Here is a 51,411-nt window from a genome sequence, read left to right on the forward strand (position 1 = left end):
CCGCGCTGCGCGACCGGATACAGGAATGTCTGTTTGACGTGCACGATGCCGAGGGTGTTGTCCAGATCGCCGTCGATGACCGGGAAACGGGACAGGCCGGTGCGGCCGGCGGCGGCGATGAGGTCGCTGATGGTGTCGTTCTGATCCAGTGTTTCGATCTTCACCCGTGGCGTCATCAGATCCTCGGCGCTGCGCTCACCGAACAGCAGCGAGCGGTCCACCACGAGGGCGGTGCGCTGATCGAGCGAGCCCCGCATCGCGGAGGTGCGCACCAGCGAACCCAGCTCCTGCGGCGAGCGTGCCGACCGCAGTTCCTCGGCCGGTTCGATGCCCAGCCGGCGCACCGCCCAGTTCGCGGCTCCGTTGAGCAGTTTGATCAGCCAGGAGAAGACCGTGGTGAACACGATCATCGGACCGGCCGTCCAGCGCGCGGTCGTCAGCGGTTTGGCGATCGCGATGTTCTTGGGGACCAGCTCGCCGTAGGTCATCGACAGCGAGGTCGCCAGCACCAGCGCGATGAACAGGGAAACGCCCTGCGCGGTCCCGGGGCCCGCGCCGAGCGCGGTGCAGATCGGCTCGATGAGCCGGGCCAGCACCGGTTCGGCGATATAACCGGTGACCAGGGTGGTGATGGTGATGCCGAGCTGGGAGCCCGACAGCTGGAACGACAGGGTGCGGTGCGCGTGGCGAACCTGGCGCGCGCGACGGTCGCCCTCGCGGGCGTGCGCTTCGACGGTGCTGCGCTCGAGTGCGGTGAGCGAGAATTCGGCAGCGACGAAGATCGCCGTGCCCGCGGTGAGTGCGATGAATCCCAGCAGGCTGACGATGGTGAGCACTACGGACACGATCGGCACCGCCCACCGGGTAACGGAGGATCTGCGGAGACGGAGGCGCCGGGTTGGTCACCCGGCTCGGTAGAGGAGCCCTCCTGTGTGGCGCCCTCGGACGCGGGTGACAACTGGTTCCTTTCGCAAGTGGACGAGCCGAACTAAACGCAATGCCGGTCGGCGGAGGTCCGCCGGTCGGCACAGCCTATGTTACCGGGATCTTCGCGGCGACCGAGCGGCGCGGCGCGCCGCGACCCCTCCGGTGGGGCGGATCGGGCTCGCGGCGAACGCGGAGACGCCCGGTGTGTGCCGGATCCTGCCGGATCGCCCTCCGCGAGCCGCGCCGAGTGTGGTGAGCCTCACCACCCCGAGGGCAGCGGGCGTCCTTCCGCGAAACCGGCGGCCGACTGCACGCCGAGGACCGCCTTCTCGTGCAGTTCGGCGAGCGTGCGGGCCCCGGCGTAGGTGCAGGCGCTGCGCACACCCGAGCAGATGTGGTCGATGAGGTCCTCGACGCCGGGACGTTCCGGGTCCAGTCGCATCCGGGAGGAGGAGATGCCCTCTTCGAACAGCGCCTTGCGGGCGCGATCGAATCCACTGTCGGCGGCGGTGCGGGCGGCCACGGCGCGCTTGGAGGCCATGCCGAAGCTCTCCTTGTAGGCGTTGCCGTCGCGGTCCATGCGCAGATCACCGGGCGATTCATAGGTACCGGCGAACCAGGAGCCGATCATCACGTTCGACGCGCCCGCGGCCAGCGCGAGGGCCACGTCGCGGGGATGGCGGACTCCGCCGTCGGCCCAGATGTGCACGCCGAGATCCTTTGCGGCCGTGGCACATTCGGCGACCGCGGAAAACTGCGGGCGGCCGACACCGGTCATCATGCGGGTGGTGCACATGGCGCCCGGGCCCACGCCGACCTTGACGATGTCGGCCCCGGCCTCGGCCAGATCGCGGGTTCCGGCCGCGGAGACCACATTGCCCGCCACCAGCGGCACGCCCAGTTTCAGGTCCGCCACCGCGCGCAGGGACTCGAGCATCTTCTCCTGGTGACCGTGGGCGGTATCGATGACCAGGACGTCTGCGCCGGCGTCGACCAGAGCCTTCGCCTTGCCCGGGATATCGCCGTTCACACCGACGGCGGCCGCGATGCGCAGCGTGCCGTTCCGGTCCACGGCCGGGGTGTAGATGCCGTCGCGGACCGCGCCGGTGCGCGTCATGACACCGGCCAGGGTGCCGTCGTCGTGGACCAGCACCGCGAGGGTCGCGTGCGCGGCCTCGAGCAGGCCGAAGATCTCACGCGGGGAGGTGGTCGCGGCGGCGCTGACGAAATCGGCGTCGGCGACCGTGCGCAACCGCGCGAATCGGTCGACATCGGCACAGGCGGATTCGGTGACGACGCCGACCGGCTTGTCGTTCTCGACGATGACCACGGCGCGATGGGCGCGCTTGTGGATCAGGGCCAGCGCGTCCGACACCGAATGATCCGGCCCGAGGGTGACCGGGGTGTCGGCGGTGAGCGAACGGCTCTTGACGAAGGAAATGGTGTCGGAGGCCGCGCTGATCGGCAGATCCTGCGGCAGCACCACGATGCCGCCGCGGCGCGCGACCGTTTCGGCCATGCGGCGTCCGGCGACCGCGGTCATGTTCGCGACCACGATGGGGATGGTAGTGCCGGTTCCATCGCTGGTGGACAGGTCCACATCGAACCGCGACGACACATCGGTGCGATTGGGTACGAGGAACAGATCGTCGTAGGTGAGGTCGTACGGCGGCGTGTGTCCTGGGAGAAACTGCACTCCGGCCATTGTAGGGGAATCGATCATGGCAGGGTGGTTGCGAGAGGACCGTCGAGAAAGGATCGCCCATGCCACGGATCGCGACCGCCACGGAGGTCGACCGGACCGAACTGCTCGACTTCGCCCGCCAGCGTCATCGCGGTGTCCTGGTCACCACGCGCGCCGACGGCGCCCCGCAGATGTCGCCGGTGACCTGCGGCGTCGACGAGGCGGGCCGGATCGTGATCTCCACCTACCCCGGACGGGCCAAGACCCGCAACGCGCGCCGCGATCCGCAGGTGTCGATCTGTGTGCTGTCCGACGACTGGGACGGTCCGTACGTCCAGATCGACGGGCGTGCCGAGGTACTCGACATGCCGGAAGCGCTGGACGGACTGGTGGACTACTACCGCTGTATCGCGGGCGAGCATCCCGATTGGGAGGACTACCGCGCGGCGATGGCGCGGCAGAACAAATCGCTGATCCGCATCGAGGTCGAGCGGTGGGGGCCGGTCGCCACCGGTGGATTCCCGCCGTCTCAGGACTAGGCGGCGCCGGGGCGGTCGCGGCGGAGCAGTCGGCGCCACCACCGCGGGTGGCCGTCCCGGCGCCGCGTGGAAGTGGTTGCGAGAGAGTCTTTTCCGCTGGGGGCGGCCGTTCGTTGCCGGGTGTGCCGGTCGGCGCGCCAGCGCGCGACGACCTCGTCGGCTCGGGCGGGTGCGAGGCGGACGTGGGGGCCGTGCGGCATCCGGATCCATTCCACGATGCGGATGTTGAGATCGGACACATAGGCGCGGACCTCGGCCTCGGAATCCATCTCCGCGACCCGCTCGGGTAACCGCTCCAGATCGCGGCGCAGCACCAATGAGGTCGGCAGCAGCGCCTCGCCGCCCACACCTTCGCGGCGCAGGTAGTTGTTCAGCCACCAGTTCTCGTCGTAGGGCTCGCCCACGCCGGGCAGCGGTTTGCCGGTTCCGGCCAGATTGTCGAATTCACCGCGTTCGGTGGCCTCGCGGATCTGCTTGTCGATCCAGGATTCGAAACCCATGCCGGCCGGTTTGCGTTCGGTCAAGTGCGCCTCCTCGCAGTGCCGGAGTGCTTACCCGATCGTAACGCGTTGGGACATAACAGACATCGAGGGGTGCGGGTGCGGCGGTACGCTGGCAGCCACCACCGGCGGTGAGGGTGGACAGGACGCCGATCCGGAGGAGACCGATGACGCGGTATCAGCAGACCCTCCACGGCCGGACCTACGCCTTCGATGGGCTGGCCGACCTGCTGGCCAAGGCGACACCGCTGCGCAGCGGTGACGAACTCGCCGGGTGCGCGGCGAGTTCGGACGCGGAGCGCGCCGCGGCGCAGTGGGCGCTGGCCGAGGTGCCGCTGCGCGACTTCCTGAACGACCCGGTGGTGCCCTACGAGACCGACGAGGTCACCCGGCTGATTCTCGACACGCATGATCGCGCGACCTTCGCGCCGATCGCGCAGCTGTCGGTCGGCGGCCTGCGGGACTGGCTGCTCGCGGTGGCCGCCGGATCGGAGGCGGAGCCACCGGCAGCGGTATTGCGTTCCGTGGCATCGGGTTTGACGCCGGAGATGGTCGCGGCGGTGAGCAAACTGATGCGCAATCAGGATCTGATCGCGGTCGCGCGGGCCGCCGAGGTGCGCTCCGGTTTCCGCACCACCATCGGACTGCCGGGCCGGCTGGCCACCCGGCTGCAGCCGAATCACCCCACCGACGATCCGCGCGGTATCGCCGCGGCGGTGCTCGACGGATTGCTGCTCGGCTGCGGGGATGCGGTGATCGGCGTGAATCCGGCCACCGACTCGCCGCGGGCCGCCGCCGAGCTGCTGACGCTGCTCGACGAGGTGCGGACCCGATTCGATATTCCGGTCCAGTCCTGCGTGCTCGCCCATGTGACCACCACGCTGGGGTTGATCGAGGCGGGGGCGCCGGTGGATCTCGTCTTTCAGTCCGTCGCCGGGACGGAAGCGGCGAATGCGAGCTTCGGGGTGAATCTGTCGCTGCTGCGCGAGGCCAACGAAGCCGGACGGTCGCTGGGGCGCGGAACCGTCGGGAACAACGTGATGTATCTGGAAACCGGGCAGGGCTCGGCGCTGTCGGCGGGCGCGCATTTCGGTACCGGCGGCAGGCCCGTCGATCAGCAGACGCTCGAGGCGCGTGCGTACGCCGTCGCACGCGAACTGGCGCCGTTACTGGTCAACACGGTCGTCGGCTTCATCGGCCCGGAATATCTGTACGACGGCAAACAGATCGTCCGGGCGGGGCTGGAGGATCACTTCTGCGGCAAACTGCTCGGCCTGCCGATGGGCGTCGACGTCTGCTACACCAACCACGCCGAGGCCGATCAGGACGATATGGACACCCTGCTGACGCTGCTCGGCGCGGCCGGTGTCGCCTTCGTGATCGCGGTGCCGGGGGCCGACGACGTGATGCTCGGCTACCAGAGCCTCAGTTTCCACGACGCGCTGTACGTGCGCCGGCTGCTGGGCCTGGCGCCCGCGCCGGAGTTCGAGCAGTGGCTCGCGCGACTGGGCATGCTCGATGCCGCGGGCGGTATCGCCGCGGTGGAACCGCTGACCTCGCCGCTGCGGGAATTGGCGGGGCCGCGATGAGCGCCACCGGGACGAATCCGGCCGGAGCCGGACAGGTGCGCGATGCGCGTCGATCAGGTGCGGACAGCGAGTTGTTCTGGCGGGAATTGCGTGGGACGACGCAGGCGCGGATCGGGCTCGGGCGAACCGGTGACGCACTGCCCACCGCGCGCGTACTGGAATTCCGGGCGGCGCATGCGGCGGCGCGCGACGCGGTGCACACCTGCGTGGACGTGGATGCGCTGTGCGAACGGCTCGCCGCGCTGGACCTCGGGACGCCGATCCGGGTACGCAGCCGGGCCCGAGACCGCGCGGAGTATCTGCGCCGGCCCGATCTCGGACGAGAACCCGAGGACTCCTCGGCGGTACGAAAGCCTCTGTCGCCCAGTGCTTTCGATGTGGGAATCGTTCTGGCCGACGGTTTGTCCCCGAGTGCGCTCGCGACACACGGACCGGATCTGCTCGCGGCCCTGGTCGACGAACTCGCCCCGCACTACACGCTGGCCCCGCCGGTGATCGCGACGCAGGCGCGGGTGGCGATCGGTGACCATCTCGGCGCCGCGCTCGGCGTGCGCACCGTGCTGGTGCTGATCGGCGAACGCCCCGGTCTGTCGGTGGCCGACAGTCTCGGCATCTACCTCACCCACCGCCCCCGACCGGGCCGCACCGACGCCGAACGCAACTGCGTGTCGAATATTCACCCGCCCGAGGGTCTGGGGTATCGACAGGCGGCCACCGTCGTCGCGGGTCTGGTAGCGGGTGCGCGTGCACTGGGACGATCCGGCGTGGACCTGAAGGACGGGTCTGCCGCCGATGCGGTGAAAACCACTGTGGTGGAAGCCATTCCGGAGCGCTGACAGCGAAAGCGGCGCTGCACGGTCGAAAGTGCGCCATACCGAGAGGTGCGGTAGGAGCGAACCGTGCCCTTCTCGCCGGTTCCGTCCGGTGCGGATGCGGGCGCGGGGGACGAGGGGCGTGGTCGGTGATGATGGCACGGTAGGCCGAATCAACGGTTCGCAGTCGGAAACCGGGACCGACGTCGGTCGCCGGCACGCTGCCGCGTCGACGGGGTTGGGTTGTCCCGGTAGGTGATTCAGTTGGCGCGGCGGTTGCGTGAGTGTGGCGGCCGGGTGTTTCGCCGGGGCCTTGCGCGTGTGTCGGCTTCTTGCGTGTCGACCGTCCGAGGCGGGGCGGCGGCCGGATCCGGGACCGGGCGTCCGGTCGGCGGGCGGGCCCCGGCCAAGGCGGCGAGCCGGGGGTCGCCCGGTCGGATGCGCACGTGCTCGAATACCACCGCGGCGTCGCGGAGCACGGTGTCCGCGCTCGCATCGGTGCCGATCGTGACCACGGTGCCGCTCGCGCCCGCGCGGCCCGTGCGGCCGGAGCGGTGCAGATAGTCCTTGGCATCGGCGGCGGGATCGACGTGGACCACCAGCGTGACGTCGTCGACGTGGATGCCGCGTGCGGCCACGTCGGTGGCGACGAGAACCGGTGCCGCACCGGAGGAGAACGCGGCCAAGGTGCGCGTACGCTGCGCTTGGCTCAGCCCGCCGTGCAGCGCGACTGCGCCGACGCCCGCTTCCCGCAGCCGCCCGGCGAGTTTGTCCGCACCGTACTGGGTGCGCACGAACAGCAGAGTGCGCCCGTCGCGCGCTGCGATCTCCGCGACCACTGCGCGCTTGTCGGTCGCTCGCATCTGGAGGAGGTAGTGGGAGACCTTCGCCGTGCCGGAAGGGGAGAGCCCGCTGAGATCATTTCCGGTGGGCGGCCTGCCGATCCCATCGGCGGGAGTGGGTGACGTCGTCGACGAGCTCGGCACCTGCGGCCGGGCTTCCCGGCCGGTCTCGGCCGCCGTGTGCGGTGAATTCTCTTGTCTTTCAGCGGCTTTGCGGACCGCGGGAGTTCCGGCCGCAATGGCAGCTGGAGCATCGGCACTCTCCGCAGCAACCACCGAATCGGTTGCCTGCGAGCCCGGGCGGGCCGCGGCGTACCCGGGAGAAGGCGCCCGCGTTTCCGCGGTGGTCGTGACGTCGTGATGGACGGGGTCGTTCAGATAGGTGTGCACCAGCGTGTCGACGGCGGCATCCAAGGTCGCGGAGAAGAGCAGGTGCTGAGTGCCGGCGGGCAAGCGGTCGAGGATCGTGCGGATCTGGTCGACGAAGCCCAGTTCGGCCATGTGGTCGGCCTCGTCGATCGCGACCACGCGGATCGCGTCCAGGCCGACCTTGTCCTGGTCGATGAGGTCGGTGAGCCGGCCGGGGGTCGCTATCAGCAGGTCCACGCCGCGGCTCAGGCGATCGGCCTGCCGTTTGATCGGCACACCGCCGACGGCCGTCGCCACCCGCAGGCCCAGCGACAGCGCGGTCTCGTCGAGGGCCGTCTCGATCTGCAGGGCCAACTCGCGGGTCGGGGCGAGGACGAGCGCACGGGGGCGGCGCGGTGCGGACGCGCCGCGCCGCAGCCGGACCAGCATCGGCAGGCCGAAGGCCAGGGTCTTGCCGGAACCGGTGGCCGCGCGTCCCAGCACATCGCGACCGGCGAGCACATCGGGAATGGCCGCCGCCTGAATGGGAAATGCGGTCTCGAGGCGCTCCCGCCGCAACGCCTGCACCAGTTCGACCGGCAGGCCGAGTTCCGCGAATCCGGGCCCCGCGGCCGGACCGCGAGAAGCTTCGCCGCCCGGCGATGAGGTCGAGAGTTCGGAGCGCCCGGCTCGGCGACGGTCCTTCGGTGCCCGGTCTCCGGCATCCGGTGTGCGGTCCGATCGTCCCGTGCGCTCGCCCGCCGGCCGGCCGGACCCGGCCCGCCCGGAAGCTTCCGAGGATCGCGCGCCCCGGGGGCCGCCGCGTCCGAAAGGCTTGTCCCCGCGATTGTTCGCGTGCCGGCCGTGAGCTCCCGGGGAACGCCGCCGCTCAGGCACTCAGCAACCGGTTCAATTCGACCAGCCACGGAATCGCCACCGCGAGGGTCGGCACCACCAGGATCGCGGCGGCCGTCGCGTAGGCCGCGGTCGCGATGCGCAGATCGCCGAGCGGACCGGTCAGGCGCTGGATGCGGATGAGTGTGGTGGGCCCGCCGGCGGCCATGGCTCCCTGCGGGGCGGTGGAATTCGAGCACGTCACCAGCGCGCGGGCCAGCGGGGTGGGTCCGGTGACCTTGACGGCGGAATCGTCGGCGAGCAGTTCGATCAGCAGCTTCACCGAATCCAGCGCGGATTTGCTGCGTACCACCCGCGGGAATGCCTCGTGCGCGGCGGTGAACGCCTCCAGCACCAGGTCGTGGCGCGCCCGCAGATGCGAACGCTCGTGGCTGACGATCGCGGTCAGTTCGGATTTCGACAGGTTCGCGAACGTTCCCTGGCTGAGCACCACGCGCTGGCGCAGACCGGGCAGGCAATAGGCGATGGGCTCGGCGGCGGCGAGGACACGGATATCCGCGGCACGGGTACCGGCCAGCGGCGAGGCCGCGATCAGATCGCCGTGCCCGATGTCGCCGCCCTGGTCGAGCAGGTCGACCAGCATCCGGTGCCGGGCCCGGCGGCGGCGGGTGTGCACGCCGACCCGGATCGCGGCGTAGATCAGGCGTGCGCCGACCAGCAGGGTCAGCGCGAAGACCACGACGTAGATCAGCCAGAGGCCCAGGCCGAGCGCGTCGATCTCCTTGGTCGGGGAGGTGGTGGGGCGGCCGTCGGGTCCCGGGACCAGCAGCAGACTGGCGATGGCCAGCCCGGATCCGAACGCCGACAAGACCGCTGCCAGCGCGACCGCCTGCCACAACACCAGCGCCGCGCGGGGAGTCCGGTACGGCCAGGTGGCTCGGCTGAGCAGAGCCGGGACCGGTCCCGCGAGAAGCAAGGCGAGACCGGCGAAGACCGGCGCTGTTGCGTTCATACTCAGCTCACTGCGTTGTGGGGCCAGGGGCCCGAGATCGCGGCGCCGGAGAGCACCACGCAGCTACTGCGGCGGGGCGACTCCGTTGTCGTCGGATGCGGTGTTCTCGTCCTCGGACGGGTTGCGCGCGGTCTCGGTTGCTTCGAGCTTAGCGAGTGCATCGCGGAGTGCGGCAGCCTCATCCTTTCCGACCTGTTCGACGAAGTGCACGAGCGCGGCGCGGCGGGACCCGACTTCGTCGGCCTGCTGCAGCGCGTCGACCATCAGACTGGCCACGAGTTCGTCGCGCGTGTGCACGGGCGCGTACCGATGTGCCCGGTCGTCGCGCTGTTGCACGACCAGATTCTTCTTCGCCAGTCGCTGTAGCACCGTCATCACCGTGGTGTACGCGAGCTCGCGGCGCGCGGCGAGGGCTTCATGGACCTGCCGTACCGTCTGCGGTTCATCGGCCGACCACAACTGGTCCATGACCGCTTTCTCGAGTTCACCAAGACCTGCCATCCCTCCAGCTTACGGAGGCAACGACACAAATGCGTACTACAGTTCGTCGTAACCGGTCGGTAGCTATGTGGGATTTTTCATAAACCGGTCGGGGAACTCGCTTCGGCATCGTCCGGGCGCGGTCCGCCGACGGCGCCGACGACGTGCCGCGCGCCGATGGGCACGATCATCGGGCGCTCCGACACCGGATCGGTGTGCACCTCGGCGCGCAGGCCGAAGACCGTCCGCAACAGTTCGGTGTCGATCACCTCGCTCGGCGCGCCCTGGGCGACGATGCGGCCCTCACGCATGACGATCAGCCGGTCGCTGTAGCGGATGGCCAGATTCAGATCGTGCAACACCATGACCACGGTCCGGCCCAGATCGTCGTGCAGCCGGTCGACGAGGTCGAGCACTTCCAGCGAGTGGGCCAGATCCAGATAGGTGGTGGGCTCGTCGAGCAGCAGGATGTCGGTGCCCTGGGCCAGTGCCATGGAAATCCACGCCCGCTGGCGCTGCCCGCCCGACAGTTCGTCGAGGGTGCGGTCGGCCAGTTCCGACATGCCGGTCTGGGCGAGGGCGTGCGCGACCTCGGTTTCGTCGTCGGCCGACCATTGGCGCAGCCAGGACTGATGCGGGTGGCGGCCGCGCGCGACCAGATCGGCCACGGTCAGGCCCTCCGGCGCGACCGGTGCCTGCGGCAGCATGCCGACGATGCGGGCGACGTCGCGGGTTTTCATGGTGGCGATCGCCTTGCCGTCCAACAGGACTCGGCCCGCGTTCGGCCGCAGCAGCCGGCCCAGTCCGCGCAGCAGTGTGGATTTGCCGCAGCCGTTCGGGCCGATCACCGTGGTGATGAGGCCGGGTTCGATATCGACGCTGAGGCCGTCGACGATGACACGGCCGCCGTAGCCGAGGGTGATGTTCTCCGCGGCGAGGCGGTGGGCGTCGTCGTTGCCGGTGTTCCGGTGCGGGGTTCGGGTGCTCACAATGTCGCCTTCCGGTTCACGCGTATCAGCAGCAACAGCAGGAACGGTCCGCCGAACGCGGCGGTGACCAGGCCGACCGGCAAGTCGACCGGTACGACGGTTCGGGCCGCGACATCGGCGGCGATCACGATCAGCGCCCCGGTCAGCGCCGAGCCGATGACCGGCTCCTCGGGGGTGCGCAGCAGCCGGCGGGCGATCTGCGGCGCGGCCAGCCCGACGAAGGCCAGCGGGCCGACCGCCGCGGTGGCCAGGGCAGCCGCCGCCACCGCGGCGCCGATCAGCACCAACTGCTGGGTCTGTACGCGCACACCGAGCGCGCGAGTGGTGTCGGAGCCGAAGCGCAGTGCGGCGAGGGTGCGCGCCGAACCCGCCGCGATGAGAACCACGACGACGAGTCCGGCCGCCGCCGCACTCGTCCGGTTCCAGTCCGCGCCGTTGAGCGAGCCGGTGAGCCACAGTTGCGCCCGGGCGGCGTCGTCGAGGCTCGCCCGCGTGACGAGCCAGTTGATACCGGCCAGCAGCAGCGCGTTGACCCCGATCCCAATGAGAATGAACCGCATTCCGCTCAGTCCGGTGTCGCCGCCGCTGTTGCGGCCCAGCGCCAGGACGCCGATCAATGCGGCCGTGGCCAGTCCACCCGCGAGCGCCGCGAGCGGAACGCCCAGCGACGCGACGATTCCGGTGGCGGTGCCGCCCGCACCGGCCAGCACGGCGACCGCGGCGAAGCTCGCCCCGGAGGTGATGCCGAGGACGTCGGGGCTCGCGAGCGGATTGTGCAGGATCGACTGCGTGATCGCGCCCGCGATGCCGAGCGCCGCTCCGGCCACCAGCGCGGTCACCGCGCGTGGCAGCCGCGATTCCATGACGACGTAGCGTTGCGAACGGGTGCCGCCGCCGGTCAGCACGTCCAGCACCCGCGCGAGGGCGATGTGATAGTCGCCGACGGAGATGTCCACTACGAACAGCACCACGATCGCGGCGGCGAGGGCCAGCAACGTCAGCAGCATCGAAAGGCGAAGGACCGCAGACATTCCGGCGACCCGGACGGCCGGCCGGACCCGTGCCAGCGCCACGCCGGGTCGGTCCGCGCCGGGAGCGCTCGTCGAATCGCCGACCGAGCCGGCCGCCGCTTCGCTGCCGGCGTCCCCGGCCCGTCGGTCTCCGTCCCCTGGCTCGGTACCCGATTCCGTGCCGGCCCCGGAGGTGCGGATATCGCTGCGCGCGTTCACAATTCGGCCACCTTCCGGCGGCGCACCAGGGCGATGAAACAGGGTGCGCCGATCGCGGCCAGCACGATACCGGCCTGCAACTCGCCGGGCGGCGCGATCACCCGGCCGACGACATCGGCCAACAGCAGCACGATCGCCCCGAGCAGCGCCGAATACGGAATCAGCCAGCGGTGATCCGGGCCGGTGATCATGCGGCCCAGGTGCGGAACGACCAATCCGAGAAAGGCGATCGGGCCGACCGCGGCCGTCGCGGCGCCGGTCAGCAGCACCACCGCGGTGAGCCCGATCGCGCGGTTGCGCGCGATGTTCACCCCGAGCCCGCGCGCGACATCTTCGCCGAGTCCGATCGCGTTGAGCCCGGGCGCGGCCAGGATCGCCAGCACCGTTCCCGCCAGGATGAACGGCACCACCTGGGCCGCGACCGCGGGTTCGTGTCCGGCGGGAGTGCCGACCACCCAGAAGCGGTAGGTGTCCAGCGCGGCCGGATCGAGCAGGATCACCGCGTTGGTCAGCGCCTGCAGCAGCGCAGTGACCGCCGCACCGGCCAGGACCAGCGTCAACGGGGTGGATCGGCTGCCGCCGCTCGCCGATGCGCCGAACACCACCACCCCGGCCGCCAGTGCTCCGGCGAAGGCGAACCAGATGTACTGGCTCGGCTGGGTGAGCGCGAACAGATGGATGCCGAGCGCGGCCAGGAACGCCGCACCCGCGTTGAGACCCAGCAATCCCGCATCGGCGAGCGGATTGCGCGTGTAGCCCTGGATCAGCGCACCGGCGATACCGAGTGCGGCGCCGGTGAGCAGTGCGAGAACCGTTCGGGGCAGGCGCAATTCGCGCACGATCCGGTCGGCCTGCCCGTCCGCGGGGCAGGTGAACGGCACGCCGTCCGGACAGGAGACGGCGTGCCAGATCTCGGCCGGGGACAGGGATTTCGCGCCGACGGCGAGTCCGGCGACGACCGCGAGCAGCAGCACCCCGGCCAGGAGTGCCAGGCCGGTCGCACGGCGACGGGGGGTGATGACTGCGGCGGACACGGCGGCGAACGACTCCTGGGTGACGCGTTTCATGGCGATCGAACACTTGCGCAGCGACCTGTCGCCGTACAACTCTGGTAAGCCTAACCTATCTTTCGTTGCCGACCGCAATGCCGAACGTTGAGGGGGTTCGATGTCCGAACCAGTGACGATTTTCCCGGCTCGCCGTCCGGAGCCGGCGTTCGAACAGATCTGTGTCCGGCTGCGCGCGTTGCAGCCCGGGCATCCGCGCGTCTACGCCATGGCGGCGATGGCCGAACAGGGCCGTCGGCGGTGGTGGCGACTGGCCGACGGGGTGCGTGAAGGTCGCATCGAGCTGATGTATCGCCGGCATGCGGCGGAGATGGTCAGCGCCGAGATCGCCGCCGAGGTGGTCGCCACCGCGCTGATCCATGCCGTGGTCGGCCGGGTGGTCGCGCTGATGGTCTGCGACAACCGCGCCTGGGATCCGGGGCTCGAGAATCTGTGGGTGCACAGCGACAGCGACGGCGGGCTGGACTGGGCGGGCCTGTCGGACACGACGATTCGCGTGGTGGCGGGTGATCCGCTGGCAGGGCGGCCGGGTGTGGTGACGCTGCCGTGTGATCGGGCGCTGTCGGTGTGGCTGGCGCATCGCTGCGAGGCGGCGCTGACCTTGGTGTGTGAGAGCCTGCAGCGCTGCGCGGGGCTGAGCCGGGCGCGATTCTGGAATCTCGTGGGCGAAACCGTCGTGGGCGCGGCCACCTATGTTCCGGAACTGGCGCGGACCGGCGCGGATGCCGGGATCGAGCGGGGGCAGGCGTTGCTACTGGCATTGGCCGATCGCGGGTTGCCGGTGCGTCGCTCTTGCTTGGTTAGGTAAGCCTGACCTACACTCGACTCGGCGTCCGGATCGAGCGAGAGTCCCGAGGGCTGCGGTCGACTCCCCGGTCCACTGCCCGCGGCGGGCCCTTCGTGACGAAGGGCCCGCCGCGTCGTTTCCGAGCGACGCCCCCGAATCCCGAAGTGCCGGTGCGTGTTCGCAGACACGACGATGCCCGGCCCACCGCCGGGGGCGGCGAACCGGGCATCGGCGAGAACTAGTGCGTGGCGGCGAAACCGGTCCGCAGGTCGGCGAGGATGTCCTCGATCCCCTCGATGCCCACCGCGAGCCGGACCAGGCCCGGCGTCACACCCGCGGCCAGCTGCTCCTCGGGCGTCAGCTGCGAATGCGTGGTCGAGGCCGGGTGAATGACCAGCGAACGCACATCGCCGATATTGGCGACATGGCTGTGCAGGGTCAGCGCGTCGACGAACCGCTTACCCGCGTCCACGCCGCCCGCCAGCTCGAAGCCGACGATCGCGCTGGTGCCCTTCGGGGCCAGTTCCCGGCCGCGCTCGTACCACGGCGACGACGGCAGGCCCGCGTAGAAGACGCTGGTCACCTCGGGCCGCTCGGTGAGGAATTCCGCGACCGCCTGCGCGTTGGCGACATGCCGTTCCACCCGCAGGCTCAGCGTCTCGAGACCTTGGGCGATCAGGAACGCGTTGAACGGGGCCACCGCGGAGCCGAGGTCACGCAGCAACTGCACGCGTGCCTTCAGTGCGTAGGCCGGCGCACCCAGATCGGCGAACACCGCGCCGTGGTAGCTGGGATCCGGGGTGGTGAAGCCGGGGAAGCGCGAGTTGCCCTGCTCGTCGGTCACCGTCCAGTCGAAGGTGCCGCCGTCGACGATCACACCGGCGATCGCGGCGCCGTGGCCGCCGAGGTACTTCGTCGCCGAGTGCACGACGATGTCGGCGCCGTGCTTCAGCGGCTGGATCAGGTACGGGGTCGGCACCGTGTTGTCCACGATGAACGGCACACCGGCGGTGTGGGCGACCTCGGCCAGGCCCGGCAGGTCCAGGATGTGGTTCTGCGGGTTGGACACGGTCTCGCCGTAGATCGCTTTGGTGTTCGGGCGGATCGCGGCGCGCCACTGGTCCAGATCGTCGGGATCTTCGACGAACGACACCTCGATGCCCAGCTTCGGCAGCGTGTAGTGGAACAGGTTGTAGGTGCCGCCGTAGAGGCGCGGACTCGACACGATGTGGTCACCGGCGCCCGCGATGTTGAGGATCGCGAAGGTTTCGGCGGCCTGGCCCGAGGAGAGCAGCAGCGCCGCCACACCACCCTCGAGGGCGGCGATGCGCTGCTCGACCGCGTCCTGGGTGGGGTTCATGATGCGCGTGTAGATGTTGCCGGGCTCGGCCAGACCGAACAGCGCCGCCGCGTGATCGGTATCGCGGAAGGTGTAGGAGGTGGTCTGGTAGATCGGCAGCGCGCGAGCGTTGGTGGTGCCGTCGGGAATCTGGCCGACGTGGACCTGCTTGGTCTCGAAGCTCCAGTTCTGCGCCGGATCGTTCGGCTCGACGGAGTCGGTCATGGGTTTCAGCTCCAAAATGTGTAGATGGGATGGATCGTCGCGCACGAGGCGGCGGTGCGCCGCCCCAGAATGCCCGATTCGTGAAGAATCAGGCGGGAACTGCGGAGTTTTCCAACTCCGGTGTGATCAGTGTGGTCAGCACGGGCGTCGGCCCGGTGGAGATATCGAGAACCGGGCAGTGAGCGTCCACGGCGGCCTGCAGTTCAGCGTAGCGCTGCGCCGGCTCCGGACCACGAATGTGCACATTCACCCGGACCTGCTGGAACCCGGCGCGCACGCTGTCGTCGAGTCCGAAGAAGCCGCGCACGTCGAGGTCGCCCTCGGCCTCGATGCGCAGATCGTCGACGACGATGCCGAGACGTTGCGCCCAGAACCGGTAGGTCACCACCTGACACGAGATCAGCGCCGCCAGATAGAACTCGACCGGATTCGGCGCGGTGCCCGCGCCGCCCAGCGCGGCCGGCTCGTCCACCCGGACCGTATACGTGCCGGCCGTGACGGCGCTGCCGACGGCGCCCTCCGCGACTCCGGCAGCGGAAAACAGGACCTGCGCCTTCGCCGGATCGCCGGCCACGGCCTGTGCGGTGGCGTCGACGATGTCGTTGAGCGGAGTGTCCGATGCGGCTGTCATGGCCGCCACGGTAGGGCGGCGCGGGGGCCGGAGCGAGGGTTGCGCTCGCCGTGATCGCAACCGTAGCCGGATCGCCGTGAGTGCGTATGCCGCTGCGGTACAACGATTTTCACATTGTGCCGCCGGTGTGCTGCTCGATTACCCGGCACCTGGGTGGCCGGGCGCGCGCGGCACCGCCGTACCGGCCGGTACTCAGGTGGTGTAAGTGTTTTTCTATGACACAGCACGACCGATTCGAGGCTCGCTCCCTGGCGGATGTCACGCCCGAGCAGATGACCCGCTACAGCGAGGGGACCTTCACCGACCTCATCGGTCTGAAGTACACCGAGGTCGGGCCCGATCGTGTGGTCGGGGAGTGGGTGGTCTCGCCGCAGCTGCATCAGCCCGCGGGCATCGTCAACGGCGGGGTGTACTGCACGATCATCGAAACCCTGGCCAGTGTCGGCGGCGGCGTGTGGTTCGGTGACCGCGGTCATGTGGTCGGCGTCAACAACAACACCGACTTCCTGCGCGCGGTTCGCGAGGGCAGCCTGCGCGGTGTCGCCACCCCGATTCACCAGGGCCGCTCGCAGCAGCTGTGGCAGGTGCAGATCACCGACGAGCAGGACCGGGTGGTCGCGCGCGGCCAGGTGCGGCTGCAGAACCTCACCGCGGACGGGGCGGCCAAGGCCTGACGCCGCCGAGGCGAGCGCCCGTCCCGGCGAGCGCACTCGGTACGGCCGTGCCAAGATATCGAGCACCGTACGCCCGAGCAGCCGAGGAGTCGATGTGCGTCTGTCACCGCACGAGCAGGAACGGCTGATGCTCAGCTACGCGGCCGAACTGGCGCGCCGGCGGCAGGCTCGGGGGCTGAAACTCAACCATCCCGAGGCGGTCGCGATCATCACCGACCACGTCCTCGAGGGCGCCCGGGACGGCCGCACCGTCGCCGAACTGATGTCCTCGGGCCGCACCGTGCTCACCCGCGACGACGTCATGGCGGGTGTTCCCGAGATGATCGCCGACGTGCAGGTCGAGGCCACCTTTCCCGACGGCACGAAACTGGTGACCGTGCATCACCCGATCGGCTGAGGGGCACCGATGAGCGCGATATCCGCCGAGAGCGGCTCCGGCCCGGTGCCGGGCGAGTATCTGCTCGCCGCCGGCCTCATCGAGATCAATGCCGGCGCCGACCGGATCGAACTCGAGGTGGTCAATACCGGCGACCGGCCGGTGCAGGTGGGCAGTCACGTGCACTTCCCACAGGCCAACACGGCCCTCGACTTCGACCGGGCCGTGGCGCACGGCCGCCGCCTCGACATCCCGGCCGGTACTGCCGTGCGCTTCGAACCCGGCCTGGCGCAGCGTGTTTCGCTGGTGCCGCTGGGCGGTAGCCGCGAGGTGTACGGGATCGGCCCGGACGCGCCGGGACGGCTCGGCCCGGTGGCGAACCGGTCCGATGAGACAGACGGAAGGCCGGTCGACTGATGGCGGAACTGTCCCGCGCCCGCTACGCCACGCTGTTCGGCCCCACGGTCGGCGATCGAATTCGCCTCGCCGACACCGATCTTCTGATCGAGATCACCGAAGACCGCTGCGGCGGACCCGGTCTGGCCGGTGACGAGGCCGTCTTCGGTGGCGGCAAGGTGCTGCGCGAATCGATGGGCCAGGCCCGCGCCACCCGCGCCGAGGGCACCCCGGACACCGTGATCACCGGGGCCGTGATCGTCGACTACTGGGGAATCGTCAAGGCCGACATCGGCATTCGCGACGGCCGCATCTGCGCGATCGGCAAGGCCGGCAATCCGGAGACCATGGACGGCGTGCATCCGGATCTGGTGGTCGGCCCGTCGACGGAGATCATCGCCGGCAACGGCCGCATCCTCACCGCCGGCGCGATCGACTGCCACGTGCATTTCATCTGCCCGCAGTTGCTCGACGAGGCGCTCGGCGGCGGTATCACCACCCTGATCGGGGGCGGAACCGGACCGGCCGAGGGCTCCAAGGCCACCACCGTCACTCCCGGCGCCTGGCATCTGGGCCGCATGCTCGAGGCCACCGACGGCTGGCCGGTCAACATCCTGCTGCTGGGCAAGGGCAACACCGTGCGCCCCGAGGCGATGTGGGAGCAATTGCGCGGTGGCGCGGGCGGATTCAAGCTGCACGAGGACTGGGGGACCACCCCGGCGGCGATCGACGCCTGCCTGCGGGTGGCCGACGCCGCGGGGGTTCAGGTCGCGCTGCATTCGGATACGCTCAACGAGGCGGGATTCGTCGAGGACACCCTCGCCGCGATCGCCGGGCGGGCCATCCACTCGTATCACACCGAGGGCGCCGGCGGCGGGCACGCGCCGGACATCATCACCGTCGCCTCGCACCCGAATGTGATGCCCAGCTCCACCAATCCGACTCGCCCGCATACGGTCAACACCCTCGACGAGCATTTGGACATGTTGATGGTGTGCCACCACCTCAATCCGGCCGTGCCCGAGGATCTCGCCTTCGCCGAGAGCCGGATCCGGCCCTCGACCATCGCGGCCGAGGATCTGCTGCACGATCTGGGCGCGATCTCCATGATCGGCTCGGATTCGCAGGCGATGGGCCGCATCGGGGAGGTGGTGATGCGGACCTGGCAGACCGCGCACATGATGAAGCGCCGCCGCGGCGCGCTGCCCGGTGACGGGGCCGCCGACAACCACCGGGTGCGCCGCTACATCGCGAAATACACGATCTGCCCGGCGGTGACGCACGGCCTGGACCACGAGATCGGGTCGGTGGAAGTCGGCAAACTGGCCGATCTGGTGCTGTGGGAGCCGGCCTTCTTCGGTGTCCGCCCGCATGCGGTGCTCAAGGGCGGCGCGATCGCCTGGGCGGCGATGGGCGATGCCAACGCCTCGATTCCGACACCGCAGCCGGTGCTGCCGCGGCCGATGTTCGGCGCCGCACCCGTGGTGGCGGCGGGCGCGTCGCTGCATTTCGTCTCCCCGCAGGCGGTCGAGGACGGGCTGGCCGAGCGGCTGCAGGTGCGGCGGAAACTGGTGCCGGTGGCCGATGTACGCCGCCGCACCAAGAGCGATCTGCCGCTCAACGACGCGATGCCGCGTATCGAGGTGGAACCCGACACCTTCACTGTGCGCATCGACGGCGAGGTGTGGGACCAGCAGCCCGCCACGGAGTTGCCGATGGCGCAGCGCTACTTCCTGTTCTGAACCTCGCCCCGGCGCCGGGCCCGTCGGCGGCGCTGCGCCGGTGCGGTCGCGGTGGCACACTGGCCGATATGACGAATGCCGCATGGGGCGAGGTCGACCGCTACGTCGTGGACACGTTGATCGGTGACGCCGATTCCGATGTGGCGCAGGCGAATTCCGAGGCGGGCCTGCCGCCCATCGACGTCTCGCCGGCGCAGGGCAAATTCCTGTATCTGCTCGCGCTCTCGGCCGGGGCGCGGCGTGTGCTCGAGATCGGGACGCTCGGCGGGTTCAGCACGCTGTGGCTGGCGCGTGCGGTGGGCTCTCAGGGGCGCGTCGTGACGCTGGAATTCGATCCGCACCACGCCGAGGTGGCCCGCGCCAACCTCGATCGCAAGGGGGTGGGGGAACGAGTGGAGATCCGGGTCGGCGCCGCGCTGGACACCCTGCCCGGAGTCGCCGAGGAGCACGGCGAGCCCTTCGACCTGGTCTTCATCGACGCCGACAAGGTCAACAACGCCAACTATGTGCAGTGGGCGCTGCGGCTGACCCACCCTGGTTCGGTGATCATCGTCGACAACGTCGTGCGCCGCGGCGCCCTGGCCGACGGCGACCCCGGCGACCCCGCGGTCCGCGGGGCCCGGGAAGCGCTGCGACTGCTCGCCGACGAGCCGCGGCTCGAGGCCACCGTGCTGCAGACCGTGGGCAGCAAAGGCTGGGACGGCTTCGCCTACGCCGTGGTCACCGGTTGACCGATGCCGAATCGCCGTGCTCGATCCGGTCGGGGTGGTCGGCGAGTTCGGTCCAGAAGTCCACGTACGCCTGTTCGTGGCCGATACCGAGTTCCAAGATGCGGGAACGGGATTGGGCGCGCACCGTATCGGCCGGATCGATCTCGGCGTGCATGGCGCGGTAGCGGTCGAGCCAGCGGCGGTGCTCGGCTGCCTGGCGGCGGGCCAGGGCGACCACGTCCTCGGGTGCGCCGAGGTCGGCGAAGAACAATTTCACCTGCGCCGGATCGCGTGTCTCCGGCGGCGCGCACTGCGGGTCGGCCAGCCACGCGCGTAACGCCTCGCGTCCGGCGTCGGTGAGCTGGAAAACCCGGCGCCGGCGGCCGGTCTCCTCGGCGTCCTCGTGCAGCAGGCCGCGCTCGGCCAGCCGGGCCGGAATGCGGTAGAGCTGCGCATGCGGCACCGGCCAGAAGTAGTCGATGCTCTCCTCCATGCGCGCTTTGAGCTCGTAGGGGGTGAGCGGTCCGTGCCGGGCGATGAGCCCGAGCACGATATGGTCCTGCGCTCCCAGGTCCGGCATGGTCGTCAGCTTTCGGTTCGGCACGTCTCGGTTCGGCACGGCATTTGACACGGTCTCACTGAGACTATAGCTTCATATCCGTCATACCGTATCAATGAGACTATTGGAGTGGACATGCGCGCGTACGGCATCGAACTGTTCGACCGATGGACGGCGATGTGGAACGGGGAGCTGGAACTCGCGAACCGAATCATGGCCCCGCACTTCACACTTCGCTACGCCCAGCCGGGCGCCGAGGCCTACGACAGCATTCACGACCCGGAGACGTTCGCGCGGCAGATCGCGGCCTTCCGCGCGGCCGCGCCCGGGCAGCGATTCGAAACCCAGGGCGAGGCGGTCGTCGAGATCGACGACCGCCGTACCGGGATCGTGGCGCGGCCCTACGGTTCGCGTCGTCCGGTGGCGGACGGTGAGATCGCGGTGAGCGGCACCGATATCCTGCGCGTCGAGGAGGGGTTGATCGTGGAGGTGTGGTCGGTCTCCGGTGGCACGCAGGGCCGTTCGTACTACTGACCGCCGATCAGCCGTGGCGTGCGGCGAAACCGTCGCACAGCGCCGACAGGCCCGAATGCAATTGCCGCACCGGATCGAGCAGATCGCCGAGTCCGGTGCCTTCGAGGGGCGCCAGCGCGGGCGGGCTCGGCCAGCGCGGGGTGCCCTCCAGAAGTGCTGTCAGCCCGGAGGATTCGTCGTGCTCGTCCTCGCGGGCGGCCAGGATGGTGGCGCTGACCTGCTGGAGGGCGATGCCGGCGATGTAACTCCAGACCTCGAGCGCCATCGCGGTGGCCTCGCGGCGATCATCGGTCAGCTCGAGGAAACCTTCGGTCAGCCAGCCCAGGCACGCCAGGCTGTGCGGGCCGAAGTTGTAGCGCGGGACCGCGAAGGTGAACAGCACCCACGGATGCAGCCGGTAGAGCTGCCAGTCGATATCGGCGGCCGCGCGGACCCGGTCGCGCCAGGTCCAGTCCGCTTCCGGCGCCGGATACGGGTAGCGCCGCGCGACCTCGTCGGTCATATCGGCCAGTAGTGCGTCCTTGTTCGGCACGTGCCGATACAGCGACATCGCGCCCACGCCCATCCGCTCGGCGATGCGGCGCATGGACAATCCGTCGATGCCGTCCGCGTCCGCCAGCGCGATGGCGGTGTCGACGATCGCCGCTCGCGTCAGCCGCTCGGGCTGCGACCGGCTCGAAGAGCCTGGCGTCGCAGGTGAGGGTGGGTGGGAAGGTTTCGGCATCGAAACTCGCTTTCCTTTCTGCGGCCGGATGCGTACGCTGTACCCCGGTCGCGTACGACGTACGCACGAGATGAAGGATAGGTGATGGTCGGCATTGAGACCTCGGCGGCGGCCCATACCGCGCCGAGCGCAACCCCCCGGCGGGCGTGGCTGGGTCTGGCCGTGTTGATCCTGCCGGTGCTGCTGGTGTCGATGGATATGTCGGTGCTGTATCTGGCGATGCCGACGCTGACCGAGCATCTGGACCCCTCGGCCGAACAGCAGCTGTGGATTCTCGACATCTACGGATTCATGATCGCCGGACTGCTGATCACCATGGGCAATCTCGGTGACCGCATCGGCCGGCGCAACATATTGCTCGCCGGCGCAACGGTTTTCGGCATCGCCTCTCTGCTGGCGGCCTTCGCGCCCAGCGCCGGCGTGCTGATCGCGGCGCGCGCGCTGATGGGTGTCGGCGGTGCGACGCTGCTGCCGTCGAGCCTGGCGCTGATCTCGAGTCTGTTCCCCGACGCCCGGGCCCGCGGCACCGCCATCGGCGTCTGGACGGCGTTCTTCGCGGGTGGTTCCGCGGTGGGGCCGGTGATCGGCGGCTTGCTGCTGCACAAGTTCTGGTGGGGCTCGATCTTCCTGATCAACACGCCGGTGTTACTGGTGCTGCTGGCGCTGGGACCGCTGCTGCTGCCCGAACACCGCACCGCCGGTCGCGGACCGCTGGATCCGGTGAGCGTGATCATGTCCATCGGCGGCATCCTGCCGCTGGTGTACGCGGTGAAACGGGCCGCGGCCGAGGGCGTCGACGCGATCTCGGTGGTGCTCGGCCTCGCCGGTGTCGCGGTGCTGGTGGCATTCGTGCGGCGCCAGCGCACCCTGGCCGAACCGCTGCTGGATCTGAGCCTGTTCCGGCGCGGCCTGTTCCGGGTGGCGATCGGGTCGTCCACCGTGGGCATGATGTCGCTGGCCGGCATGAGCTATCTGACCAGCATGTATCTGCAGTCGGTGGCCGGGCGCGACGTCCTGGGCGCGGCGCTGCTGGGTATTCCGGCGGCGATCGCGGTGTTCATCTGCTCGATGGGTGGCGCCCGGGTGGCGCGCCGGCTCGGCACCCGCGGATCGTTCGTGCTGGCGCTGAGCGCCGCCGCGGTCGGCAATCTGCTGCTGCTCGGCATCGGCGTCGACGGCGGAATCGGCTGGTACATTGCGGGTTCCACGATCGCGGGCCTCGGCTACGGCATCGTGTTCACCCTGGTGTCGGAGGTCGCGGTCTCCTCGGTTCCGGCCGAGCGGGCGGGATCGGCGGTCGGCATCTCCGAGACGAGTTTCGAACTCGGTAACGCCCTCGGGTTGTCGCTGCTGGGTTCGCTGGCGGCACTGGTGTTCCGGTCCGGTGGCGATTTCGCCGACACGCTAGGCGAGACGCTCGTGCTCCATCGCGGCGATGCGGCGGTGGTCCATGCCGCGCAGAGCTCGTTCGTCACCGGCATGCACACCGCGCTGGTGGTCGGTGCGGCACTGCTGATCATGATGGCGGTGGCGGCCGCGGCGACCTCGGGTCGCCGGCGCCGGCGCGCGACCGCGGTGGATGCCGCGTCCGCCGCGGCGGGAACGCGCTGACCGGTTCCCGGTCGACGGTGACGATTCCGGCCCGCCGGTGGAGGCGGCCCAATACAGTTTCGGCTGTGACAGATACCGCTTCACCGGGCCGCCCGCTGGCCGAACGGGTCGCGACGCGTTTGCTGTATCCCACGTCGCGGCCCCAGGACGCGGCGCTGCGCGAGGCCGTCTCGGGCCGGGTCGTGCTGGTGACCGGCGCCTCGCACGGCATCGGAAAGGTCACCGCCGCCAAATTCGCCGCCGCCGGAGCCGTCGTGGTCATGGTCGCGCGCTCGGCGGCGGAACTCGACGCCGCGGCGGACGACATCACCGCGGCCGGCGGCATCGCGCACACGTACAGCACCGACCTGACCGATATGGAGGCGGTGGACGCATTGGCCCGCGACATCCTCGCCACGCACGGGCGGGTGGATGTGGTGATCAACAACGCGGGCCGATCGATTCGCCGCTCGATCGACGAGTCCTACGATCGCTTTCACGATTTCACCCGGACCATCGATATCAACTACCTCGGCCCCGTGCGATTGCTGCTGGCCCTGCTCCCGGCGATGCGGGAGCGCGGTCGCGGACATATCGTCAACATCTCCACCTGGGGCCTGCGCATGCCGCCGGCGCCGCGATGGGCCGCCTACGGTGCCTCGAAGGCGGCGTTCGACCAGTGGTTGCGCACGGTGGCGACCGAGGTGGCGGCCGACGGCGTCACCACCACCTCGATCTACATGCCGCTGGTGCACACCCGCATGAGCGCGCCCACCGATTTCGGTTCCATGCCGGGACTCACCGCCTCGGAGGCCGCCGATCTGGTGTGTCATGCCGTCGTCGCGAAACCGGTGGAGATCTCACCGTGGTGGAGCGGTCCCCTGCAGGCGTGGACGGATTTGACCCGCGGCCCGATGCAGCGGCTGATGGCCCGCAGCATCCGATTCACCTGAACCGCGTGCGTGGACAGTCGCCGATGGCCGTGCGCGACAACCGGATTCGCGCGAGCACTCGGGATTGTGTCAGCTCTGCAGGAACGCCAGCAGATCGGCGTTGAAACGTTCCTTGTCGCCGGGGACCAGCGCGATACCGTGCGAACCGCCCTCGTAGACGGTGAGCGTGGCGTTCGGGATGATCTTCGCCGCCTTGCGGGCCGTCGCGTCGATCGGCACGATCTGATCGTCGTCGCCGTGCACGATGAGAGTCGGCACGTCGAACTTCTCCAGGTCGGCGGTGAAGTCGGTGTATCCGAAGGCGTCGACACAGCGCACCCCGGCCTCGATCGACTCGTGCATCGCCATGAACCAGAACGCGTCGCGATTGCCCTGGGTGGCCTTGGTGCCCGGCCGGTTGGCGCCGAAGAAGCCCTCGGAGGTGTCGCGCCAGAATTGCGAGCGTTCGGTCAGAATGCCCTTCTTGATCTGATCGAACACCTCGTCGGGCACGCCTTCCGGGTTGCCCTCGGTGCGCACCATCAGTGGCGGGATAGCCGACAGCAACACCGCCGAGCGCACCCGGCCGTTGCCGTGGCGGCCGATGTAGCGGGCCAGTTCGCCACCGCCCATGGAATGTGCCACCAGCGTGACATCGCGCAGGTCGAGCCGGGTGAGCAGATCGTTCAGATCGTCGGCGAAGGTGTCGAAGTCGTATCCGCCCCACGGCTGTGCCGAGCGCCCGTGACCGCGGCGGTCGTGTGCGATACCGCGAAAGCCGTTGTCCGCCACGTGTTTCAGCTGATCGTCCCAGGCGTCGGCGTTGAGCGGCCAGCCGTGGATGAAGACCACGGGGCGGCCCGAACCCCAGTCTTTGTAGTAGATGTCGACCTCGTCACGCGTTGTGCACACAGGCATGGACGAACCTCCTCCGCGTGCGCCCGCCGGCCTCGGTCGCGGGCCGTGAGAACGAGACGCGACCTCCAGCGTAGGGTCCGCGACCGAGGCGAGGGGCTACGAATCGGTTACGTCAGCAATTGATCAGCTATCGACTGCTCACGGCTCGAGGACGACCTTGCCGACGGTCGCGCGGTCCTCGAGGGCCCGGTGTGCGGCCGCGGCGTCGCCGAGGGCGAAACGGTGCACCGCCGGGCGCAGCCGCCCTGATCCGGCCGCGGCCAGCGCGCGCGTCTCCAGGGCCGCGATTCCGCCGCCGCGTGCGAGCATGTCCGGGCCCAGAACCGACCGTGAGGTGATACCGCGGGCGGCGAGTTCATCGGGGTCGAATTCCAGCGCGCTATCGCTCCAGCCGAAGACGAGATGGGCGCCGCCGGGCGCGAGCAGTTCGACCGCCGCGCGGCCCGCTGCGCCGCCGACGCCGTCGAAGATCCAGTGCGCGGGCCGTTCGCCGAAGCGTGCGCGCACCGCGTCGGGCCAGCTCGGGTCGGTGTAGTCGAGGGCGAGCTCGGCGCCGTTGGCCGCCACCGTGGCGACCTTGGCCGGACCACCGGCCAGTCCGACGACGGTGAGCCCGGCGCCGCGCAGATATTGCACGAGTAGCGTGCCGATCCCGCCCGCCGCCGCCGGTACCACCGCGAGCTGTCCCGGCTCGAGCTCGGCGAATCCCAGAATGCCCAGGGTGGTTCGTCCCGTGCCGATCATCGCCACCGCCGCGCCCGGATCCAGTGCGTCCGGAATCCGGTGCAGCCGTTGGGCATCCGCGACCGCCAGTTCGGCATAACCGCCTGATGCTGCGCCGAGGTGGGTGACGACCCGAGCGCCCAGCAGATCCGCGTCGACACCTGAGCCCACCGAGTCGACGACGCCCGCGACCTCCCGGCCGGGGATCGTCGGCAACGGCGGCACCGGATAAGGGCCCGGCAGGCCTCGGCGCAGATGCGTGTCGACCAGGTGAATTCCCGCCGCGGCCACGGTAATTCGAACTTGTCCGGCCGCCGGCCGCGGATCGGGGACGGTCTCGTAGCGCAGGTTCTCGGCCGGGCCGAATTCGTGCAGGCGTATCGCTTTCATGAGCCCAGCCTGCAACCTCGACCATTGTTGAGGTCAAGCGCGCGCGGAACTGTCCGGTCCGGAGCCCACGCCGTGCAGGAGTGTGTCGACCACGATGTCCGCCGCGCGGGCGGGATCGAACTGGGGGAGGTTCTCGGCGGCGTCGACCATCAGCTGTGCCAGCAGCGTCGACACCCAGCCCGCGGGGAGGCCGGGCCGGAGCAGGCCTTCGTCGGTGGCTCGGCGCAGGAAGGTGTCGACCTCGGCGATCAGCGGTTCGCGCCGACCGCGAATGGTCTCGTCGGCCACCAATCTCGCCGTCTGCACCGGCCAGCGGCGATTGACGCCGATGATCGCTTCGACGTACCGGTGCAGGGCGACCGCGACCGGCGCCTCCCGGAGCCGGGCGCTCGCGATGGCTTCCTCGACCGCGTCGTATCGAGCCTGATAGACGGCCGCGAGGAGGTCGTCGCGGGAGGCGAAGCGGCGGTAGACGGTGCGTCTGTCGACGCCGGCGGCGGCGGCGATGGCCGACAGGCTCGCCGACGGATCGTCGGCGAGCAGCCGGGCTCCGGTGGTCAGCACCAGTTCGATATTGCGGGCGGCGTCAGCTCTCACGGTTTCAATGTACCCATACGAGCAGCAGATAACAGAATAATCGCTTCAATGCAGTAGCTGAAACAGAAGTAAGTGCTACATTGATGTAGCAGTTGAAGAAGTCGGGTCGCTTCGAGGGCGACCGGACGAGGCACGGAGGAACGACTATGGCCGGAACATGGCTGATCACCGGTGCGTCGCGGGGCCTGGGACGGGAGCTGACCGAGGCCGCCCTGGCCGCCGGGCACCGGGTCGTCGCCGGTGCGCGACGCCCCGAACAGCTCGACGATGTGGTGCGGCGCTACGGTTCGCACATCCTGCCGGTGCCGCTGGACGTCACCGACCCGGAGGCGGCCGAGGCGGCTGTACGCGCGGCCGTGGAGACCTTCGGTTCGCTCGACGTCGTGGTCAACAACGCCGGATACGCCGACAGTGCACCGATCGAGGAGATGGCCGCCGACGATTTCCGGGCGCAGGTCGAGACCAACCTGTTCGGCGTCGTGCACGTCACCCGCGCGGCGCTCCCGGTGCTGCGGACCCAGCGGTCGGGAACCTTCGTCCAGATCTCCTCGATCGGCGGCCGAGTCGGTGGTTCGCCCGGGCTGGGCGCCTATCAGACGGCGAAATTCGCGGTCGAGGGATTCTCCGAAGTGCTCGCGAGCGAGGTCGCCCCGTTCGGGGTGCGGGTGGTGATCGTCGAGCCGGGCGCCTTCCGCACCGACTGGCAGGGCGCCTCGATGACCATCCATCCGGTGGGTGCCGATTACGAGGCGACGGTGGGCGCCGTCCACCGCTTCCGCCGCGACAACGACGGATCCCAGCCGGGCGACCCCGCGCGCGCCGCCCGCATCATCGTCGAGGTGGCCGACTCCGAGGAGCCGCCTCGCCGCCTTCTCCTGGGCAGCGACGCCTTGGCCGCGGCGCGGGCGGCCGGGCAGGCCCGGGCCGACGAAACCGAGAAGTGGGCCGCGATGAGCGCCGCCGCGGACTTCGCGGCGGCCGGCTGACCGCGCGGTTCTAGGATCGGAGATCGTGCCCGGCCGCAGGAGATGCCCATGAGTCTCGCGATGGTGATGTCGCTCGCCGATTCGCGGCTGCCCATCGGCGGGCATGTGCATTCCGGCGGTGTCGAGGAGGCGATCGCCTCCGGGCTCGTGCGCGACCTCGACACGGTGGCGGCCTATCTGCGCCGGCGGATCCGCACGACGGGCCTGGTCTCGGCCTCGCTGTCGGCGGCCGTCTGTGCGGGAACCCTGACTTCCTCGTCGGCCGAGGCGGAGGCCGACGCCCGCACCCCGGCGCCGGCGGCGCGCACGGCCTCGCGGGCGCAGGGGCGCGGACTGCTTCGGCTCGCGAAACAGGTATGGCCGCACCATGATTGGTCGAGCTCGGGCGTGCGGCCACATCTGTCGACGGTCTTCGGCGTGGTGGGGCAGGCCGCGGCGGTGCGACCGGTGGAGATCGCCGGGGTCGTGGTCTATACGACGATGACCGGAGCCGCCACCGCGGCGCAACGGCTGCTCGCACTCGATCCGGCGGCCGTCGCGGCGATCACGCTGGAGCTGGCCGCACTGTGCGACGAGACCGCGCGCGCGGCCACGATCGGCCCGGCCGCCCTCTCCGACCCGCTCGGTGACGTGCTCGCTCAGCGCCACCTCGACCGCGAGATGCCGCTGTTCGCGTCCTAGCCCACGCGGTGGCTGCGACCGGCCCGTCGAAGACGATCAGGCGGGAGACAGCCGGATGGGCAGGCCGTCACCGGGTTTCGGCAGCGGGCGCAGCAGTACGGGCATGCGGTAGTCCGGATCGACGCTCCATCGTTGCCGGAGCAGCAGTTGATGCATCGCTGCCTTGACCTCCATCCCGCCGAAGTACATGCCGATGCATTTGTGCACTCCGTGCCCGAAGGGCAGATAGGCGTAGCGATGTGATTTGTCTTCGCGCCGCGGTTCGGCGAAACGCTCCGGATCGAACCGGTCGGGCTCGGGCCACAGTTCCGGCATGTGGTGCAGATGCCAGAGCATGACCCCGACCAGGGTGTCGGCGGGAATGCGGTAGCCCAGCAATTCGGTCTCCCGCACGGTTTTGCGGATCACGGTGGGTACGGGGGTGATGATGCGCATCGCCTCCTTCATCACCAGGTCGAGGGATTCCAGCCGGTCCAGATCCGCGTAGTCGATCGCGTCCACCCCGAGGGCGCGAGACTCCTCCCGGCACCGCTCCTGCCACTCCGGGTGGCGAGCCAGGTAGTAGGCCATCGTGGTCATTGTCGCCGTTGCGGTGTCGTGCGCGGCCATCAGCAGGAAGACCATATGGTCGACGATCTCGCTGTCGGTGAACCGCTCCCCGTCCGGGCCGACCGCATGACACAACGCGCTGAACAGATCGTTGCCGTCGCCGGCGCGTTTGCCCGCGAGCCTCGGGGCCAGATACCGCTCCAGCACCCGCCGCCCGCTCAGTCCCCGTGACCAGCGTGTTCCGGGCACGGGAAGCCGGAGCGCCGCGGTGGTGGCGGCGACGGTATCGGTGAACGCGGTATTGACCCGGTCGGTCTCGGGACCCAGCGGCGTCCCGGTGAACGTGCGGGTCGCAACGTCGAGGGTGAGCTGCTTGATCAGCGGATGGAAGCGCAGGGTGCCGGAGCTGGGCCAGCGCCGCAGCCCGGCCGCGATGGTCTCGTTCATCGGACCGAGATAGCCCGCCAGGCGCTGGGGTGTGAACGCCGACTGCATGATGCGGCGGTGGCGATGATGCTCATCGAAATCCATGAGCATCAGACCGCCGTGGAAGAACGGGCCGATCAACGTCGACCAGCCGGGACCGTTCGCATACGCCTGGTCCCGATTGCGCAGCACCTCGCCGCAGGCGTCGGGGCCCATCGCCTGCACCGATGTCATGCCGAGGGCGCGCGACCACGACACCGGACCGTGCCGCCGGTAGCGGCTTTCGCCGGTCAGGATCGTGCCCTGTGCCAGCTGCAAGGTGTAGCCGATCAGCGGCAGTCCGGAATCGCCCGGCATGCCGGGCACGCCGGCGCGGTCGTGCATCAGCAGAGTCATCGTCGTCTCCCAGGTGTGTGTGTCCCGTGTCACCGGGTAGTCTGATAACGGTCGTTGTCGTTGTCAATATGTGGAGGCGATTGTGGCAGGTACCTACCGGGGCGTTCCCGGGCATGTCCGGCGTGAACAGCGGCGGCAGGTGCTGATCGAGACCGGTTTGGACTGCCTGCACGAGGACGGTCTGGCCGGGATCAGCGTCCGATCCGTATGCAGCCGTGCCCAATTGACCCCGCGTTACTTCTACGAGAGCTTCACCGATCTCGATGCGCTGCTGTGCGCGGTCGTGGACACGGTCGCGGAGGAGATCGTGGCGCGCGGCGTGGCGGCCGTGGCAGCGGGGGAGAGCATCGAACAACGAGTGCGGGGCGCGATCGCCGCCGGTTACGGTGTCGTGGCCGAGGATCGGCGAAAGGCCACCGCGATCCTGATCTGCGCGGCCGGACACGGCCCGCTGCGCGATCGACGACATACGCTGCTGGTCGAATTCGCCCAGATCATCACCGATACCCTGCCGCTGCCGAGGTCGTCACAACCGTCCACGCACGCACTGGCCCTGTTCCTGCTCGGCGGCGCGTTCGACGTGATAGAGGCGGTGCTGTCCGAGCGGCTGGTGCTGACCGGTGAGGAACTCGTCGACGAGCTCACCGTGATATGGATGGCGGCACTGCGGTCCATACAGCCCGCCGGTGCCGACGAGTCGGCCGAGTCGCGGAGCTAGGCGGGGGGCGCCCGGATGTCGGCGCACCCGTGCGCATGTCGGGCGAGGTAACACCGGGTTCACATGAATCGGCCACGATGATCGTCGAGAATCGAGGCCCGAAGGAGAGCTCATGCCGCCGCATCTGATCGATGGCGAACCGCACGATCACGCCCATGACCGCCCCAGGCGGGTGCGGACGCCGGGGGAGCCGGTGCGCATCGGGATCGGCGGGCCGGTCGGATCGGGGAAGACGGCGCTGGTCGCGGCGCTGTGCCGGCAGTTGCGCGCGGAACTGTCGCTGGCGGTGCTGACCAACGACATCTACACCACCGAGGACGCCGACTTCCTGCGCCGGCACGCGGTTCTGCCCGACGAACGGATCAGCGCGGTGCAGACCGGTGGTTGTCCGCACACCGCGATTCGCGACGACATCACCGCCAACCTCGACGCCATCGATGATCTGATCGAGGCGAATCCGCCGCTGGATCTGATTCTGGTCGAATCCGGCGGCGACAACCTCACCGCCACCTTCTCCGCGGGCCTGATCGATGTGCAGATCTTCGTCGTCGACGTGGCCGGGGGCGACAAGGTGCCGCGCAAAGGTGGTCCGGGCGTGACGTTCTCGGATCTGCTGGTGATCAACAAGACCGATCTGGCGCCGATGGTCGGCGCCGACCTCGAGGTGATGCGGCGCGATTCCGCGGCGGTGCGCGCGGGTCGCCCGTTCGTCTTCAGTTCGCTGACCGAGGATCCGGCCGCGACACCGGTGCTGGCGTGGGTGCGCGATCGGCTGCGCGCGGCGGCGGCCGCCGATGCCGCTGGGGAAAGCGCTGTTGCGCACTGAGATCCGCATCGTCGCCCGCGCCGGGGCCCGGCCGCGAACGGCGGCGACCGGCGCGCTGGCGGTCCGCTCGACCGGGCCGGATACGGTGCATCTGATCGGTGCCGCGGCCACACCGCTCGGCGGGGACCAACTCGACATCCACATCGTGGTCGAGCCCGGTGCACGCCTGACGGTTCGCTCCGTGGCCGCCACGATCGTGCTCCCCGGCCGCACGACTCCGATATCGACGGCATCATGGACCATCGACATCGGCGCGGGCGGTGAACTGGACTTCGATCCGGAACCGACGGTCGTCGCCGGGGGAGCCGACCATCGTGCGGTCACCACCGTTCGGCTGGCCGCCGATGCCCGGATCCGCCTCCGCGAACGCGTGCAGATCGGCCGCACCGGCGAGGATCACGGCCGCTGGCGTGGCGACCTCGTCGCCGACACGTCCGCCCTGCCGTTGCTGCGCCATCGCCTCGAACTCGGTGCCGGCACCGCGGCCGACGATTTACTGTCGGCCCACCGCGCGCTGTCCAGCGAGCTGCGCTACCCCGACGACAGCCCCGCCTCGACCATCGGTATGGCCGCCGCGGTGCTGCCGCTGGCCGCCGGGGGTTCGCTCTCGACATGGACGGGTGCGCGGCTGTCCGAAACCCCCGCGAACCTTCGCCGTCGAGCCGCCGCAGCGGGGTGAGCGGAGACGTCGGGCTCGGCCCTCGGGCAGGGCAGTCGAGCGTGCTCTGCGGCCGGCGTGAATACACAAGGGCCGCAAGCGCATCGGCTTGCGGCCCTCGGTAGTGCTGTGGTGATCAGGCCGAGTCGTCAGCCCGCCTTCGGCTGCGACGAGCCGGAGGCAGTCGACTCGCTCGTGGCGGAGGACTCGCTCGGACCGGCGGATTCGCTTGTGCCCGAGGCCTTTTCGCCGTCCGGAGTCGGGGCCGCCGACTTCGCCGGCGGTTCGCCCGGTGCGGCGGGAGGCGTCGTGTTGCCGACCTCGGCCTCCACCTCCCGGGCGTCGGTCTCGTTGCCGTTCATGGCCTCGAGCGCGAGCCGGGCGAAGACCCACTGTTCGGTGGCCGCCATCTGCCCGCGGTTGCGGCCGAGGAAGGCGACGAACCACTGGAACACCGTGACGGTCCGGCTGCGGTAGCCGATCAGGTAGTACAGGTGCAGTACCAGCCAGATGAGCCATGCGAAGAAGCCGGAGAACTCCAGCTTGCCGATCTGGCAGACGGCGTTGAACCGCGAGACCGTCGCCATACTGCCCTTGTTGAAGTACTTGAACGGCTTGCGCTGATCGGGGGTCTGCTTCCCGGCGACCTCGGCCTTGATCTGCTTGGCGGCGTAGGTGGCGCCCTGAATGGCGCCCTGCGCCTGACCGGGCACACCGGGCACGGCCATCAGGTCGCCGACGACGAAGACGTTCGGATAGCCCTTGATCGTCAGATCCGGTTCGACCACGACCCGCCCGGCCCGGTCGGTTTCGGTGCCCTTGGACCGTTCGGCCAGCATCTTGCCCAGTTCGCTGGCCTGCACGCCGGCCGACCACACCTTGCACGCCGATTCGATGCGCCGCTCGGTGCCGTCCTTGTCCTTGACCGTCACACCGCGGGCGTCGACATCGGTGACCATCGCGTTGAGCTGGATCTCCACGCCCATTTTCTCGAGGCGGCGCTGGGCCTTGCCGCCGAGCTTGGGGCCCATCGGCGCGAGCACCGCGCCGGCGCCTTCGACCAGCAGCACGCGGGCGTCGCGCGGATCGATGTTGCGGAAGGTGCCGACCAGGGTGCGGTCGGCGAGTTCGGCGATCTGACCGGCCAGTTCGACGCCGGTGGGGCCCGCCCCGACCACGACGAACGTCAGGAATCGGTCGCGTTCCTCCTGGGTCTTGGCCAGTTCGGCCTCCTCGAACGAGCCGAGGATGCGGGCGCGCAGTTCCAGCGCGTCGTCGATGGTCTTCATCCCCGGCGCGTAGGTGGCGAACCGATCGTTGCCGAAATAGGACTGCTGAGCGCCGGTCGCGACGATCAGGCTGTCGAAGGAGGTGACGGTGTCCTGGTTGAGCAGTTTCGACGTCACGGTCTTGTTCACCAGGTCGATATCGTGGACCTCGCCCAGGATCACCCGAGTGTTGTGGTGCTTACGCAGCACGATGCGGGTGGCGGGAGCGATCTCGCCGGTGGACAGGATGCCGGTGGCGACCTGGTAGAGCAGCGGTTGGAACAGGTGCGTGGAGGTCTTGGAGATCAGTACGACATCGACGTTGTCGTGCTCGAGATGTTTGCACGCGAACAAGCCGCCGAAGCCGGATCCGATCACCACCACGCGGTGGCGTCGGTTCTCGACAGTTTCGGTTCCCATCAGCGCTCCTCGCCGGACGTTCGGTCTACGACAGGCTCAACGGTAGTCGGCTGCCCGGAGGCAGTCACGACGAGCACCGAATGTCGGCGCGTCCACACCCCGAGCCCGAGTTTCGGCCCCCGGAGGGCGGGTATGCGATCACTTCGGCACCGGCTCCGCGGCGACCGTCAGCGGCCCGACGAGGCGGTCGCCGCCGATGCTCTCCACGGTCGGCCACAGAAAGGCCGCGAGCTGGTCGACGAATTCCGCGCGCGAGCGCGTCGGCTGCTGCATCCAGGCCTCGGCCGACATCAGAATGGCGCCGACGGTGGCGGTCGCCCAGATCCGCGCCAGCGCCGGGTCGGCGTCGAGGCGGCGCAGGATGATGTCGAAAATCGATGTCGCCCAGTCGGATACGCGGGTGAAGAACGGCCGGTGCTCGGCGTCGCCGCGCTCCAGCCGCTGCATCATGACGTGGTGCAGATTGGGGTTGGCGTCGACGAAATCGCAGATCAGGGTCACCACCGCGCGCAGTAGTTGCCGGGCGGGCAGCGGCTGGGCCAGCAGATCGTCGGCGGCGGCGATGATGGCGTTCATATGCCGCTCGGCAAGGGCGTCGATCAGCGCCGACAGATCCGGGAACACCGCGTACACCGCGGTGCGCGCGTATCCGGCCTCGGCGGCGACCTGCGCGATCGTCATCCGAGCTCCGGAGCCGGCCACCACCCGCTCGGCCGCGTCGAGGATTTCCGCGCGCCGGCGGTCCGGATCCCGGGGCGGCCCGGGCGGCCGGCCCGGACGCCGAATTTCTGTGTCCCTTGTCACAGCGCGATCCTACCTCTAATGTACGAGGTGTACTTTTCTTGCGGCCGGGCGGCGTTGCGCGGCTGCTGTGTTCGGGAGGCATCAGTCATGGTCAGCGTCGACCCGCGTCCCTCCGAAGCCGAACGGGAGAACATCGGCTTCATCGAAATTCCGGACAGTCATCTGATCGACCGGCTGCTGCACCGATTACCGGCCCGGGAGCAGGTGCTGGCGACACCGCCGCGAGCCAGCGCGGCGGCGGCCGTGCGCGGTGACGCCGGACTGCCGGTACTGGGCCGCTCGCTGCAGTATCTGCGCTGGGGCCCCGCCGAGATGTACGACCGATACCGCCGCTACGGCCCGGTGAGCTACAACAAATCCTTCGGCGTCGACCGCGTCCTGATCGCCGGTCCGCAGGCCGTCGACGAGGTACTCGGCAAGCGCCGCAACGATTTCGGGCAGGGCTGGGACTTCCTGATCGGCTCGTTCTTCCGCCGCGGACTACTGCTGCTGGAATTCTCCGAGCACATGTTCCACCGGCGCATCATGCAGCAGGCGTTCACCCGCGAACGGCTGGAATCGCATCTGGCGCAATTGAGCCCGGTGGTCCAGGCCGCGGTCGAAGGCTGGAACCCGGCCGGTGCGCGCACCCTGCGGCTGTATCCGACGGTGAAAGATCTCACCCTCGAGATCGCCACCGAAACCTTCATGGGGGTCGACGCCGGACCGCAACGCCACCGGCTCGGACAGGCCTTCCTCGATTGCACCCACGCGCCGCTGGCGCTGGTGCGCTATCCGGTACCCGGCGGTGCGTGGCGCGCCGGCCTGCGCGGGCGCAAGACGCTCGAGGAGTACTTCACCGCGATGGTGCCGCAGAAGCGCAGCGAAGAGGGTGCGGACTTCTTCTCCGCGCTGTGTCACGCCCGCGCCGAGGACGGGGCGACCTTCTCCGACGCCGACGTGGTCAACCACATGATCTTCCTGATCATGGCCGCCCACGACACGACCACCACCACCGCGACCTCGGTCGCCTACTACCTGGGCCGCCACCCGGACTGGCAGCAGCGAGTGCGCGCCGAGGCGCAGGCGTTGTTCGACGAGCTCGACGGTGCGCCGCCGACGATCGCCGATCTCGACCGCCTGCGCGATCTGGACCTGGTGATCAAGGAGAGCCTGCGGCTGGTGCCGCCCGTGCCGGGCCTGGTGCGCCGCGCCGTGCGCGACACCGAGGTGGCCGGTCACTACATTCCGGCCGGCACCCACGTCGACGTCGCCTACGGGGTCAATCATCTGCTGCCCGAATTGTGGTCGCAGCCGGCACGTTTCGATCCGGAACGGTTCGCCGAGGACCGGCGCGAGGACAAATCGCACCGGCTGGCGTGGATGCCGTTCGGCGCGGGGGCGCACAAATGCATCGGCATGCATTTCGGCACCCTCGAGGTGAAGGTCGTCATCGCGGCGATGGTGCGTGCCTACCGCTGGCACATCCCCGACGACTATCTGATGCCGTGGGGTTTCAACACCATCCCGTTCCCGCGCGACGGGGCGCCGATGCGGCTGTCGCGGCTGTAACCGATCGGCGCGCTGCCGCGTCGGAACCGATCAGCGCGCTGTCGCGGTGGTGACCGCCCTGCTCACCGTCCGGCGAACAGCAGCTGCGCGACATGCGTGGTGGTCTCCTCGCCGTCGGTGTAGCCGCCCTGGTCGCCGAGGGAATTCATCACCGCGAGGGTGTAGCGCTCACCGGGCCCGGCGAAGCCGACCGAGTTGACCACCCAGCCGCCGTTCTCGTCGGACCAGCCGTTCTTCAGGCCCGGGTGCAGGGCATCGCCCGCGCCCCACACGCCCCAGTGCTGATTGGTGTCGACCTTGCGCATCCGGTCGAGCAGGTAGCCGCGGTCGTCCGGGTGCATGTGGTCGAGCACGTTGTTCATCAGCCGGTCCAGATCGGCCGGCGCGCACTGCTGAAAACCCCAGTCCGGGAACAGGTGTCCGTTGCCGTTGGTCGGGCGCGGCACCAGGCCGGTCATCCCGTTGGCCCGGAAGGCGTTGTTGAACGCCTGCCGGTCCGGGCCCGCGTACTTGTTCCACAGGAAGTCCGCCGCGGCGTCGTTGGAGGTCGCCAGCATGGACTCCATCTGGGTGCGGTCCTCGGGCGTCAGCGTGATCGCGCCGACGCGTGCCCGGTTGAGCAGATCCTCGGCGATGGCCAGCTTGATCGTGGAGGCGGTCCAGAACAGCGTGTCGGCACTGCCGTTGGCATAGGTGCCGCCGGTGACCCGGTCGCGCACCACGTAGCCGGTGACACCGGGCCGGGAGGCCAGGTAGTTGTCGACCGCCGCGATCCGGCTGCTCATATCGCAGTCGAAGCCGTCGCGGCAGCCCTGCATACGCAGCGGGACGGCGGCGGCCGGAGCGGGATCCAGTACGGGGGTGCCCGCGATCAGCGCGGCGGCGACGACGCAGGCACCGGCGGCCAGGCGGGTGGTTCGAATGCCGCGGGACGCGGTCCGGGGATAACGCACGGTGAGCCACAATAGCCACAAATCCGCCGATCACGCACGTCTTGAGCTCGACCTGCGGATGTGGTAGCTCCACGGAGATCGTTGCAGGCCAGCGCATTTCGGCCATGTCGAGCGCAACGGCGCAGGTCAGCGGAATGCCGCGAGCAATTCCTCGACGCTGCGGCCGTTGAGCCGATAGCAGTGCTCGAAGGCCTCGGAATGCCGGTCGCGGGCCCAGCTGTGCAGCACCACGCCGCGGCCGTAGTGCCGGGAGTTGATCAGTTCCCACGTCTCGCCCGATCGCCGTACCGTGAACCCGGATCTGGGTACGAGAGGGACCACCGTCGCAGACATGAATCGAACCAGCCTTTCGATACCGCTTCTCCCGAAAACCTCCCCGCAGAGCACTGTGGCACACGACGGACCCGGTGTGCGGGTGACACGCGGTGGCGAATTGCGTTCGCAATAGCCGAATGGTCATGATGGCCGGATTCGATTGTGTTGCCGAATGTTTGGTGGGATGCTGCGAAGGGCGGCAAACCGGTGGTAACGGGCGTTGCCCGGTCGGTTGCGGAGGGCTCGTCCCACGGCGTTCGCCGGGCGCGGCGCACCGAGACGGGTCGGTGCCGCCGGGTGCGGTGGCCGGGTTTGTAGGATCGGGCGCGCCGCATCACCGCGACATCGGATCGCGCGCGAGGGACAGAGAGGCGGTGCGCAGGTGCTGCACATCCATCGGGCCGAGTCGGCGCGCACGCTGGCCGACGCGCTCGCCGCGATGCTGTCGCACCCGCTGCCGGACCCCTTCGCCGCCGAGGTCGTCGCGGTCGGCGCGCACGGCGTGCAACGCTGGCTCAACCAGCGGCTCGCGGTGACGCTGGGCGCGGGGGCGGGCGACGGCGTGGCCGCCAACATCGACTATCCGAGCCCGGCGGCGCTGGTCGCCGACATCTCGGCCGCGGCCTCCGATATCGCCGCCGACGCCGACCCGTGGGCACCCGACCGGCTGGTGTGGCCGGTGCTGGCGGCGATGGACGCCGCGATCGGCGAACCCTGGGCGGCGGTCCTGGCCCGGCATCTGGGGGTGGGCGCCGGCCCGGCCGAGGCGTACCGGGCGGGCCGGCGGCTGGGCACCGCGACCCATATCGCGACCCTGTTCGACACCTACGGCGCCACCCGCCCGACCCTGATCACCGACTGGGGCGACGGCGCCGATACCGACGGCCGCGGCGCCGACCTGCCGGAGGACCTACTGTGGCAGCCGCGCCTGTGGCGGCGGGTGCGCGAGGCGATCGGCGTCCCCGCACCGGCACAGCGGCTCGACACCGTCTGCCGCCGGTTGCGCACCGATCCCGCGAGTATCGATCTGCCGCAGCGGCTTTCGATCTTCGGGCTGCCCCGGATTCCGGCCGCGCAACTCGCGGTGCTGGAGGCGGTGGCAGAACACCGGGATGTGCACATCTGGCTCGTCCATCCCAGCCCGGCGCTGTGGGAGCGGCTGCGCGCGTCCGACCCCGAGGGTGCCGAACTCGCCCGTCCGGCCGGACCCGCCGCGATCGAGGAAGGTAGTGCGGGGCCCGCGGGTGCGGCGACGATCGTGCGAACCCGTCCCGCCGCTCCCCGGCGCGTGGTCGCCGAACCGATCGCCCGCCACCCGCTGCTCGGAGCGCTGGGCCGCGACGTCCGGGAAGTCCAGAACCGGCTGGCGACCGTCGACTTCGCCGATCGGCATCATGCGCCCGAACCAGATCGCATCGACGCCGGGAATCGTTCGGGCACAGTGCTTTCCGAGCTGCAGGACGCCGTCCGAGCGGACTGCTGGCCGCCGGTGCCGGTGGCGCGCACAGGCGACGACAGCGTGCAGATCCACGCCTGCCACGGCCCAGCCCGGCAGGTGGAGGTGTTGCGTGACGTCCTGCTCGGGCTCTTCCAGCGCGATGCCACCCTGGAACCGCGCGACGTGATCGTGCTGTGCCCCGATCCAGAGGGCTATGCGCCGCTGGTGCGGGCCGCCTTCGGCCAGGGGCCCGCCGCTCTCGACGATCCCGACGCGAATCCCGCGCACGGATTGCGGGTGCGGCCCGCCGAGCGCAGTGCGGGCGCGGCGAATTCGGTGCTCGCGGTGTTGGAGGACCTGCTCGCTCTGGCCGAGGGACGCGTCGGTGTCACCCAGGTGCTCGACCTCGCCGCGACCGAACCCGTGCGATACCGCTGCGGATTCGACGACGACGATATCGAGCGGCTGCGCGAATGGGCCGCCGAAACCGGCGCCCGCTGGGGGATCGGGCAACGGCAGCGGCAGGCCTTCGGCCTCGCCGAATTCGGCCAGAACACCCTCAACGCGGCCGTCGACCGGATTCTGCTCGGCGTCGCCGCCGGGGAATCGGGGGAGGACTGGCTGGATCTGGCCTTGCCGCTGGAGGACGTCGACTCCGGCGATGTGGACCTGGCGGGGCGGTTCGCCGAATTCGTCGACCGGCTCGCTGTCTGTGTGCGCGATCTGAGCGGACCCACCCCGGCCGAACCCGCCGGCACACCGCGACCCGCGCGGCAGTGGTTGCAGATCCTGCACCGCGCGCTCGATCTGCTCACCGATCTGCCGGCCGCCGCGGCCTGGCAGGGCGTGCAGGCGCGGCGCGAACTCGCCGCCGCCTTCGAACACGCGGATGCGGCCGAATTGCGGCTGCCCGATGTGATCGCGGCCCTGCGGGCGCGGTCGCGGGCCCGGGCGCCGCGCTCGAACTACCGCACCGGCGAGCTCACCGTCTGTGGCCTGGCGCCGATGCGGTCGGTCCCGCACCGGGTGGTGGTGCTGCTCGGGCTCGACGACGAGGTGTTTCCGCGCACCGGCGGCATCGACGGCGACGACGTCACCGCGCGGGAACCGCTTGTCGGCGAACGTGATTCGCGCAGCGAGGACCGCGGACTGCTACTCGATGCCGTCCTCGCCGCCGAAGACCGTCTCGTCGTGCTCTACACCGGCGCCGATCCGGTGACCGGAACGCCCCGGCCGCCGGTCACGCCGCTCGCGGAACTGATCGATGTGGTGCGCGCCCACCGCGGCACCGGTGACGTGGTGCGCCGTCATCCGCTGCAGGCCTACGACGGCAGCAACTTCGACGCGCGCGACCCGTTCGGTTTCGACACTCTCGCGCTGGCCGCCGCCCGCGCCGCGGCGCGCCCCGCGCAACCGAGTCCGCCGTGGCTGCCCGGCCCGCTGCCCGCCGTGGCGCGCACGGATGTCGAACTGGCGGAACTGGTCTCGTTCGCCGAACATCCGATCCGGGCCTTCCTGTGGCAGCGCCTGGGCATCCGGGTGCCGGAGGAGGACGAGGACATCGACGAACGCCTGCCCATCGAACTGACCGGGCTGGCCACCTGGAATATCGGTGAACGCATGCTGGCGGCCCGGCTCACCGGCGCGGATCCGGCTGCCCTGCGCGCCGCGGAATGGCGGCGCGGAACCCTGCCGCCCTTCGGCCTCGGCGCGGCGGTGCTGGCCGAGGTGGAATCCACGGTCGACCGGCTGGTGCAGGTCGCCGCGCCACTGCAGCAGGCGCCGGCGCGCACCATCGATATCGCGGTGGATCTGGGATCGGGGCGGCGGCTCACCGGGACGGTCGCCGATGTGCACGACGACGCGGTCGTGCGCGCCACCTATTCCCGCCTCGCGCCCAAACATCGGATGGCGGCGTGGGTGCGGCTGCTGGCGCTGGCCGCCACCGAACGCCATCAGAGCTGGCAGGCCGTGAGCATCGGGCGCGGTAAATTCGGCCGCCCGGCCTGGCGTTCGTCGCTGACCGCACCGGCCCCCGCGCTCGCGGCGGACCTGCTGCGCGAGCTGGCCGAACTGCGCGAGGAGGGCCTGGCCGAACCGCTGTCGTTCGCGCCGTCGGCATCGGCGGTCTATGCCGAACGCCGCTGCCGCGGAGCCGATCTCGACTCTGCCCGCGCCGCCGCGGAGGAGGAGTTCTACGGCGGACCGAAGGGGCCGCGCCCGTTCGGCGACCACACCGACCGCTACCTCACCTACATCCTGGGACCCGAACCGGCCTTCGAGCAACTGGAAACCTCGCTGCCCGAACCGGACCGGTACGGCGAAACCACCACATTCGGTTCGGTGGCCCGGCGACTGTGGAATCCGCTGCTGGCCAACGAATCCCAGGGGCAGCCATGACCGAGGAACTGTTCCCCGTCGCCGATCTGCGCACCCCGGAAGCGGCGGCGCACGCCACCACCCACCGCCGGCACACTCGTACCACGAACGAAACAGTCGACGCCGGAGAGCTTTTCGCCGTGGATGAGGTGCAGTCCGGCGACGGGGCGGAGAATCACAGTCCTGCGCCTCAGGCGGATGAGGCCCGACATGCGGACGGACGTGTGGCCGCGCGCTTCGCCGGCGTGGAATCCGAACCGGCGCCCGTCCACGCGTCGTCCAACCGCAGAGACGGTGCATCCTCCGATCCCGGGCGCATCGGCGACGCTCTGCGTTCGAGGGGCGTCCGTCCAGGTGGCTCCGCACCGTTCGGCCAATTCGACCTGTGCGGTGACCTGCCCACGGGGACAACCGTGCTCGAGGCGAGCGCGGGGACCGGGAAGACCTACGCCATCGTCGGGCTGGCGGTGCGGTTCGTCGCCGAGGGGCTGGTCGACATCTCGCAGTTGCTGCTGGTGACCTTCAGCCGGGCGGCGACCCAGGAGTTGCGGGAACGCACGCGGGAGCGGTTCGTCACGGTCGCGGCGGCCCTCGACGATCCGGCGGCCGCGCGCGCCGGAGCCGACGAGCTGATCGCGCATCTGGCCGATGCCGACCCGGCCGAGGTGGCGCGGCGGCGCCGGCGGCTGGTCGCCGCGCTGTCGGATTTCGATGCCGGCACCATCTCCACCACCCACGGGTTCTGTCAGCGCATGCTCGACGAACTCGGCATCGCAGGCGAACACGATCCGCGGGTGCGGCTGGTCGAGGGCATCGAGGAACTGGTGAGCACGGTTGCCGAGGATCTGTATCTGGCCCGCTACGCCCGTGGCGGTGCCCCGATGCCGGTGCGGCAGGCGCTGTCGCTGGCGGCGGCCGCGGTGGCGGACCGGCGCGCGCGGCTGGTTCCAGGAGAGGAGCTCGGCGATCACCCCGCGGCCGAGGCGGCGGCGTTCGCGGCCGCGGTGCGCGCGGAAGTCGATCGGCGCAAACGGCTTTCGGGCATCCGCGACTTCGACGATCAGCTGGTGTTGCTGCACGACGTGCTCGCCGACCCGGTCCACGGCGAGCGTGCCTGCCGCCGCATCCGCGACCGCTTCCGGGTGACGCTGGTCGACGAATTCCAGGACACCGACCCACTGCAGTGGGACATTCTGCGGCGCGTCTTCCACGACCACACCACCCTGGTGCTGGTCGGCGATCCGAAACAGGCGATCTACGCCTTCCGCGGCGCCGAGGTCCTCAGTTATCTGGACGCGGTCGCCCACGCCGAGACCCGTCGCGAACTGGACACCAACCGCCGCAGCGATGCCGGCCTGCTGGCGGCGCTGCATCACCTGCTGGGCGGCGCGGCCCTGGGACATGCGCAGATCACGGTGCCGCCGGTCACGGCGGTCCGGCCGCAGAGCCGGCTCACCGGGCCCGAGGGGGCGGCGGTTCCGTTGCGGCTCAGGTGTTTTCCCCGCCAGGGCGCCGGAGCGTTGAACGGCAGCGGATTCCCGGTGGTGGGCCGCCAGCGCGATCGCGTGGCCACCGACCTCGCCGCCGATATCGTCCGCACCCTCGAATCCGGGGCGCGGATCGGCGACCGCGCACTCGGCCCCGGTGATATCGCCGTGCTGGTCCGCACCCGCGCGCAAATCGACCTGGTGCGCGCGGAACTGGACCGCGCCGGTGTCGCCTCCGTCCTCGCCGGCGGCGCCAGCGTTTTCGCCACCCGCAGCGCCACCGACTGGCTGTGGGTGCTGCGGGCGCTGGAACAACCGCATCGCGGCGACCGGGTGCGGCTGGCGGCCACCACCCCGCTGCTCGGCATGTCCGCGGCCGATATCGACGCCGGTGGCGCGGATCTGGTGGGCCGGCTCAGCACCCAGCTGCGCGACGCGGCCCGGCTGTTCGCACGCTCCGGTTTCGCGGCCGTGTTCGACCGGCTGTCCGCCCAGGCACAGCCCGCGCCGCGACTGCTGGCCCAGAGCGGCGGCGAACGGCGCCTGACCGATCTGCGGCATATCGCGCAACTGCTCGACGAGGTCGCCGCGCGGGAATCGCTCGGGCTCACCGCGCTCACCCGCTGGCTGGCCGACCGGGTGCGCGATCCGGCCTCGGGCGCGGTCGCGGGACGCAGCCGCCGCCTCGACCGCGACGCGGCCGCGGTGCAGATCGCCACGGTGCACGCCAGCAAGGGCCTGGAATTCCCTGTCGTCTACTTGCCTTTCGCGTGGGACGGCGCGAAGAACCCCAATCCGTCGACGCTGTTGTTCCACGACGGCGACGAACGGGTCCTGGACGTCGGCGGCCCCGAAGCGCCGGGCTACGCCGAGCACCGCCGCCGCTGCGAGGCCGAGGAGGCGGGGGAGGAGTTGCGGCTGCTGTATGTCGCGGTGACTCGGGCGCAGTGCCAGGTGGTGGCCTGGTGGGCGCCGGCCTACGGTACGGCCGCCGCACCGCTGCATCGGATGATCCTGGGCCGCGCCCCCGGCAGCGCCGACGTGCCGGCGCGCAGTGAGGTGCCCGCGGATCCGATCGTGTTGCAGCAGTTGCGCGAATGGGCCGCGGCCGCCGGTCCTGGCCTGATCGAGATCGAACCCGTCCGCGCGGCGGTCGAGGCGCAGCTGCGCACCGAACGTGACCACACCGGTGACAAGACACTCGAGGCCGCGCGATTCACCCGCTCCGTGGACCACGAATGGCGCCGTACCTCGTACTCGGCGCTCACCGCGTCGGCGCATGAAACAGCGCATGGCACAACGGATTTCGCAGCTACGGAGGCAGTTGAGGGTGGCGCCGACGAGCCGCTGACGCCCGCGCCGGAACTCGGTCCCGGCCTCGGGTCCGACGACGAGTTCGCCGGCGCGGCACCGTCGTTGATGAACGATCTGCCCTACGGCGCCGAATTCGGCACCCTCGTGCACGGTGTGCTCGAGCTGGTCGATACCGACGCGCCGGATCTGGCCGCCGAGGTCCGGATGCGCTGCGAACAGGCCGTCGAGCAACTCATGGCCGACATCGATCCCGGCGCACTCGCCCACGCGCTCGTCGCGGTGCTGCGCACCCCGTGCGATCCGGTCGCGCTGGCCGATATCCGCTCCCGGGATCGGTTGAACGAACTGGAATTCGAACTGCCGCTCGCGGGTGGTGACGACCCGGTGGCGCAGCGGGTGACCGTCCGGCGCATCGGAGCTCTCCTGCGGGAACATCTGCGGTCCGACGATCCGTTCGCCACCTACGCCGATGCCCTCGACCTGCTCGACGACGTTCCGCTGCGCGGGTATCTGACCGGAAGTATCGACGCCGTGTTGCGGACCGACGGCCCCCGCTTCCTCGTCGTCGACTACAAGACCAACCGGCTCGGCACCGGTGAACTGACCGTCGCGCACTATCGGCGCGACCGGATGGCCGAAGAGATGATGCGCTCGCACTATCCGCTGCAGGCCCTGCTGTATTCGGCGGCGCTGCACCGCTATCTGCGCTGGCGGTTGCCCGGTTACGATCCGGCTCGCCACCTCGGCGGAGTGCGCTATCTGTTCGTGCGCGCCATGATCGGCCCGGCGACCCCGCCCGGCCACGGCGTCTTCGACTGGGACCCACCGGCGGAGCTGATCGTGGCGCTGTCGGATCTGCTGGCCGGAAAGGACAGCAGGTGACGGCGATCGCTGTGGCGCAGCGCGCCACCGGACTGCTGCGGACCTTCAACACCGCCGGGGTGTTGTCGGCGGCCGACGTGCACGTGGCACTGCGGCTGGGCCGGCTCGGCGGTGAATCCGGGGAGCAGGTCCTGCTGGCCGCCGCGCTCGCGGTGCGTGCGGTGCGGTCGGGATCGGTGTGCCTGGAATTGCGGCGGATGCACGAAATCGGTGTCGACGGCGAGGGTTTCGATCTCGGCGAGGCGGAACCGGTCGATCCCGCTCTGCTGCCCTGGCCGGACGTCGACAGCCTGTGCGGTCAGTTGCGCGCGAGCCCGCTGGTGTGCGGCAGTCCCGCCGGCCCGCTGTGCCCCCTGCGGCTGGTCGAATCCGAGGGCGGGCCGCTGCTGTATCTGGACCGCTACTACCGGCAGGAGCAGACGATCCGCGAGGTGCTGGCGGACCGTGCGCACGGGCATCCGCTCGTCGACCCGGACACCGTGCGCCGCGAACTGGACCGGCTGTTCCCGGGGACGGGCGGACCCGGCGCCGCCCCGGACCGCCAGCGCATCGCCGCCGCCGTCGCCGCCACCAGCTGGACCACGGTCGTCGCCGGTGGTCCCGGCACCGGTAAGACCCACACCATCGCCCGCATCCTGGCCCTGCTGGTCGCGCACCAGCGCGCGGTCGCCGACACCGCGCCCCTGCGCATCGCGCTGGCCGCCCCGACCGGCAAAGCCGCTGCGCGCCTGCAGGAATCGGTGCGCGAACAGGCCGGCGACCTCGACCTCCCGGAACTGACCGCGGCGACCGTGCACCGGCTGCTGGGCTGGCAGCGCGGCGGCACCACCCGCTTCCGTCACCACGCCCACAACCGGCTGCCCTACGACGTCATCGTCGTCGACGAAACCTCCATGGTGTCGCTGACCATGATGAGCAGGCTGCTGCCCGCCGTGCGCCCGGACGCGCGGCTGGTGCTCGTCGGCGACCCGGACCAGCTGGCCTCGGTCGACGCCGGTGCCGTCCTCGCCGATCTGGTCGCCGGACCGGTGGCCGGCCCGCCGAATCCGATCCTCGAGCAGATCCTGGACACCGGTTCCGGTCCGGTGACCGGCGCCGAAGATCTCAGTGAACGGGAACGAAGCCGCTTGCGCGGCGGCATGATCCGTCTCACCCGTGGCCGCCGGTTCGGTGGCCGGATCGCCGATCTGGCGGTGGCGGTGCGCGCCGGGGACGCCGAGACGGCGCTGGCGCTGCTGCACGACGGCGGTACCGAACTGTCCCTGCACGAACCCGACGACATCGCCGAGGTGCGTGCCGACGTGGTGCGCGCCGCCCGCGAATCCACCACCGCCGCCGAGGCGGGCGACGCCGCGGCCGCGCTGCAGGCGATGGAATCGCATCGCCTGCTGTGCGCGCACCGGCAGGGGCCGTTCGGTGTCGAACGGTGGGACCGGATGGCCGGCGGCTGGGTCGCCGCGGCCGGAATCGGAACGGAATCCGCTGCCGGACAATGGTTTCCCGGCCAGCCTTTGCTGGTGACCGCCAACGACCACGAGGCCCGCATCTACAACGGCGACACCGGTGTCATCGTGCGGTCCGCCGACGGTGGCCTGCGCGCCGCGCTGCAGCGCGGCAGCGAACCGTATCTGGTGCATCCCACCCAATTCCCGGGTGTGACCACGGTGTACGCGATGACCATCCACCGCAGCCAGGGCAGCCAGTACGGTGCGGTGACGATCGTGCTGCCGGGCCCGGAGTCGACGCTGCTGACCCGTGAACTGCTCTATACCGCGATCACTCGCGCCCGGCAGCGGGTGCGCATCATCGGCACGGCGGAGGCACTGGAGGCCGGGATCTCGCGGCGGGTGCTGCGGGCGAGCGGGTTGCGCGGCTGATCTGTCCTGCCGGTGTCAGCCCTGCACGGGGAGGAAGATTCCCGGAATCGTCAGGGCGAGTTCGACATCCTCGCGCCGCCCCAGGGTGACCAGAACGGTGCGAATCATCGTCAGCCGGGCCTCGGCGACCGCATCGGGATCCGGGTCCGCGCCCGGCGCGGTGGCCAGCGACACCTGGTAGACCACGAATGCGCAGACCTGCAGCGCGGTGTCGAGGTCCAGCGGCGCCGGCAGTTGCCGGTCCAGCACGGCGAACTTCTCTCGCACCAGCGCGCGGATGTCGTCGAAGGCCTGCTCCCGGTATGCCGAGACCGGTGAGGCCGGATCGTGCAGTTCCGCGAACACCGGCCGCAGCATCGGCCCGTGCCCGCGGGCCCAGTCCAGGTACGCGTCGATGATGCCGATGCCGAGCGCCACCGGCTCGTCGGACTCTTCCAACGCCTTGCGGATGCCACCCACGAGGCCCTCGTTGGACTGCGTGAGTACCACATCGAGCGGCGCGGTGGCGTTGGCGAAATAGCGGTAGAAGGTGGGCCGCGAGATTCCGGCCTGGTCGATGATCCGCGCGACACTCAGTCCGCGCGAACCGAATTCGGTGAACACCGCGGCGGTGGCGGTGACGATGCGGGAGCGGACCTCGTCGGCCTGCGCGCGCGTCTGTGGCGGCCGGCCCCGGCGAGCGGCGCCGTTGTGAGTGGTGACCACCCCGTCCTGCGGCATCCCGTGGTACCTCCCTGATCGGTCGTGCGGACTTGACATGGCCCGGCATCGCCCCATTAATCTAACATCGGTGTTAATCTAACACTGGTGTTCAACAAATTGTTGAGCGCCTGCCGACCGAGAGGGCCGACAATGACGACCGCCCCAGACCTCGCCGCCGCCCCGGCCCTGCCGCAGGAGCTGGTGGACCGCCTGCTCGCGCACGCCACCGCGGGTGGCGCCCCCTCGGTGGCGATCTTCGCCCCGGCCACCGGCGCGAAGATCGCCGATCTGCCGCAGTCGTCGACCGCCGATATCGACGCCGCCTTCGCGACCGCCCGCAGCGCCCAGCAGCAGTGGGCGCGGGTTCCGGTGCGCGAACGCGCCGCGGTGCTGCGCCGGTTCCACGACCTGGTCCTGGCCGAACAGGACACCATCCTCGACATCGTCCAGACCGAGGCCGGCAAGTCCCGCGTGCACGCCTTCGACGAGGTGGGTGACGTGGCGGTCAACGCCCGCTACTACGCCGCCGCGGCCGAACGGCTGCTGGCCTCGCGCACCCCGCGCGGTGTGCTGCCGGTGCTGACCAAGGTCGAGGTCCGCAACCGGCCCAAGGGTGTGGTCGCGGTGATCTCGCCGTGGAACTACCCGCTGGCCCTCGCTGCCTCCGACGCGCTGCCCGCGCTGATGGCCGGTAACGCGGTCGTCGCGCGCCCGGACAACCAGACCGCGCTCACCGCGCTGTGGGCGATCGACGCCGCCGAACGCGCCGGACTGCCCGCGGGCCTGTGGCAGGCGGTGCTGGGCCGCGGTTCGGTGATCGGCGGCGAGGTGATCGCGCGCGCCGACTACGTCGACTACACCGGTTCCAGCGCCACCGGCCGCACCATCGCCCGGCAGGCGGGGGAGCGGCTGATCGGCTACTCGCTCGAACTGGGCGGTAAGAATCCGCTGCTGGTGCTCGCCGACGCCGACGTGAGCGCGGCCGCCAAGATCGCGGTGCGCGCCTGTTTCGCCTCGGCCGGGCAGCTGTGCGAATCCATCGAGCGCATCTATGTGCACGACCGTGTCTACGATCGGTTCGTCAGCGAATTCACCTCCGCCACACAGTCTTTGCGGCTGGGTTCGGCGCTGGACTACTCCTACGAGATGGGGTCGCTGACCTTCGCCCGCCAGCTCGACACGGTCACCGAACATGTGCAGGACGCCGTCGCCAAGGGGGCGACCGTGCTGGCCGGCGGCCGCGCGCGCCCGGACCTCGGGCCGTACTTCTACGAGCCGACGGTGCTGGCCGGGGTGCGCCCGGGTATGACGGTCTATCGCGAGGAGACCTTCGGCCCGGTCGTCTCGATCTACCGCGTGCACAGCGACGACGAGGCCGTCGACCAGGCCAACGACACCGCTTACGGCCTCAATGCCAGTGTGTGGAGCCGCGATACCGGACGCGCCCGCGAGATCGCCGCCCGCATCCACGCCGGGTCGGTCAACGTGAACGAAGGCTTCATCGCGGCGTGGGGCAGTGTCGCGGCCCCCTCCGGCGGGCTCGGCATCTCCGGCAGCGGCCGCCGCCACGGTCCCGAAGGGCTCCTCAAATACGTCGACACCCAAACCATCGCGGTCCAGCGCGCGCTGCCGCTCGCGCCGCTGCCGGGCATGTCGGAAGCGCTGTGGGCGAAGACCATGACGCTCTACTTCGGCGTGATGAAGGCGTTGCGGCAGAAATGATCTCGCCCGCTCGGGCACAGGGGACTTCGGGCACGAGGGACTCGGGTAGGCAGGAAGAGGAACGGATATGGATACGGTCGCGGGCAAGCGGGTACTGATCACCGGCGCGGCGATGGGCCTGGGCAAATCCTTCGCCCAGCGCGCGGTGCGAGAACAGGCCGCCGACGTGGTGCTGTGGGATGTCAACGAGACCGCGCTGAAGCAGACCGCGGCCGAACTGTCCTCCGGATCGGTGAGCCGGGTGCACCACTACGTGGTCGACGTCTCCGACCAGCAGTCGATCATCGACGCCGCGGCCGCGGTGCGCTCGGAGGTCGGCGATATCGACGTGCTGGTCAACAACGCCGGCATCGTGCGCGGCAACGGCTACTTCTGGGAAACCGAGAACCGCGCCGACATCGACAAGACGATGGCGATCAATTCGCTGGCGCCGATGTACATCGCGCTGGAATTCCTGCCCGCGATGGTGCAGCGTAAAACCCCGGCGCGGGTGTTGAACATCGCCTCCTCGGCGGCGCTGGTGTCCAATCCGCGCATGAGCGTCTACGCCGCGTCCAAGTGGGCGGCGCTGGGCTGGTCGGATTCGGTGCGCCTGGAACTCGAGCAGTCCGGCAACGAGCACGTGAAGGTCACCACGGTGTGCCCGACCTACATCAACACCGGAATGTTCAACGGCGCCAAGGGTTTCTGGTTCACGCCGATCCTGGAGCAGGAAGAGGTCGTCGACACCGCGTGGCGGGAGATGAAGAACGGTGCGGCGCTGGTCGTGCTGCCGTGGACCTCGCGGCTCAACCGCGCCATCTCCGGTCTGCTGCCGCTGAAGGTGCGCGACTTCTACCTGAACAAGGTGGGCGTCTACCACTCGATGGACGAATTCACCGGTCGCAAGTCCTGAGACGCGGCCGATTCACGAGGCTTCGTCGCGCCGGTCACGCCACGGCAGCGTGACCGGCTCCGGCGGAATCCGCCCCGCCAGCAGCTCGCCGAGGAGCCCGGCGAGACCCAGCGGATACACCTGCTGGTCGGTGCTCGCGAGCTCGCCGACACTCCACCAGCGGAATTCGTCGATGGCGGTGCTTTCGTAGCTCAGCAGCCCGCTCGTGTCCGGATCGGTGCCGCTGGTGGGCAGCCGGTAGAAGAAATAGTCCTCACGGAACAAACCCGACAGCCATCCCGGGATGTCCAGATGCCCGGTGGCCACCGCCACCTGCGGCCCGAGATCGGCTGCGCTGATTCGCAATCCGGTCTCCTCACCCAGTTCCCGGGCCGCCGCCTCGGCCGGCGATTCCGCCGCGTCGATGCCGCCGCCGGGCGTGATCCAGTACAGCGGATCCAGCGTGCCGCGATAGGCGATGAGCAGGATCCGGTCGTCGGCGTCCGCGAGGATCACCCGTCCCGACCTGCGCACGTATCGCTGCTCCACAAGGCCCCATGCTAGCGGCCGAAGCGAATCCGTTTGTGCCATACTCTGCGCGGCGGAATGCGCCGAGGGAGGACGGAAGTACGCATGGGCCTGATGGACAAGATCCGTGGCGAATTCGTCGACATCATCGAATGGCTCGACGATACGAATTCCACGCTGGCGTGGCGGTTCCCGCGCTACGACAACGAGATCAAGAACGGCGCCGAACTGATCGTGCGCGAGGGCCAGCAGGCCGTCTTCGTCTACCGGGGGCAGCTCGCCGACCGCTACGAGCCCGGCCATTACGCGCTGACCACGGAGAACATGCCGATCATGTCCACCCTGCAGGGGTGGAAACACGGGTTCAACAGCCCGTTCCGGTCGGAGGTGTACTTCGTCAACACCCGGCCGGTCACCGATTTCCGCTGGGGCACACCGCAACCGGTGACCGTCCGTGATCCCGACTTCCGCATGGTGCAGGTCCGCGCCAACGGCACCACCATCGTGAAGGTGGTCGACCCGGCCGTCTTCCTGCGCCAGGTGATCGGCACCGAGAGCGTGGTCGACATGGAGCAGATCACCGATTTGCTGCGGCGCACCGTCGCGCTGGCCTTCTCCGACATGGTGCTCGCCACCGGGCTCGGCGCGATCGATCTGCAGGGGCGTCAGGTCGAATTGTCCGACAAGCTGCGCGAATTCGTGGCGCAGCGGGTGGCGTCGTTCGGACTGGGGGTCGACGCGGTCACCATGACGATCTCGCTGCCGGAGGAGATCCAGCAGGCGATGACCCGCGGCGTGGCCCGCGGTGTCGAGGCCGGCGGTTTCGCCGACAACGTGCGCGATCCGAACCGGTATCAGCAGGTGCAGGCGGCCGACGCGATGCTCGCCGCCGCGCAGAATCCCGGCGGCGGGGCGATGGGCGCGGCGATGCAGGCCG

The 51,411-nt window shown here is 70.0% G+C and carries 47 protein-coding genes (1 of these 47 cut by a window edge); 24 read left to right on the top strand and 23 right to left on the bottom strand.

Features of this window, described 5'->3' with window-relative positions; genetic code table 11:
* Positions 1-845, bottom strand: the 5' portion of a protein-coding gene (locus tag A5780_RS06085; protein ID WP_064906822.1) for a hemolysin family protein. The gene continues 538 nt to the left of window position 1, outside the view; only the first 845 of its 1,383 coding nucleotides appear in the window; it begins with the start codon at positions 843-845; its stop codon lies off the left edge, out of view.
* Between the two features lie 341 nt (positions 846-1,186).
* Positions 1,187-2,623, bottom strand: a complete 1,437-nt coding sequence (locus A5780_RS06090; protein ID WP_063013256.1) for a GuaB1 family IMP dehydrogenase-related protein — start codon at positions 2,621-2,623, stop codon at positions 1,187-1,189.
* A gap of 68 nt (positions 2,624-2,691) precedes the next feature.
* Here A5780_RS06090 and A5780_RS06095 point away from each other — a divergent pair, with 68 nt between their 5' ends.
* Positions 2,692-3,150: a PPOX class F420-dependent oxidoreductase gene (locus tag A5780_RS06095; protein ID WP_030517704.1), complete on the top strand. Its 459-nt coding sequence runs from the start codon at positions 2,692-2,694 to the stop codon at positions 3,148-3,150.
* Here A5780_RS06095 and A5780_RS06100 read toward each other — a convergent pair.
* The gene (locus A5780_RS06100) at positions 3,147-3,674 is read right to left on the bottom strand and encodes a DUF1992 domain-containing protein (protein ID WP_063013107.1); all 528 of its coding nucleotides are present in this window, start codon (positions 3,672-3,674) and stop codon (positions 3,147-3,149) included. The genes A5780_RS06095 and A5780_RS06100 overlap by 4 nt on opposite strands.
* Positions 3,675-3,817: 143 nt before the next feature.
* Between A5780_RS06100 and A5780_RS06105 the strand changes: the two genes are divergently transcribed.
* On the top strand, positions 3,818-5,239 hold the full coding sequence (locus A5780_RS06105; RefSeq protein WP_064907960.1) for an ethanolamine ammonia-lyase subunit EutB: 1,422 nt from the start codon (positions 3,818-3,820) through the stop codon (positions 5,237-5,239).
* Positions 5,236-6,075: an ethanolamine ammonia-lyase subunit EutC gene (gene eutC, locus A5780_RS06110; protein ID WP_082976301.1), complete on the top strand. Its 840-nt coding sequence runs from the start codon at positions 5,236-5,238 to the stop codon at positions 6,073-6,075. The genes A5780_RS06105 and eutC overlap by 4 nt, the downstream gene beginning before the upstream one ends.
* 236 nt (positions 6,076-6,311) lie before the next feature.
* On the opposite strand, the gene A5780_RS38890 is transcribed toward eutC, so the two are convergent.
* From A5780_RS38890 to A5780_RS06140, 6 genes are all read right to left on the bottom strand, one after another.
* On the bottom strand, positions 6,312-7,844 hold the full coding sequence (locus A5780_RS38890; protein ID WP_369829511.1) for a DEAD/DEAH box helicase: 1,533 nt from the start codon (positions 7,842-7,844) through the stop codon (positions 6,312-6,314).
* A gap of 286 nt (positions 7,845-8,130) precedes the next feature.
* Positions 8,131-9,108, bottom strand: a complete 978-nt coding sequence (locus tag A5780_RS06120; protein WP_063013103.1) for a M56 family metallopeptidase — start codon at positions 9,106-9,108, stop codon at positions 8,131-8,133.
* Between the two features lie 63 nt (positions 9,109-9,171).
* Positions 9,172-9,609 carry a BlaI/MecI/CopY family transcriptional regulator gene (locus A5780_RS06125; RefSeq protein ID WP_051024559.1) on the bottom strand — a complete coding sequence of 146 codons (438 nt, stop codon included), beginning with the start codon at positions 9,607-9,609 and terminating at the stop codon, positions 9,172-9,174.
* Between the two features lie 77 nt (positions 9,610-9,686).
* Positions 9,687-10,577: an ABC transporter ATP-binding protein gene (locus A5780_RS06130; RefSeq protein WP_064907961.1), complete on the bottom strand. Its 891-nt coding sequence runs from the start codon at positions 10,575-10,577 to the stop codon at positions 9,687-9,689.
* Positions 10,574-11,608 carry an iron chelate uptake ABC transporter family permease subunit gene (locus A5780_RS06135; RefSeq protein ID WP_082976309.1) on the bottom strand — a complete coding sequence of 345 codons (1,035 nt, stop codon included), beginning with the start codon at positions 11,606-11,608 and terminating at the stop codon, positions 10,574-10,576. Before A5780_RS06135 ends, A5780_RS06130 begins: the two co-directional genes overlap by 4 nt.
* 194 nt (positions 11,609-11,802) lie before the next feature.
* Positions 11,803-12,873, bottom strand: a complete 1,071-nt coding sequence (locus tag A5780_RS06140) for an iron ABC transporter permease (protein WP_064906825.1) — start codon at positions 12,871-12,873, stop codon at positions 11,803-11,805.
* Between the two features lie 100 nt (positions 12,874-12,973).
* Between A5780_RS06140 and A5780_RS06145 the strand changes: the two genes are divergently transcribed.
* Positions 12,974-13,681, top strand: coding sequence for a hypothetical protein (locus tag A5780_RS06145; RefSeq protein ID WP_063018839.1), 708 nt, complete (start codon positions 12,974-12,976; stop codon positions 13,679-13,681).
* Between the two features lie 217 nt (positions 13,682-13,898).
* Here A5780_RS06145 and A5780_RS06150 read toward each other — a convergent pair whose 3' ends face one another.
* Together A5780_RS06150 and A5780_RS06155 are read right to left on the bottom strand one after the other, a co-directional pair.
* Entirely contained in the window at positions 13,899-15,224 is a 1,326-nt protein-coding gene (locus A5780_RS06150; RefSeq protein WP_063018859.1) for a bifunctional o-acetylhomoserine/o-acetylserine sulfhydrylase, read from the bottom strand.
* A gap of 88 nt (positions 15,225-15,312) precedes the next feature.
* A complete protein-coding gene (locus tag A5780_RS06155; RefSeq protein ID WP_063018837.1) occupies positions 15,313-15,855 on the bottom strand; it encodes an OsmC family protein in 543 nt (180 codons plus the stop codon).
* Between the two features lie 215 nt (positions 15,856-16,070).
* Between A5780_RS06155 and A5780_RS06160 the strand changes: the two genes are divergently transcribed.
* From A5780_RS06160 to A5780_RS06180, 5 genes are all read left to right on the top strand, one after another.
* Complete coding sequence (locus A5780_RS06160) at positions 16,071-16,529, top strand: PaaI family thioesterase (protein WP_197039928.1); 459 nt, start codon at positions 16,071-16,073, stop codon at positions 16,527-16,529.
* A gap of 94 nt (positions 16,530-16,623) precedes the next feature.
* Entirely contained in the window at positions 16,624-16,926 is a 303-nt protein-coding gene (locus A5780_RS06165; protein WP_030517690.1) for an urease subunit gamma, read from the top strand.
* A gap of 9 nt (positions 16,927-16,935) precedes the next feature.
* Positions 16,936-17,322 (top strand): urease subunit beta, encoded by a 387-nt coding sequence (locus A5780_RS06170; RefSeq protein WP_064907962.1) that lies wholly within the window; start codon positions 16,936-16,938, stop codon positions 17,320-17,322.
* On the top strand, positions 17,322-19,043 hold the full coding sequence (locus A5780_RS06175; protein ID WP_064907963.1) for an urease subunit alpha: 1,722 nt from the start codon (positions 17,322-17,324) through the stop codon (positions 19,041-19,043). The genes A5780_RS06170 and A5780_RS06175 overlap by 1 nt, the downstream gene beginning before the upstream one ends.
* A 68-nt stretch (positions 19,044-19,111) precedes the next feature.
* Positions 19,112-19,774 carry an O-methyltransferase gene (locus tag A5780_RS06180; RefSeq protein ID WP_064907964.1) on the top strand — a complete coding sequence of 221 codons (663 nt, stop codon included), beginning with the start codon at positions 19,112-19,114 and terminating at the stop codon, positions 19,772-19,774.
* On the opposite strand, the gene A5780_RS06185 is transcribed toward A5780_RS06180, so the two are convergent.
* Complete coding sequence (locus A5780_RS06185; RefSeq protein ID WP_064907965.1) at positions 19,764-20,333, bottom strand: PadR family transcriptional regulator; 570 nt, start codon at positions 20,331-20,333, stop codon at positions 19,764-19,766. The two genes, A5780_RS06180 and A5780_RS06185, sit on opposite strands and share 11 nt — an antisense overlap.
* Positions 20,334-20,447: 114 nt before the next feature.
* Between A5780_RS06185 and A5780_RS06190 the strand changes: the two genes are divergently transcribed.
* Complete coding sequence (locus A5780_RS06190; protein ID WP_231982863.1) at positions 20,448-20,846, top strand: nuclear transport factor 2 family protein; 399 nt, start codon at positions 20,448-20,450, stop codon at positions 20,844-20,846.
* Positions 20,847-20,853: 7 nt separating this feature from the next.
* Here A5780_RS06190 and A5780_RS06195 read toward each other — a convergent pair whose 3' ends face one another.
* The gene (locus tag A5780_RS06195) at positions 20,854-21,570 is read right to left on the bottom strand and encodes a TetR/AcrR family transcriptional regulator (protein WP_082940701.1); all 717 of its coding nucleotides are present in this window, start codon (positions 21,568-21,570) and stop codon (positions 20,854-20,856) included.
* Between the two features lie 84 nt (positions 21,571-21,654).
* On the opposite strand from A5780_RS06195, the gene A5780_RS06200 reads away from it, so the two are divergent.
* Positions 21,655-23,181, top strand: a complete 1,527-nt coding sequence (locus A5780_RS06200) for an MFS transporter (RefSeq protein ID WP_064907967.1) — start codon at positions 21,655-21,657, stop codon at positions 23,179-23,181.
* 65 nt (positions 23,182-23,246) lie between these two features.
* Positions 23,247-24,113 carry an SDR family NAD(P)-dependent oxidoreductase gene (locus A5780_RS06205; protein WP_231982862.1) on the top strand — a complete coding sequence of 289 codons (867 nt, stop codon included), beginning with the start codon at positions 23,247-23,249 and terminating at the stop codon, positions 24,111-24,113.
* Positions 24,114-24,182: 69 nt separating this feature from the next.
* On the opposite strand, the gene A5780_RS06210 is transcribed toward A5780_RS06205, so the two are convergent.
* The 3 genes from A5780_RS06210 to A5780_RS06220 form a co-directional block, all read right to left on the bottom strand.
* Entirely contained in the window at positions 24,183-25,010 is an 828-nt protein-coding gene (locus tag A5780_RS06210; RefSeq protein WP_063018821.1) for an alpha/beta fold hydrolase, read from the bottom strand.
* Positions 25,011-25,148: 138 nt separating this feature from the next.
* The gene (locus tag A5780_RS06215) at positions 25,149-26,123 is read right to left on the bottom strand and encodes a zinc-binding dehydrogenase (protein WP_064907968.1); all 975 of its coding nucleotides are present in this window, start codon (positions 26,121-26,123) and stop codon (positions 25,149-25,151) included.
* Positions 26,124-26,156: 33 nt separating this feature from the next.
* The gene (locus A5780_RS06220; protein ID WP_181064721.1) at positions 26,157-26,720 is read right to left on the bottom strand and encodes a TetR/AcrR family transcriptional regulator; all 564 of its coding nucleotides are present in this window, start codon (positions 26,718-26,720) and stop codon (positions 26,157-26,159) included.
* A gap of 146 nt (positions 26,721-26,866) precedes the next feature.
* On the opposite strand from A5780_RS06220, the gene A5780_RS06225 reads away from it, so the two are divergent.
* Together A5780_RS06225 and A5780_RS06230 are read left to right on the top strand one after the other, a co-directional pair.
* The gene (locus tag A5780_RS06225) at positions 26,867-27,706 is read left to right on the top strand and encodes an oxidoreductase (RefSeq protein WP_063018817.1); all 840 of its coding nucleotides are present in this window, start codon (positions 26,867-26,869) and stop codon (positions 27,704-27,706) included.
* A gap of 48 nt (positions 27,707-27,754) precedes the next feature.
* Positions 27,755-28,387, top strand: a complete 633-nt coding sequence (locus A5780_RS06230) for an urease accessory protein UreF (protein ID WP_064907969.1) — start codon at positions 27,755-27,757, stop codon at positions 28,385-28,387.
* A gap of 36 nt (positions 28,388-28,423) precedes the next feature.
* Here the strand turns inward: A5780_RS06230 and A5780_RS06235 are convergent, their stop codons facing one another.
* A complete protein-coding gene (locus A5780_RS06235; protein ID WP_308248126.1) occupies positions 28,424-29,791 on the bottom strand; it encodes a cytochrome P450 in 1,368 nt (455 codons plus the stop codon).
* A gap of 49 nt (positions 29,792-29,840) precedes the next feature.
* On the opposite strand from A5780_RS06235, the gene A5780_RS06240 reads away from it, so the two are divergent.
* The 3 genes from A5780_RS06240 to A5780_RS06250 all read left to right on the top strand — a co-directional run bounded on the left by A5780_RS06240 (position 29,841) and on the right by A5780_RS06250 (position 31,981).
* Positions 29,841-30,476: a TetR/AcrR family transcriptional regulator gene (locus A5780_RS06240; RefSeq protein WP_146098587.1), complete on the top strand. Its 636-nt coding sequence runs from the start codon at positions 29,841-29,843 to the stop codon at positions 30,474-30,476.
* A gap of 112 nt (positions 30,477-30,588) precedes the next feature.
* Positions 30,589-31,302 carry an urease accessory protein UreG gene (gene ureG / locus A5780_RS06245; RefSeq protein ID WP_064906812.1) on the top strand — a complete coding sequence of 238 codons (714 nt, stop codon included), beginning with the start codon at positions 30,589-30,591 and terminating at the stop codon, positions 31,300-31,302.
* Positions 31,292-31,981 (top strand): urease accessory protein UreD, encoded by a 690-nt coding sequence (locus A5780_RS06250; protein WP_064907988.1) that lies wholly within the window; start codon positions 31,292-31,294, stop codon positions 31,979-31,981. The genes ureG and A5780_RS06250 overlap by 11 nt, the downstream gene beginning before the upstream one ends.
* Positions 31,982-32,109: 128 nt before the next feature.
* Here A5780_RS06250 and A5780_RS06255 read toward each other — a convergent pair whose 3' ends face one another.
* Both A5780_RS06255 and A5780_RS06260 read right to left on the bottom strand, forming a co-directional pair.
* Positions 32,110-33,648 carry an NAD(P)/FAD-dependent oxidoreductase gene (locus A5780_RS06255; RefSeq protein ID WP_082940700.1) on the bottom strand — a complete coding sequence of 513 codons (1,539 nt, stop codon included), beginning with the start codon at positions 33,646-33,648 and terminating at the stop codon, positions 32,110-32,112.
* A gap of 138 nt (positions 33,649-33,786) precedes the next feature.
* Positions 33,787-34,452: a TetR/AcrR family transcriptional regulator gene (locus tag A5780_RS06260; protein WP_146098586.1), complete on the bottom strand. Its 666-nt coding sequence runs from the start codon at positions 34,450-34,452 to the stop codon at positions 33,787-33,789.
* 87 nt (positions 34,453-34,539) lie between these two features.
* Here A5780_RS06260 and A5780_RS06265 point away from each other — a divergent pair, with 87 nt between their 5' ends.
* Complete coding sequence (locus tag A5780_RS06265) at positions 34,540-36,003, top strand: cytochrome P450 (RefSeq protein WP_064907970.1); 1,464 nt, start codon at positions 34,540-34,542, stop codon at positions 36,001-36,003.
* A gap of 62 nt (positions 36,004-36,065) precedes the next feature.
* Here A5780_RS06265 and A5780_RS06270 read toward each other — a convergent pair whose 3' ends face one another.
* Positions 36,066-36,956 (bottom strand): tat pathway signal sequence, encoded by an 891-nt coding sequence (locus A5780_RS06270; RefSeq protein ID WP_082857486.1) that lies wholly within the window; start codon positions 36,954-36,956, stop codon positions 36,066-36,068.
* Positions 36,957-37,082: 126 nt separating this feature from the next.
* Positions 37,083-37,289, bottom strand: a complete 207-nt coding sequence (locus A5780_RS06275) for a hypothetical protein (protein ID WP_062965071.1) — start codon at positions 37,287-37,289, stop codon at positions 37,083-37,085.
* Between the two features lie 364 nt (positions 37,290-37,653).
* Between A5780_RS06275 and recC the strand changes: the two genes are divergently transcribed.
* The 3 genes from recC (at position 37,654) to recD (ending at position 46,648) form a co-directional block, all read left to right on the top strand.
* Positions 37,654-41,109 (top strand): exodeoxyribonuclease V subunit gamma, encoded by a 3,456-nt coding sequence (recC, locus tag A5780_RS06280; RefSeq protein ID WP_064907971.1) that lies wholly within the window; start codon positions 37,654-37,656, stop codon positions 41,107-41,109.
* A 296-nt stretch (positions 41,110-41,405) separates the two neighbouring features.
* Complete coding sequence (locus A5780_RS06285; protein ID WP_064907989.1) at positions 41,406-44,771, top strand: UvrD-helicase domain-containing protein; 3,366 nt, start codon at positions 41,406-41,408, stop codon at positions 44,769-44,771.
* On the top strand, positions 44,768-46,648 hold the full coding sequence (recD, locus tag A5780_RS06290) for an exodeoxyribonuclease V subunit alpha (protein WP_064906815.1): 1,881 nt from the start codon (positions 44,768-44,770) through the stop codon (positions 46,646-46,648). The genes A5780_RS06285 and recD overlap by 4 nt, the downstream gene beginning before the upstream one ends.
* A 15-nt stretch (positions 46,649-46,663) precedes the next feature.
* Here recD and A5780_RS06295 read toward each other — a convergent pair whose 3' ends face one another.
* Positions 46,664-47,368: a TetR/AcrR family transcriptional regulator gene (locus A5780_RS06295; protein WP_030517664.1), complete on the bottom strand. Its 705-nt coding sequence runs from the start codon at positions 47,366-47,368 to the stop codon at positions 46,664-46,666.
* A 132-nt stretch (positions 47,369-47,500) separates the two neighbouring features.
* Between A5780_RS06295 and A5780_RS06300 the strand changes: the two genes are divergently transcribed.
* Complete coding sequence (locus A5780_RS06300; protein WP_064907972.1) at positions 47,501-49,072, top strand: succinic semialdehyde dehydrogenase; 1,572 nt, start codon at positions 47,501-47,503, stop codon at positions 49,070-49,072.
* 67 nt (positions 49,073-49,139) lie between these two features.
* Complete coding sequence (locus A5780_RS06305) at positions 49,140-49,967, top strand: SDR family NAD(P)-dependent oxidoreductase (RefSeq protein WP_064906818.1); 828 nt, start codon at positions 49,140-49,142, stop codon at positions 49,965-49,967.
* A gap of 12 nt (positions 49,968-49,979) precedes the next feature.
* On the opposite strand, the gene A5780_RS06310 is transcribed toward A5780_RS06305, so the two are convergent.
* The gene (locus A5780_RS06310) at positions 49,980-50,495 is read right to left on the bottom strand and encodes an NUDIX domain-containing protein (protein ID WP_197521669.1); all 516 of its coding nucleotides are present in this window, start codon (positions 50,493-50,495) and stop codon (positions 49,980-49,982) included.
* 84 nt (positions 50,496-50,579) lie between these two features.
* Here A5780_RS06310 and A5780_RS06315 point away from each other — a divergent pair.
* Positions 50,580-51,411: SPFH domain-containing protein (locus A5780_RS06315; RefSeq protein WP_064907974.1), on the top strand; the 832-nt coding region annotated here is incomplete at its 3' end.

Origin of the sequence: Nocardia sp. 852002-20019_SCH5090214, assembly GCF_001665865.1 — a bacterium.
Taxonomy (GTDB): domain Bacteria; phylum Actinomycetota; class Actinomycetes; order Mycobacteriales; family Mycobacteriaceae; genus Nocardia; species Nocardia nova.

What these genes read in the sequence shown, in the direction of transcription:
- A5780_RS06150 (WP_063018859.1), bottom strand. Translation starts at nt 15,224, where the DNA reads ATGACCGACTCCGTCGAGCCGAACGATCCGGCGCAGAACTGGAGCTTC.
- A5780_RS06135 (WP_082976309.1), bottom strand. Translation starts at nt 11,608, where the DNA reads ATGTCTGCGGTCCTTCGCCTTTCGATGCTGCTGACGTTGCTGGCCCTC.
- A5780_RS06190 (WP_231982863.1), top strand. Translation starts at nt 20,448, where the DNA reads ATGCGCGCGTACGGCATCGAACTGTTCGACCGATGGACGGCGATGTGG.
- A5780_RS06225 (WP_063018817.1), top strand. Translation starts at nt 26,867, where the DNA reads ATGGCCGGAACATGGCTGATCACCGGTGCGTCGCGGGGCCTGGGACGG.
- A5780_RS06095 (WP_030517704.1), top strand. Translation starts at nt 2,692, where the DNA reads ATGCCACGGATCGCGACCGCCACGGAGGTCGACCGGACCGAACTGCTC.
- eutC (WP_082976301.1), top strand. Translation starts at nt 5,236, where the DNA reads ATGAGCGCCACCGGGACGAATCCGGCCGGAGCCGGACAGGTGCGCGAT.
- A5780_RS06230 (WP_064907969.1), top strand. Translation starts at nt 27,755, where the DNA reads ATGAGTCTCGCGATGGTGATGTCGCTCGCCGATTCGCGGCTGCCCATC.
- A5780_RS06180 (WP_064907964.1), top strand. Translation starts at nt 19,112, where the DNA reads ATGACGAATGCCGCATGGGGCGAGGTCGACCGCTACGTCGTGGACACG.
- A5780_RS06295 (WP_030517664.1), bottom strand. Translation starts at nt 47,368, where the DNA reads ATGCCGCAGGACGGGGTGGTCACCACTCACAACGGCGCCGCTCGCCGG.
- A5780_RS06215 (WP_064907968.1), bottom strand. Translation starts at nt 26,123, where the DNA reads ATGAAAGCGATACGCCTGCACGAATTCGGCCCGGCCGAGAACCTGCGC.
- A5780_RS06145 (WP_063018839.1), top strand. Translation starts at nt 12,974, where the DNA reads ATGTCCGAACCAGTGACGATTTTCCCGGCTCGCCGTCCGGAGCCGGCG.
- A5780_RS06175 (WP_064907963.1), top strand. Translation starts at nt 17,322, where the DNA reads ATGGCGGAACTGTCCCGCGCCCGCTACGCCACGCTGTTCGGCCCCACG.
- A5780_RS06155 (WP_063018837.1), bottom strand. Translation starts at nt 15,855, where the DNA reads ATGACAGCCGCATCGGACACTCCGCTCAACGACATCGTCGACGCCACC.
- A5780_RS06170 (WP_064907962.1), top strand. Translation starts at nt 16,936, where the DNA reads ATGAGCGCGATATCCGCCGAGAGCGGCTCCGGCCCGGTGCCGGGCGAG.
- A5780_RS06120 (WP_063013103.1), bottom strand. Translation starts at nt 9,108, where the DNA reads ATGAACGCAACAGCGCCGGTCTTCGCCGGTCTCGCCTTGCTTCTCGCG.
- A5780_RS06265 (WP_064907970.1), top strand. Translation starts at nt 34,540, where the DNA reads ATGGTCAGCGTCGACCCGCGTCCCTCCGAAGCCGAACGGGAGAACATC.
- A5780_RS06125 (WP_051024559.1), bottom strand. Translation starts at nt 9,609, where the DNA reads ATGGCAGGTCTTGGTGAACTCGAGAAAGCGGTCATGGACCAGTTGTGG.
- A5780_RS06255 (WP_082940700.1), bottom strand. Translation starts at nt 33,648, where the DNA reads ATGGGAACCGAAACTGTCGAGAACCGACGCCACCGCGTGGTGGTGATC.
- A5780_RS06105 (WP_064907960.1), top strand. Translation starts at nt 3,818, where the DNA reads ATGACGCGGTATCAGCAGACCCTCCACGGCCGGACCTACGCCTTCGAT.
- A5780_RS06195 (WP_082940701.1), bottom strand. Translation starts at nt 21,570, where the DNA reads ATGCCGAAACCTTCCCACCCACCCTCACCTGCGACGCCAGGCTCTTCG.
- A5780_RS06140 (WP_064906825.1), bottom strand. Translation starts at nt 12,873, where the DNA reads ATGAAACGCGTCACCCAGGAGTCGTTCGCCGCCGTGTCCGCCGCAGTC.
- A5780_RS06185 (WP_064907965.1), bottom strand. Translation starts at nt 20,333, where the DNA reads ATGCCGGACCTGGGAGCGCAGGACCATATCGTGCTCGGGCTCATCGCC.
- A5780_RS06200 (WP_064907967.1), top strand. Translation starts at nt 21,655, where the DNA reads ATGGTCGGCATTGAGACCTCGGCGGCGGCCCATACCGCGCCGAGCGCA.
- A5780_RS06300 (WP_064907972.1), top strand. Translation starts at nt 47,501, where the DNA reads ATGACGACCGCCCCAGACCTCGCCGCCGCCCCGGCCCTGCCGCAGGAG.
- ureG (WP_064906812.1), top strand. Translation starts at nt 30,589, where the DNA reads ATGCCGCCGCATCTGATCGATGGCGAACCGCACGATCACGCCCATGAC.
- A5780_RS06305 (WP_064906818.1), top strand. Translation starts at nt 49,140, where the DNA reads ATGGATACGGTCGCGGGCAAGCGGGTACTGATCACCGGCGCGGCGATG.
- A5780_RS06210 (WP_063018821.1), bottom strand. Translation starts at nt 25,010, where the DNA reads ATGCCTGTGTGCACAACGCGTGACGAGGTCGACATCTACTACAAAGAC.
- A5780_RS06275 (WP_062965071.1), bottom strand. Translation starts at nt 37,289, where the DNA reads ATGTCTGCGACGGTGGTCCCTCTCGTACCCAGATCCGGGTTCACGGTA.
- A5780_RS06160 (WP_197039928.1), top strand. Translation starts at nt 16,071, where the DNA reads ATGACACAGCACGACCGATTCGAGGCTCGCTCCCTGGCGGATGTCACG.